Origin of the sequence: Stenotrophomonas rhizophila (genome assembly GCF_020857975.1) — a bacterium.
GTDB classification, from domain to species: Bacteria; Pseudomonadota; Gammaproteobacteria; order Xanthomonadales; family Xanthomonadaceae; genus Stenotrophomonas; species Stenotrophomonas rhizophila_C.
Genome location: NZ_JACWUO010000013.1, coordinates 1 through 56994 on the forward strand (window position 1 = coordinate 1; position 56994 = coordinate 56994).

The window sequence follows — 56994 nt, forward strand, 5'->3', positions numbered from 1 at the left end:
TGGCTGGCGCCGGCGGCGGCCAGCAGCGGGAAGGCCAGCAGGATTGCATTCAACTTCATGTTGGATCCTTTGAATGGAATAAGAAAGCCATGCAGGCATGGCTCGGGTACCCCACTGGACGCTAGGACGGCGCCGACCACGGCGACAGCGGGCAAAGCAAGGCCAACCCGTTCAAGAACAGGATCAGCGGTACACAAGAGAATCAGGCGAAAACAGAATTTTTCCGGGTGCCGCAGCAGAGCGTGCTCGCTGACAACGCGTGCATTCTGCTTGGGACAATCACCAGGTTAAATAAAGAAATTACGAAAGCGTGCAGCTTCGCAATTTGATACCGCTACGAATACGCAGGTAGATTCCAAGGACATCTTTCGCGCGCGTGATGCGCATCTCTCACATAGCGTGATGTCCATCAAGCTTTCGCCCGGCGGCGCACGCATCGGCGGATTATCCGCGCCGACACCCTCTGCACGACGACAGTGGCGTCGCCGTGCAGGTCGATCCAACAACATGACCCCAACCGCGATCAGCGCGGGCCGAGCACCAGGCCCATGTCATCGCCCTGCGGCATGCCCGAGCGGCGCTGCACCAGGCCCTTGTCATCCTTGAACAGGATGCCCGGGGTACCCTGGAAGCCCATCTCGATCATCAGCTCCTGGTTGGCGTTGAGCTTGTTGGCCACCTCTGCGGTGAGCTTGGCCACCGGCTTGATCCCGCCCTTGTCGAAGGCATGCTCGTTTTCCAGCAATGCCGCACTCGGGTTGGGCGCGGTCAGGATCGCGGCGGCCTTGGCCGGGCTGTCCTCGCGGATCACCCCCACCATGATGTGGCGCAGCTGCACCTTGCCGCTGTCCACCCACGGCCGCGCCGCTTCCCAGAACTTGTGGCAGTACGGGCAGTTGGCATCGCTGAAGGTGTAGACCACGCGCGGCGCATCGGCGCGCCCATCGCGCACCCAGGCGCTGGCGTCGAGTTTTTTCCATGCCTGGTCGGACATCGGCTTGGCCGCCAGCTTCTCCAGCGCGGCCGCCCCCACCTCCTGGCCCGTCTCATCGAACAGGCTACCCACCAGCACATGCTTGCCGTCCGCGGTGACATAGGCCGCGGCAGTCTGCTGACCGCCGACCACGCCGGCAAAGCCGCGCAGACCACCGGGCGCGTCGAACTCACTGATCACCTCGAAGCCATGCTTCTCGATGCCCTTGAGCACTGCCGGGCGGCCGCCCTGCTTGGCTGCGGTCGTGGCCGGCGCCTTGGGCGACTGCGCCTGGCTGCAACCGGCCAGCCCCATCAAAAGTGCTGCGGTAAGCAGCGAGCCCAGCACGGGCGGAGATTTCAACGACATGGCAACTCCTGGTAGCAAAAGAATGGAACGCGGCGCCCTCAGCGCAGCGTGTCGAGCCTGGCCTGCAGCCCGGCCGCACTGAGTTCCCCCATGTGCAGGCCCTGCAGGCGGCCGCCCGAATCGAAGAACAGGGTAGTCGGATAGGCGTGGACCTGCAGCCGTTCAGAGGTCATGCTGTCGGCATCCAGCAGCACGTTGTTCAGCGACAGGCGCTGACTGCCCAGGAACTGCTGCACGTCTTCAACGCTTTCGCCCTGGTTGACGAACACGAAATGCACGCCGGGTTCGCGCTGCTGGGCGGCGGCGAACAACGGCATCTCGCGCCGGCACGGCCCGCACCAACTCGCCCACAGGTTGATCACCACCGGCCTGCCGCCGCCATCGGCCAGCGCCACCGGTTGTCCCTGCAGCGTGCGCAGGGTCAGTTCGGGTAGTGCAACGCGCGACTGCTGCAGGTACGCCACGCCAAACGACAGGACCGCCCAGACCACGACGCCGGCCATGCTGCCGGCCCATACCGGTCGCCGCAGCGCCGGCCAGCGGCGCAGCCGCCACAGCGCCCAGGCCGCACCGACCAGCAACGCCAGCAGCGGCAGAAAACCGCCATCGCCCATCCGCAGCAACGCCCATGGGTCAGCCAGGTAGTGGCGCCAATGCAGCAGCACAAAGCCCAGGCGGCCACCGAGCAGGCCCAGCAACAGCATGTCCAGCAGCAACGCGCCGGCGGTCGGCTGGCCCGGTTGCGGCGGCGGCCGCAGCCAGCGCGCAACGCCGATGGCCACCAACCAGCCTGCCAATACCCATGCCACGGTCAACGGTAGCGGGCCGATACTGCTCATCATGCATGCATCTCCATCTCCAGCGCCGCAGCGCCTGTATCCATATCAACCCTGCAGGCATGGTCCCAGCCCATCGCGCGCGGGGCAAGCGGCAACCGCACATACAACAACGGCGGGCCGCGCGTGCGGCCCGCCGTTGCAGGCGTGCATGGAACCGGTTACCGCAGCATCACCTATGCCGGCGGATGCATCACCGCACCGGCCTCGCGCGGCACCGGCTTGCGGGTACGTTCACCGCGACGCTGCGCCAGGATCTGCCGCCGATAGCGCGCCGGTGTCACCCCGACGATGCGCAGGAACAAGCGACGGAAAGCGCTCTGGTCCGAATAGCCCACCGTCCACGACACTTCATCGACCATCCCACCGGCCTGCAGCAGCAACTGCGCCTTGGCGATGCGCAGCCGCTGGCAATAGGCGATCGGGCACAGCCCGGTGGCCTTGAGGAAGCGCCGCTGCAGGGTGCGTGGCTCCAGCCCGGACGATTCGCAGATGTCCTGCAGGGTGGTGCCACGGGCGGCGATACTGTGCAGCCAGCGCTGTGCCTTGAGGATGCAGCGGTCGCCATGGGCGAAGTTGGGGCTGAAGCGCTCCAGGTCGTCCTGCACCGCACGCGGAATCACCAGCTGCAGCTGCTGGATGGTTTCGGTCATCACCTGCTGGCCGTAGATCCGGGTGAGCAGGCGCAGGCTGAGGTATTTCCAGGCCTCCGGGCCGGATGCGCTGAGGACATCGCCGTCGTCGACCAGCGCGCGCTCGCCCTGCGACCAGCACGGCACCGTGGAGGCCAGCGCTGGGCAGCGCGACAGGTCGGGCAAGCTCACCGTGCGTCCGGCCAGCACACCGCTGGCGGCCATCACCAGCCCACCTTCGTCGCAGCCGGCCAGCACGCTGCCGTCGTCATGGCTGTCGCGCAGCCAGGCCAGCACGCGCTCGTCCGGCGGCGCCAGCGGCCAGCTGGGCTCGTTGCCCGGCACCACCACGATCGCCGGCGACGCGTCGCCGAACAATTCGGCACCGGCCACCCGCTGCACCCCGCGACTGCCCAAGGTCCAACGCGTGACCAGCATCCGCGCGCCCGAACACTTGCCGGCGGCCGCAGTGCGGTTGCAGCGCTGGGCCAGCTCGGAGAGCACCGGCGCCGCGCCGCGCAGGCTGCCCGGATATTCGAGCACGGCCACTTCCATCAGGGTCGGCGAGGTCAGCCTGGGCCGAATTGAAACAGAGGTAATGAGTGCATCCATGGGGAAGTCCTAAGGCAGCGCAGCGTCTGCAAACGGCGAAACCCAAGCACCGCAAGGGATATTCGCGAACTGCAACGAGCCTACGGACGCCGCGCGGCGGCGGCTATGAAACTAGTTGTATCTTTCGGTCCGGCTGCGACAAGCGGCAGCCCGGCCCCGGCAGCTGCTGCGGCAGCAAACCCGCCCCCGCGCCGGCAGCGGCCGGCAGCGGCCGGCAGCGGCGGTTGCGGTGCTGGCAAGTCCTCCACCACCGAGGTGGTCGCGCACAAGTTGGGGCTGGATGCGGTGCACGGTGAAATGCGTCCGGATGGGCCAAACCCGGGCTTTGCCTTCCTCTACAACGGGCTGGGCATTCCGGTCGCCGCAGGCGTGCCGTATCGGCTGGGCATCACGCGGTCGCCGATGCCGGCGGCGATGAGCCTGCGTTCGGTGTCGATGATCGGCAATGCACTGCGGCTGCGCCATCAACGTTTGCCCGAGGTATGACAACGGTGAAATACCTGCAGTTTTCGCTTGCCAAGCGCAAATACCATCGCTATGATTCCGCTCCTCACGACGTGGGGCCATAGCTCAGCTGGGAGAGCGCCTGCATGGCATGCAGGAGGTCGGCGGTTCGATCCCGCCTGGCTCCACCAATCCGATCATTAGGCCGATCAGATTGCAGTGACAAAATTGGAAGTTTCGTGCGTCCCCATCGTCTAGAGGCCTAGGACATCACCCTTTCACGGTGGCGACCGGGGTTCGAATCCCCGTGGGGACGCCAGTTTCAAACACAAAGCCCTGACTTCGGTCGGGGCTTTGTGTTTGGTTGTTCTCTCAGGCGCGTGGCAAGGAAACAAAGAACGGAAGATTTCAGCGCGATGTCACACAAAAGACTTGGCGAAACCTTCACGGCCACGTAGAATTCCGCCTCCAGCATCGTGGGGCCATAGCTCAGCTGGGAGAGCGCCTGCATGGCATGCAGGAGGTCGGCGGTTCGATCCCGCCTGGCTCCACCACTCCGGACCTTAGGCCGTTCGGATTGCTGACAACATTGATGAGTTCATGCGTCCCCATCGTCTAGAGGCCTAGGACATCACCCTTTCACGGTGGCGACCGGGGTTCGAATCCCCGTGGGGACGCCACTCACCAACGACATCGGACCCGGTTCGCCGGGTCGATTGTCACCGCTCACTGCCATTTCGTTTGCTCTTCCACAAACGTGAACAGACAGATATACTGGGCGACTTGCGGTAACAACGTGGGGCCATAGCTCAGCTGGGAGAGCGCCTGCATGGCATGCAGGAGGTCGGCGGTTCGATCCCGCCTGGCTCCACCACTTCTGCGGACACAGGCCGTCCGATAGAAGACAAATCCGGTTCAACGCGTCCCCATCGTCTAGAGGCCTAGGACATCACCCTTTCACGGTGGCGACCGGGGTTCGAATCCCCGTGGGGACGCCAGCTACAAACAAAGACCCCCGGCAACGCCGGGGGTTTTTGTTTGTATGCCCCGGTAGGCGCCGACCGTTGGTCGGTGCTGCGGACAGGAATACGGGCGAATGACACCGGACCATTGCCCGGATGAAGCGCCCGGATGAAGAAAAATCTTCCCATCCCGCATGAACACCGCTATGATAGGCGGCTCGCAGCATCAACGTGGGGCCATAGCTCAGCTGGGAGAGCGCCTGCATGGCATGCAGGAGGTCGGCGGTTCGATCCCGCCTGGCTCCACCACTTCTCCGGACACAGGCCGTCCGACAGAAGACAAATCCGGTTCAACGCGTCCCCATCGTCTAGAGGCCTAGGACATCACCCTTTCACGGTGGCGACCGGGGTTCGAATCCCCGTGGGGACGCCAGCTACAAACAAAAGCCCCCGGCACTGCCGGGGGTTTTTGTTTGTATGCCCCGGCAGGCACCGACCGTTGGTCGGCACTTGCGCCTGACCATCGGCGATCAGGCTGACATAGGCGCCCTGCGCGTGGCTTTGCAGCCAGGCGTCGAGCAGGCCCATCACTGCCTTGCCCAAGCCCTGCCCCTGGCATTCGGGCAGCACCGCACAATACCCGGCAACATCGGGCGGAACGGAACGGTACTGCAGGCCGGCAGGCATCGACATCGGAGTTCCTTCAATCGGTGCTGGCCAGCATGCCGCAGGACATTCCCGAAACGTCACCTGTACCTGCTCAGTTGTAGGTCAGGTCCACCGACACCACCGCACTGACCCCGCCCTGCACGATCGCCTCGGCAGCATTGACGTGACGGTAGGAAACCCCCAACGGCAGTACCGCCCTGCCGGCACTGACATTCACATTGCGGGTATTGCCGGTGCCGTCGGCCCGGATCGCCTGGTCGGTACCACCGACCCGCGAGAACAGGGCCACGCCCACGCCCCTGGCGGTACCGGTATTGGCGAAGTAAGCACCGTCTCCGCTGTACGGGGTTCCGTTGAAGGCGAACGTGGCCACGCTGGCATCGGCGTTGCAGTCGGCGGTCAGCTCGAACTCGGTCCTGCCAACGCTGGCCTGGCCAACGAAGTCCTGCGGCTTGGCCGGCGCCAGCCGGATCGGCCGGTCCACATCGCCCACCGCCAGATTGCAGGTCGGGCTCGTCACGTTCAAGGTCCATGGCGAAAGCCACATCGTATTGCGGTTGGCCGGGATGTCGTCCAGCATCTCGAGCCGGATAAAGGCGACCCGGCGCTGGGAAATCGTGCTCCTGCCGCTGGGGATGGTGCCGGCGGTCCGGACCAGCCGCACCCTGGCCCGGGAACCGACGTTGGCAACGCCCGGCAGTTCGGCCATCGGCTGGCTGTAGGCACCGGTCACCGCGCGCAGTGGATAGTTGGGGTCGCTGATGTCGAAGATCAGCCCGACCCCGGCAACACCCGAAGCGAAGACGCCGTAGGCGCCATAGGTCCCGACCTTGGTCAATGCCGGGCTCATGAATTCATTGACCCGGTCGCCATCACAGAAGAAAACGGTGGCGAAATCGACGGACGGCAGCGACTCCCTGGTCGGAATCAGGCTGCCGACCGGCACCGCGTTCGGACCGGTCAGGGTCAGCGTTCTACTGGCGATATACACATCTGATTGCTTCCGGGTACAGGCGGCCAGCGCGGTGCCTGGCACGGCCACGGCGATCGCCAGCAATGACATGACCAGCAGTCGATTGGATTTCATGGGTGAGGCTCCTGGACATGACAGGTCGGCGTACGACGCGTCGGTGCTCGATTGGCGGCAGCGCGCGCTGGCGGGATCGGCGCCAAGCTTGCGGCAACCGCAGTGGAGGGGGACTTCACGGGCCCCGGCCCGGTTCGGCCGCGTCCGCCGCGGCCTGGGTCATCAGGGACGGGGCCGCGATCGGCAGGCACTGCGCCTGCAGGCTGGTCGGCCGGCCGTTGCCAGGCGCCGCCGGCAAGGCATAGGCGATGCGGCACTGCTGCCCGACCGCGCCGCCCCAGCTCACCGTCAGCACGCCCTGCGGGGCGATCCCGCGCAACCATAGGCGGCTGGCCTGGCCGACCACGCCGACCGGGTTGCCCTGTTCGTCGAGCACATCGGCGCCGAACGGCAGCGGGCTGCCGTCGGGCTGGCTGGCATCGATCAGCGCGGACTGGCCGCCACTGCGGGTGGCGAACTCCATCAGCACCACCGCACCGGCACGCGGCGCGCTGTGGGCCAGGGTGGTATTCAGCTCTACTTCCATCGGCAGGCCCTTGGGATCCAGACTGATATCGTTCATGCGGTACGGGGTGAGGTACGGCACCACCGCATAACCGCGACGGTCCACTTTCAGGCTGCGGCTGCCGCCGACCATCGCGCCGACCGCGTTGTCGGCATGCACGATGCCGACCGTGTCGCCCATATCCTGGGCCAGGGTCACCCCGCCGGCATGGGCGACCAGCCCGCCGCGCGCGCCCAGCCCCAGCTGGCGGTAACCATCGCCGTGGCTGTAGCTGGCATCGAACATGGCCGTCGGCGCGCTGTAGCCGGCGTTGGCATTGAGCATGACGCCCTGGCTGCCGGTGTAGCGGTCCAGCGCAACGCCATAGTTGAATTGTTCGGTCGGGCTTGCGTTGAGCATCAGTCCAGCCTGCGCCGCCGGGCCGTCGGTGTAGCGCGCACTCAGGGTCGGGGCGCGCGGTGCGCTGCCCAGCGGCAGGCTGACGCTCAGGTTGTACTGGGTATCGGTGCGGTCGGTGCTGCCACTGCCGGCACCGACCAGCTGGCTGATCCGGCTGCGCTGGGCCGACAGGGTATAGCTGAGCGCGCGCCAGCGCCCGCTGTAACCGGCGGTGAAGCTGAGCTGGCGCTGGTTGCGGTTCCAGAAACTGGTGCTGTTGCCGGTCACCCACAAGCGTCCGCCGCTGCCGCGCAGCTCCTGGCTGACGTTCAACTCCAGGCGGCTGCGCTGGCGCGCTACGGCCTGGAAGTCATCGTCGTCGCGCAGCGACTGACGCAGATTCTGCGCATCGAGCAGGTCGAGGTAGCCATCGGTGGAATAGCGGTAGGCGGCCAGCGAAAAATTGGTGCCGCTGTTGGGCAGTATCTTGCTGTAGCTCAGCCGCACCGACTGCCCGGTGAGCTCGCGGCCGGCCTCGGCGGTCGCCACCGGCAGCGCGGTGCGCGAATGGGTCAGGTCGCCGGCGAACGCGCCCCATCGGGTATTCACCGCCGCGCCCAGCTGCAGCGCCGCATATCCCGTCGAGGCCAGCCCACCGCCATAACCGGTCAGCACGTTGCTGAAACCCTGCTGCCAAGTCGCCTCGAACAACGACGGCGCCTCGCCGCCGCGCAGGCCGCGCAGGCGTCCGGCCGACAGGCTGAAGCGATGGGAGCCCGGGCGCAGCAGTTGCGGTACGGCGGCGAACGGGACGCTGAAACGCTGCACGCGGCCGTCGGCTTCGGTCACCACCACATCCAGATCGCTACCGAAACCGGTGGGGTAAAGATCGTCGATGATGAAGGGTCCCGGCGCCACGGTCACCTCCTGCATCAGGTAGCCGCGCTGGTAGATGGCCACCCTGGCATTGGTGGCGGCGGTACCGCGGACGGTCGGTGCGTAGCCGCGCTGCGAATCGGGCAGCATGCGCTCGTCGCTGTACAGGCGCGCGCCGGTAAAACCGACACTGTTGAACAGGGTGCCGGCGGTCGTGGTCTGGCCCAGCACCAGCTGCGCGCGCAACCCGCTCAGGTCGCGCTGGGCATGGCTGGAGAGCGCTTGGTAGCCTGCCTGGCGGTGGTCGCCCCAGCGATAGTTGCCGTCGTGATGCAGCTGCCAGCGGCCCAGGTTCAAATCGGTACGCAGCCCGAGGTAGCCACTGCTGGTGCTGCGCCCCCCGCTCTGACCATGGAACACATTGACATCATAGCCAAGCCTTGCCGAGGCCACCCCAGCATCCCACTGCGAAGGATCCACCCAGCCACGCGCCTGGCGGCGGCTGTAGGCCTGCGGCAGGCTGACCTGCACCGCCATTTCGCTGCTGTCGAAGTGCAGCGTGGCCTCCGGGATGTAACCGGCCAGCGCGGCGCAGAACTCGCCCTGCGGCAGCGCCGGGAATTCGGCATCATCGCTGGCCACGGCCGCGTCCAGCGCGGCGGTGGCCACGCCCCAGCCATCCAGCAGGCCGCGACTCAGGCACGGCTGCACGCTGCCATCGTCGATTTCGACAAAGCGCAGCGACTGCCGTCCCATCCAGATGCCGTTGACCAGCACGTCCACGCGGTATTCGCCGGGCAACACTCCGGCCCCGCGTTCGAAGCGGGATACGTCCACGGCGGTTCCGCGGCCGCTGAAGAAGGCGCTGTCGAACTCCACATCGGCGCTGGCCGACATCTCCATGCCGCCGCCAGCGCCGGCATCCGGCGCGGCGCAAGCCACCGCACTGAACCCACCCAGCGCCAGCGCCAAGGTGCGGTACAGCAGGGTGCGCGACGGCAACCGGCGCATGCGCCGGGCACAGGGGTAGCTGGAATGCGTCATGAGAAAGACCACGCTCGAAAGACAGGCAAAGCGCTGCCGGGGCGCGCTGCGTGCAGCGCGCCGGGCATCACCATGACCAGGGAAAAAGACGCCCGCTGCCGCAGGCGGCGGCGATCAGGGAGTCAACGGATGCTGGATCGGGTCGAACCCGCCGAAGTCGTTGATCGCCTTGCCGACCACCTCGGCTGTGCCGGGGGCCGTCTGCAGGCCTTTCAGCGCGAACAGCTGTGCGGAAAACGGAGCGACCATACCGCCACGGACGTCGTCGGGCTGGCCAAAGACAGCGTCACCGACCTTGACCCCCAACGACTGGAAACTGACATGGTAGGGGGTCGGATTGTCCGCCTTCAGCGCCATGCCGGTGCCCTCGGGATTACGCACCAGCGACCAGCGCAGCGCCTGTTCGGCAGCGAACGGCTCGCCCTGCAGCCCCTCGGGACGATAGAACACCTTGATCCGCGAACGCAGCGCGACCTGCAGCGAATTGCTGCGGTCGCCAGCCGGCTTCGACGGAATTTCATAGACGTTGAGCCAGTACAGGGATTCGCGATCCTGCGTCATCGGCTCGCCGCTGTGGATCATGCGCAGCACCTGGCCGGCCTTGGGCTGCATGCGCGCCATCGGCGGGGTCAGGTTGAACGGCACCTTGATGGTCTCCGGGGCCGCCCTGGGGTCGCCGTTGTCCATCCAGGCCTGTACCAGCACCGGCGCCGCGCCCTGGTTGTCCAGCTTGACCGTGACTTCCGACTCGCCGGCCGGGTAGATGACACGCGTGGCTTCGATGATCACGCCGGCCTGTGCCGGCACCGCCCACGACAGTGAGGACAACACCCACAGGCTCAGTGCGATGGCATGGATGGAACGCATGGCATTCTCCAGAAAAGTGGTGGCACCCGGCGAGCCCGGGCAGGCCGCGCGGTCGCGCGGCCTGCCCGGCCCTGCCTGCCGCCCGCTTGCGCCGGGGCACGACAGGGGCCGCGCAGGGTCAGCCACGGGTGGCTCAGTTGTAGTCGATCGAATAGTCGAAGAAGGTGCTGACCATCCCCTGCTCGGCCGCCTGGCCGACCGCTTCGTAACGGGCGAAGTAGCTCATGCGCGCGGTATTGGTGGTCGGGTCGATGGTCACACTCTGCGAGTTGCTGCTGTCGGCCAGCGCGACCTTGCTGCCGTCGGCATTCAGGATCGAAACCTGGACGTACTTGGCCGGGTTGTTGGTTGCCTGGTTGTCCAGGTTGCTGGTGGCCAGGTCGACCGGCGAGGTCGCCGACTCGAAATGCATCTTGGCGGTGCCGGCGCAGGTGCTGCCGCTCAGGTCGAAGTGGAATTCCTTCTCGCCGGCGGTCTTGCCTGCCGCATTCAGCGCGGTGGTCGACACGGTCGGCAGGGTCACGGTCTGGTTCGGGCTGCCGGTGCCGCCGGCGTTGATGTCGCAGGTGGTGGCGGTGATTTCGCCGTTGATGGTGACCTTGCCGTCGGCGGCCATGGCCGGGGCAACGGCGGCGGCGGCCAGGGCAGCGGTCAGCGCGGTGGCGATGGTGGAGAGCTTCATGGAGTTCAGTTCCTTGCTAAGTGGGTGAGAGGGCATCACCTCGCCACCGGCGATATGCCGGGCTGCGCATCCAGGACCCGTCCAGCGGTTGGCTTGATGTCGGCGAGGTGGCGGACGATACGGACAGCTCCCGCGACCTGGACATAGAGAAAGTTTCAATTGAATCCGTTCAGCCAATGCCCGGGACGGCGAAAACCGCTGAAACCCATATGTGACGGCAATCTCACTATCTCTGCGAATTCAAGCGACTTATCGAAAGTCAACTGAGATTCAAGCTTGTGTAGTGTTTTTCACGCATCCCGCGTCGCTGCGCATCGACGCCCGCGTTGAGCGCGCAGCGTCTGGGCGGTTGAACCAAGCAGCCTGTGTTCGGCAGGAACCGGGGTTTGCTGTCAGAATAATAGGCGCTACAAATTCAAATAAGATCTTTGTTAGACATGGGCTATTCATATGGCCGCTATCGAAGAGGATGCCGTCCAGCCGGGCCTTCTGAGCCAAATCGATTGATGCGCTTTCTGCCCCGCCGCAACGGACACTTCCCGGGTTCAGGCCGCCACATGGCCTGTGCGCTGATCGTCCGTCACTGCGGAGCAGCGTTCGTCATCCGCGCCAGGAAGCGCACATCACACCGTGGGAAGCGCGGTCGAGCCTGTTCCGGTCCTGCCGGGCCCCTCTTCCCGCCATGAGAATCCAATTACCGTGAACCATCCATTCAGCAAGTCCCTCACTGTGATGTTGCTCGACGATCATGAAGTAGTCCGCCTGGGGTTGGCCGCCCTGCTTTCGGCGCAATCGGACATCACCGTCACCGGCAGCTGCGCCACCAGCGCCGCACTGCTGGCGGCGATGGCCGTCGAGGCGCCGGACATCGTCCTGATCGATCTGCAGCTGCATGGCGACACCACCAGCGGCCTGGAACTGATCCCGCTGCTGATCCGCCGCTTTCCCGGCTGCCGGGTGCTGGTATTGTCGGCCAATGACTCACCGGTGACCGCGGCCACCGCGCTGCAGGCTGGCAGCGCCGGCTATGCCAACAAGAGCGAAGACATCCCCGAACTGATCCGGGCGATCCGGGCGGTCGCCAGAGGCCGCACCTACCTGCCGCCCAGCATGGCCGAAGAGGTCGCCAAGCTGACCAGCCTGTCGGCCAATGCGCCGGAGCAGTCGCCCGAGCAGTCGGTGATGGTTGCCGCGCGGCTGTCCCCGCGCGAACTGGAAGTTCTGCTGGCGCTGCTGGAAGGGCTGTCGGTCAATGACGTGGCCGCCCGCTATGGGCGCAGTGCGACCACCATCAGCACACAGAAGAAGAATGCCTTCAAAAAGCTCGGGATCCGCAGCAACGGCGACCTGTTCCGGATCCGCCACATGCTGATGCCGACGAACTGAGCGTTGCCGTGCATGCTGGCCGGACCGTCGCGTGGCGCTCAGGCCGGCATGCGCGCGCGGTGGCCGGCGGGCTCAGCCCAGAACCGAATCGCGGGCCAGCGCACGCGCCAATGCGGCGTTCAATTCGGCGGTCAGGTACGGCTTGCTCAACAGCACGCCCGAACCGAATGCCGCGGGCAGATGCTCCGGCGCCATGCCGGTGGCCAGCACGAACGGTATCCCGCGCGCAGCCAGCGCAGCGGCAACCGGCTCGCTGGTTTCATGGTTGGCCAGGCGATAATCCAGCAACGCCACCTGCGGCTGGGTTTCGCCCAGCAGGCGCAGCGATTCGGATACCGACGCGGCCAGGCCGACAACGACAGCGCCGGACTGCACCAGTTGCATCTGCAGCAGGGCCGCGCTCATCTCGTCGTTTTCGACCACCAGCACCCGCAGATCCCGCAACACGTCCATCCCCGGCTCCCTGTATGGTTCAGCACGGTGATTATAGCGTTCCGGCCGGGTGAGGAAATCTGCACGGATGAAGCGTTCAGGTCTGCACAGATCGCGCCAACTTGTATACACTACGCGGCCAGCCAGCCGAAGTGGCGGAATCGGTAGACGCAGCGGACTCAAAATCCGCCGCCCTTAAAAGCGTGTGGGTTCGAGTCCCACCTTCGGCACCATGGAACCAAGGCGCCCTGCATCGGCAACGATGCAGGGCGTTTTTTCGTTTCCGCCATCGTCCTGCTACTTCCTGGAAGTGCATCACATTTTCCAGGGTTAACGCGGACGATGCCTTCACATTGCGGCCCCTAGCCTTGTTCTACCACAGGCGATCGATCGCCCCGCGTGGCCCTGCGGTGTAAAGCATCCCCACCCACAGCACGTCTTCCCGCTCCAACGACTGGATCTGCCATGACTGCATTGGCTTGGCTGGCCTTGGCTTGTTATGCGTTGGCGTTTGCGGTGGTCGCCGTGTTCGGGGCGGCCTACCTCAGGCGATCCGACTTCATGCCCTACCACCGCGTCGCCGTGGGCCGTGACTGGGAGGGCATCGACCCGCCCGTCCAACTGCTGTTGATGGCCCTGATCCGGGTGACCGGAGCGGCCTGGCTGGCCCTGGCCGGTGCCGGCGTCCTGCTGCTGTACCTGTTGTTCTCCTCCAGCCTGCAGTTCCCCCACCTGCTTGCGTTCCAGGCGTTCTGCCTGGCCGCGATGGTGCCGCCCGTCGCGGTGGCTTGGCACGTCCGCAAGCGGACCGGCGCACCCACGCCGGTGGTGGCCGGCGCCGTGGTCGTGGCGCTGGGCCTGGCCGGTTTCGCATTCGCTGTTGTTTCCATCCTGCATGCGCAGTAGCAACGGCAGTAGAAGCGTTGCCCCCACCCTCCGGCTACGGGAACAAGACCATGGTCCGCGACGCGATATTCTGGAAAGTTGTCAGTGGCGAACTTCCCACCTCGCCTGCAGCCACCCTGCTGGGCTGGAAATTCCTCGACTATGACGAGGCCGCACGAAGAATCCATGTCGCCTTCGATGCAAACCACGCCCTGACCAACCCGGTGGGCAACATCCAGGGCGGCCTGCTCTCGGCCATGCTCGACGATTGCATGGGTCCGGCGATCTACGCCGGGCTTCCCCCGGACCGCATCGCGGTCACCATCGAGTCCAAGACCAGCTTCGTCAACGCCGCCGTTCCGGGGCGGATCCTGGGCTGCGGCCAGATCGAACACAGCAAGGGCAGCATCGCCTTCACTTCCGGCTGGCTGAGCGACGAATCGGGCAAGGTGCTGGCCCGGGCCACGGCCACCTTCCGCATGGGCAACCTGCGTTGGAAGGGCTTGGCCATTCCACGCGGACTGGCCCGGCACATGGTCGCTCGCCGACTGCGCGCCGCTCGCCCGGCCTAGCCGGGCATCGCGCGCCGACCCGACCAACCGGGGCTGCGGGGCAACGCGGATCGCAGGCTGCCGTTGCGCCCTTCAACCGGCCGGATCGAGGGATCCGGCCGGCTGCGCCTGCAGCTTCGGCCTGCGGCTCAGACCAGCCGCAGTACCGGCAGCCCGGCAGGGGCATGCGGATGGGCGGCACGACGGGAAGCAGCGGCCCCGGCATCGATCCGGAACGCGGCCACCGTCTGCAGCAACTGGCTGGCCTGCGCTTCCATGCTGCGCGCCGCCGCCGAGGCTTCCTCGACCAGCGCCGCATTCTGCTGGGTGCCCTGGTCGATATGGTCCACGGCCTGGTTGATCTGCAGAATGCTCTCACTCTGCTGCTGGGCCACGCTGCTGATCTCGGTGACCAGCGCGCTGACCCGCTTTACGTTGAGCACGATCTCATCCATGGTGCGGCCGGCGCTCTCGACCTGGCCGGTACCGGTGCCGACCTTCTCCACCGAGTCGTCGATCAGCTGCTTGATCTCCTTGGCCGCGCCGGCCGAGCGCTGCGACAGCGAACGGATCTCCGAGGCGACCACCGCAAAGCCACGCCCGTGATCGCCGGCACGCGCCGCTTCCACCGCCGCGTTGAGGGCCAGGATATTGGTCTGGAAGGCGATGCCGTCGATCACCCCGATGATGTCGACGATGCGCCGCGAGGAGGCGTTGATCAGCGCCATGGTCGACACCACTTCGTGCACCACCTGCCCGCCCTGCGCGGCCACATCGACCGCGCCACTGGCCAGCTGGCTGGCCTGCTGCGCATGGGCGGCGGTGCGCTGCACGGTGGCGGTCAAGCCCTTCATCGACACGGCGGTTTCCTCCAGCGAGGCGGCCTGCTGTTCGGTGCGCACCGACAGGTCGCTGTTGCCTTCGGCGATCTCGCTGGCGCCCACCGCGATGGTGTCGGCGGCCGACTTGATCTGGGCGATGATGGTGGCCATCGCCTCGACCACTGCATTGATCCCCTCGCACAGTTCGGCCACCGGGCCGGTCTTGTCCGCCGTGCCGATATGCCCGGTCAGATCGCCGCCCTGGGCGGCGGCCACCACGTCGCGGGTCTGCGCCACCGCCAGCTGCATCGCCTGGTTGTCGCGCACCTGGGCGGTGATGTCGGTAGCGTACTTGACGACCTTGAACGGCCGGCCGCTCATGTCGAAGATCGGGTTGTAGGAGGCCTGGATCCACACCTCGCGCCCGCCCTTGCCCAACCGCCGGTACTGGCCGGCGTCATATTCGCCGCGCCCGAGCTTTTCCCAGAACTGCCGGTATTCCGCGCTCTGGCGGTACTCCGGTTCGACGAACAGGGCATGGTGCTGGCCGCGCACTTCCTCCAGCGTGTAGCCCACCGCGGCCAGGAAGTTGTCGTTGGCCGCCAGGATGCGCCCATCCAGGCCGAACTCGATCACCGCCTGCGAAGTGTTGATGGCGGCCAGCTGCCCGGAAAAGTCGGCGGCCTGCAGCATCTGCGCGGTGATGTCGGTGGCGAACTTGACCACCTTGTACGGGCGCCCCTGGCTGTCCAGCACCGGGTTGTAGGAGGCCTGGATCCAGATCTCGCGCCCGCCCTTGCCGAGCCGCCGGTATTGGCCGGCGTCGTACTCGCCCCGCCCCAGCTTGGCCCAGAAATCGCGGTATTCCATGCTCTGCGCATGCGCCGGCTCGACGAACATGGCATGGTGCCGGCCCTGGATTTCATCCAGGCCATAGCCCAACGCCTGCAGGAAGTTGTCGTTGGCTTGCACGATGGTGCCGTCCAGGTCGAATTCGATCACTGCCTGCACCCGGTGCAGCGCGGCGACCTGGGCTTCCAGCTCGGCCTGCCGGCGCTGCGCGGCCATGCCGGCGGCGCCATGGGCCTGGCTGCGCGAGCCAAACGCTGCGGCCAGGGCGCGCCACGGCGACCAGGGCGCGGCGTGGAGAGTCCGTTGCTGCACATGCGTGTGCGTGCCTGAAGTAAGCATCATCTGATCCTCGTTCCCTGATGGATGGAATACATCGGGCAGCCTGCCCGGCGGTGTCTCTGGCATGGGATGCGCGCGACGCACATGGGCATCGCGTGAGCGGCTTGTACAACTGCGGTACTGCCTGATGCAGACGCGATGTTGCAAAGACATCTGGCCCGGGGCCATCGCACGGCGTGCGACCCGGTCAGCGAAGAGCCGGACTGATGGCGGGCTCCAGAACTGGTATCGGCGGCGCGCCGTAGAGCTTAAGGGGTAATTTTGATTTTTCACCAAATCATGGGAAGTCAGCTGCGAACTGCAGCCTCAGAGCAAAGGCTTTCTACGTATGCGCTGATTGGGTTGGCGCAGGCGGGTTGGCGGGACACGCCGCGAACCCCGCTCCGCGGTCCGGCCCAGCCGCTGGCGACTGTGCGTTCGGGCGAATGCGAGGCAGTGCCTCGCAAGCAATCCGCCCTCACCCTTGGGGGCTTGGCGAAAACATCCATGTTTTCAACAGTCCCGCCAACCCACCCACGCCAACCCTCCACACATGGCCGGTACGCATGGAAAGCGTACGTCCGAGCCACGCTCGGGCAACGTGATGCCGGAACGGAGCGTGTCCGACCACGGAACTACCTGGGATGGCAGGGCTCGGAACGGCAACGTGGACCCGACCGTTGGTCGGTTGCCGTTGCTGTTGCTGTTGCTGATGCCCGTGATCTTGACCTTGATTTACCTCCCCCTTGGAGCGAGCCGAGCATCGCAATCCCATTCGTCCGGGAACAGGCGCGTGGCGACGCGTTCTTCACTACGGACATTCATTGCTACGGAGGCGCGGGCGAAGAGGTGCGGGTCAAGCATGAAGCGTGCTGAGGGCTGTGCGGCAGCACATGGGCGCGTGGCGACGCGCTGGACCAATCGGCGCCGGCTGGTCTGGGGGCGCGAGCGTAGCGAGTTCCGCACCGTCCCTTGCCGACGCGAGAAGCGCAGGGCACCGGCGGGCGTAGCCCGACGGCGAGCGGACGGGGGCGTGTTCTTTGGTTACTTTCTTGCACGAGCACCAGCGCCGCAGGAGCGGCGCGGAACAGCGTAGCTGGCCCGTAGGGTGGCGCACACGGATGTGCGCCATCAGAAAGTGACTCGCGCCCCGCAGGGGCACGAAACGCTTTTGAAGCTATCCGCGAAGCGGAAACAACCGCAACCGCAACCGCATCCGGCCAGCGGCCGGCACTACCGGCGGCATCTCCGCACAATGCCACAGCATTTGACGGGCTGTAGCCCCCACATAAGCGAACAATCACTTTCCTTGCAGGCCGGCCGCGGTGGCCAGGCCCGACCGGGGTCTACGCGACCTCGCCCGGCTCGCCGCCGTCGGGCGGCTCCAGCCCTTCCACGCTGGGCACCTCCACCTGCACGTTGTTCTTGCCCAGCCCCTTGGCCTGATAGCACAGGGCGTCGGCGGCGGCGACCGCATCGTCCACGCTCATGCCGCCGCCGATCGCGGCGATGCCGATGCTGGCGCCCACGCCCAGCCGCTGCAGGCCCCAGGGAATGCTCAGGGTGCGTACTGATTCCAGCAGGTCGCTGGCGATCCGGCGCGCGCGCTTGAGCGAGCAGCCGGCCAGGATCACCGCGAACTCGTCGCCGCCCAGGCGCGAGACGATGTCCGAATCGCGCACGCCATGGCGCAGCAGGTTGGCCACCGCCCACAGCATCGCATCGCCGGCCAGGTGGCCGTGGCTGTCGTTGATCGGCTTGAAGTTGTCCAGGTCGATGAACATCAGCGAGGCCGACTGCCCGGTCCGCGCCACCCGGATGATCGCCTGCTGCAGATGCGCCTCGAAACCGCGCCGGTTGCTCAACTCGGTCAGCGGATCGACCTCGGCCAGGTGGCGGGCTTCGCGCTGGCGGGCGCGCTGCTGGGTGGCGTCGCGGATCACCCATACCGCACCGCTGTGCTGCCCGTCCTCGCCACGCAGCCAGGCCCGGGTCAGGTCCACCGGCAGCAACTGCGCGCCCATCGACAACAGCAGGTCCGAGTGCAGGTCCACCGCATTGCTGTCCGGGTCCAGCAACACCGCGATATCCAGCGGCGAGCGCGGCGCGTATTCGGTGGTCAGCTCGATCACATCCTGGACCTGCCCACCGGTCAGCGGCGCGGCGCCCTCGCCGGCCAGCGCTTGAGTGGCGGCGGCATTGGCGTACTGGATCACGCCCTGCAGGTCCAGGGTCAACACCATGTCGGCCACCGCATCCAGGGTCACCCGGGTGCGCTGCTCCGATTCGCGCAGCTGCTGGCCACTCTGCCGCTGCGAGGTCACATCCTGGATCTGCGACACGAAGTGCAGCGGCGCGCCGTTTTCGGCGCGCACCAGCGATACCGACAAGCGCCCCCAGACGGTATTGCCGGACTTGCCCCGGTAGCGCTTGTCCATGTGGTAATGGTCGCGGCGGCCGGCCAGCAGGTCGGCGACCAGGGCCAGGTCGGTGTCCAGGTCATCGGCGTGGGTGAGGGTCTGGAAGTCGATCTCCAGCAGTTCGGCGCGGGTATAGCCGAGGATGCCGCACAGCGCGTCGTTGACGTCCAGCCAGCGGCCTTCCAGCGACACCAGCGCCATGCCCAGCGCCGCCGAGGAGAATGCGCTGGCGAATTTTTTCGCGGCCAGGTAGGCCTGCTCGCGCATTTCCAGCAGCGGGGTGATGTCCACCGCCATGCCGACGTAACCGAACCGCTGCCCGCCGGCACTGTCCAGCGGGCTGATCGACAGCCGCACCTGGCGGCGCCCGCCGTCCTTGCGCACGTAGGTCCACTGGCGCGACCAGGTGCCCTGCGCGGCATGCGCGGTCAAGGCCTCGAATACCGTCGGCAGGCGCCCGGCCGCGTCGGCCAGCGGCTGCAGGTAGGCGCGCATTTCCTCCGGGTCATGGAACAGGCCCGGATTGATCCGCCCGATCACCTCCTCGGCGCTGTAGCCCAGCAGCTTCTGCGCGCCGCTGTTGAACAGATTGATCACGCCATCGACATCGGTGGCGATCACCGCCACTTCGTCGGAGGCATCCACCACTGCCTGCAGGCGCTGGCGCATGTCGGCCGCGTCCTGGCGCGCGTTCTGCAGGTCGCTCACATCGGCATGCGCGCCGGCCATCCACAGCGGGCGCCCCTGCGCGTCCCATTCGTAGACGCGGCCGCGGTCCTGCACCCAGATCCAGTGGCCGCGCTTGTGGCGCATCCGGCACAGGCTGTCGTAGCGCGCCGTGCGCCCTTCCAGGTGGTCGGTCAGGCGCGCGTTGGAGCCGGCCAGGTCGTCGGGATGGACCAGCCGGAAAAAAGTCTCCGGGGTGATCGGGGCCAGCTCGTCGCGGGTATGGCCCACGATCTGCGCCCAGCGTTCGTTGACCCACATCTGCCCGCTCTGGATGTTCCATTCCCAGGTACCGGCGGCAGTGCCCTCGATGATCATTTCCAGCCGGCGGCGCTGCGCGACGGCCTCCTGCAATGCCGCCTCGGCGGCCCGGTCGTGGCGGGTGTCGCTCATGCGCGCGGCCACGCCCAGACAATCAGGCAGCAACGCGCCGGGCCTGCTGGCGCCCTGCCCGGCCCGTTCGGGCGGCACGGTACTGGTTGCTCGATGGTCATCTGGGCTCCCCGCCGCTGCCCTGCCTGGAGGCAATGAAAGAGCAGTGTGATCAAAGCCGGGGCAAACCAGAAGTGCCGTCTGCCGCATTCAGGGGGCAGAACGGCTACAGGCCGCCCGGGGGCGGCCTGCAGCGGGTACGACAACGGCGGTTCAGCCGCCGCGCTTGGCGCGGGCGAAGGCGTCGGCCAGGGCGTTGTTGGCCGGGGGCGCGGCATTGCCCGGGCGCGGCCCGGACGGGGCGCCACGGCCGCCATTGCGCTGACCACCGCCACCGCCGCCCTCGCGACGGCCGCCGCCGGCCGGGCGCGCCTGGCGCTCGCCGGGCACCTGGGCCGGGGCCGGGCTGTCGTCCAGGCGCCGGGTCAGCGCGATGCGCTTGCGCGCCACGTCCACCTCCAGCACCTTGACCTTGACGATGTCGCCGGCCTTGACCACATCGCGGGGATCCTTGACGTAGGTGTCCGACAGCGCCGAGATGTGGATCAGGCCGTCCTGGTGCACGCCGATATCCACGAACGCCCCGAACGCGGCCACGTTGCTGACCACCCCTTCCAGGATCATCCCCGGCTGCAGGTCCTTGAGTTCTTCCACCCCTTCGGCAAAGCGCGCCGCCTTGAACTCCGGGCGCGGATCGCGGCCGGGCTTTTCCAGTTCCCTGAGGATGTCGCGCACGGTCGGCACACCGAAGGTGGCGTCGGTGAACTGCTCGGCCTTCAGCCCGCGCAGGAAGCTGCCGTCGCCGATCAGCGCCTTGATCGGGCGCGCGGTGGCGGCCACGATGCGCTCGACCACCGGGTAGGCTTCCGGGTGCACCGAGGAAGCATCCAGCGGCTGCTCGCCATCGGCGATGCGCAGGAAGCCGGCGCACTGCTCGAAGGTCTTGTCGCCCAGCCGCGGCACCTTGAGCAGATCCTTGCGACGCTTGAACGGGCCGTTGTCGTCGCGATGCCGCACGATGTTCTCGGCCACCGTCGACGACAGGCCCGACACCCGCGACAGCAGCGCGGCCGAGGCGGTATTGACCTCCACGCCGACCGCGTTGACGCAGTCTTCCACCCGCGCGTCCAACGCGCGTGCCAGCCGGTACTGGTCCACATCGTGCTGGTACTGGCCCACGCCGATCGCCTTGGGGTCGATCTTGACCAGTTCGGCCAGCGGATCCTGCAGGCGCCGAGCGATGGACACCGCGCCACGGATGGACACATCCAGGTCGGGGAACTCCCGGGAGGCGAACTCGGATGCCGAATACACCGACGCGCCGGCCTCGCTGACCACGATCTTCTGCAGCCGGGTCTCGCCCAGCGCCTTGATCACCTCGCCGGCCAGCTTGTCGGTCTCGCGGCTGGCGGTGCCGTTGCCGATCGCGATCAGTTCCACGTTGTGCTTCTGGCACAGCTGCTTGATCGTGTGCAGCGACTGGTCCCACTGCCGGCGCGGTTCGTGCGGGTAAATGGTGTCGGTGGCCACCAGCTTGCCGGTGGCATCGACCACGGCGATCTTGCAGCCGGTGCGGATGCCCGGGTCCAGCCCGAGCACGGTCTTGGGGCCGGCCGGTGCGGCCAGCAGCAGGTCCTTGAGGTTGTCGCCGAACACCGCGATCGCCTCGGCCTCGGCCTTCTCGCGGGCCTGGTTGAACAGGTCCAGCAGCAGGTGCATGTGCAGCTTGGCGCGCCAGGTCATCCGGCAGGCGTCCAGCAGCCAGCGGTCGCCGGGGCGCCCGCCATCGCCGATGCCGGCTTTGTAGGCGACCCGGCCTTCGGCGTACTGGTGGCCGGCTTCGGCCTCGTTGCCCGGGTCCAGTTCCAGGAACAGGATTTCCTCGCGGCGCGCGCGGAACAGCGCCAGCAGCCGGTGCGAGGGAATCTTCGCCAGCGCTTCGGCGTGTTCGAAGTAATCGCGGTACTTGGCGCCCTGTTCTTCCTTGCCTTCGGCCACGCGGGCGCGGATCACCCCGACCTCGCCCAGCCAGGTGCGCAGTTCGCCCACCAGCGCGGCATCTTCGCCCCAGCGCTCCATCAGAATCGCGCGGGCGCCTTCCAGCGCGGCCTTGACGTCGGCCACGCCCTTGTCGGTATCGACAAAGCCGGCGGCATGCACCTGCGGGTCCAGCCCGGGATCGGCCAGCAGGCCATCGGCCAGCGGCTCCAGCCCGGCTTCGCGCGCGATCTGCGCGCGGGTGCGGCGCTTGGGCTTGTACGGCAGGTACAGGTCTTCCAGGCGCGACTTGGTGTCGGCCGCGAGGATCTCGTTGCGCAGTTCGTCGCTGAGCTTGCCCTGTTCGTCGATGCTGGACAGCACCGCGGCACGGCGGTCTTCCAGTTCGCGCAGGTAGGTCAGGCGCGTTTCCAGGTTGCGCAGCTGGATATCGTCCAGGCCGCCGGTGACTTCCTTGCGGTAGCGGGCGATGAACGGGACGCTGGCGCCTTCGTCCAACAGGGCGATGGCGGCACGCGCCTGGGCGGGCTGGGCGCCGATTTCATCGGCGATGGTCTGGGCGATCTGCTGGGCGAGCTTGATGTCTGGCATTGCTTCCGGCCGAAGCCACTATGCGGAAAGCACCGATTGTGGCAACGCAGGGCGGCGGGGGGAAGGCGTTGACAGCGCGCGCCGAACCTGTCGCAGGCCCCGTACTACGGTCATACCGGCGGCCGGCCGGCATGACCGGTTCACCGCCTCAGCGGTAATGCTGCGCGGCGCGCTGGTGAACGGCCTCATCGCGCATGGATTCCAGCGCCATCACCCGCACCTTGCCGATCCCCTGCAGTTCCATGAACCGCTCGGTATAGATTTCCGGGCCACTTTCGGTATCGGCCCGCGACTTGCTGAAACCATGGGGCACCAGGCCCTTGTCGCCATCCTTGCTACCACCGACATAAAGAACGATTGCCATGTGATGTGTTCCTCCAAAAAGCATCGTGCATGTACAACAGCGTGCAGCTTACCGCGCCGAAGCTGACTGATTGGCCATGGAGGCTAATAACCATTGTTTGCATGCAGATGACGTCGCATTGCACGACGTTTTATTTACACCGATTTAACGCCGCAATAACTTCACGGCCACCAGCCGCGCCCGGTCATCGCATAGACATCGGCTGCCCGTTCGAACGGGTTGCGCGCGCTCACTCCGCCGCACAACAGGTAGACCGGCAGATACAGCGGCCCCAGCACCAGGTACTGGTACACATGCGCGCGTTCGTGGTCGTGCAGGCCGATCACCGGCTCGTTGCAGTGCCCGGCCTGGTGCGCGTAAGTGCGGCACGGTACATCCAGGGTCGGCCCGGTGTGCAGGATCACATTGCCCAGCGTGATCGCCCCGCCCGGGCCCCACGGCCAGTCGCGGAACACCAGGGCCAGGTCGCGGCGGTTCCATGACGGACGCGCGCCAGCCAGCATCCCCGCCAGGCCACCGAGCAGCCCGATCAGGGTATTGGGCACGGTCCATACCGCGCCCAGCGCCTGCAGCAGGCGCAGTGCCGGCGGCGGCAGGCTCAATCGGCCTCGTTGGGGATCAGCAGCCACAGGATCAGGTACACCAGCATCCCCGGGAAGGCCGCCGACACGATCGACACCAGCACGAACAGCACCCGCACCAGGGTCGAGCTCCAGCCAAAGCGATGCGCGATGCCGCCCATCACCCCGGCAATCATGCGGTCGTTGAGCGAACGCGACAGCGTACGCGGGGCAGCAGCGTTCATGGCAGCGGTCTCCAGTGGCAGGTGGCCAGGCAGCTCATGCTACCGCCGTTCAGGGGCTGCGGCGCAGTGCCTTCAGGCGCGCGGTGAACCATACCGAGGCGGTCTGTTCGGGCTGGCCCGGGCAGGCGATGCGGTAGGGCTTGCCGCTCATGCTGCTCTGGCTGGCGGCGCGCTCGATGAACTGCTCGGCGGTGTCCACCTTGTCCTTCTTGAGCAGGTAGTCGTACTTGCGCTGCAGGTGCGCGCGCGCCTCGGCGGCGTCGTGCCAGCTACCATTGCGCTGGAAACGGCAGCTGGAACCATCCAGCGCGCCGATCAGCCCGGCGATCTCGCGCTTTGCCGCCTCGGTGGGGGCGGCGTGGGCGCTGCCCAGCGCGACCAGGCCCGCACCCAGTACGGCCATCATTCGGGGAGTGATCATGTGCGTTCCTTCAGCCAATCGGTAATGGTACCGGGTACCTCGCGCTGGGCGCGGCCGGACACATAGATGCCGATATGCCCACCGCGGAAACTGCTCTCGGTGTAGTCGGTGCTGCCGATCCGGCCACGCAGCGCGCGTGACGCATCCGGCGGCACCAGGTGGTCCTGCTCGGCGTAGATGTTCAGCACCGGCAAGGTCACCTGGCGCAGGTCGACACGATGCTCGCCGATGCGCACGCCCTCGTGCATCAGCCCGTTGCCCTGGTAGAACTGCTTGATGAAGTCGCCGAAGGCTTCGCCGGCCAGATCGGGCGAGTCGAAGATCCATTTTTCCATGCGCAGGAAATCCTCCAGCGCGGCCTTGTCATCGAGGATGTCCAGCAGGCCCACGTACTTCTGCACGTTGAGCCGGAATGGCTTGAGCATCAGGTAACTGGCGTTCATCAGGTCGGCCGGGATGTTGCCCAGCGTGTCCACCAGCAGGTCCACGTCCACCTGCCGCGCCCAGTGCGAGAGCATGTTGTCGGGGGTGTGGAAATCCACCGGGGTGACCATGGTGACCAGGTTGGCCAGCTTGTGCTGGCGCAGCGCGGCATAGCACAGCGCGAACACCCCGCCCTGGCAGATGCCGAGCAGGTTGACCGGGCCGCCGCTGCGCACGCGCAGCTGGTCCACCGCCCCGTCCAGGAAGCGCAGCAGGTAGTCCTCCAGCGTCTGGTACCGCTCGGAGCGGTCCGGGTAGCCCCAGTCCAGCACGTAGACGTCATGGCCCAGGGCCAGCAGGCGCTGCACCAGCGAGCGGTCGGCCTGCAGGTCGACCATGTACGGGCGGTTCACCAGCGCATAGACGATCAGCAGCGGAGTGGAGTGCACCGGTGCGGCCGCGCCGACGAAGCGGTACAGGGCGACCTTGCCGTCGCGCCAGATCTCTTCGCGCGCGGTCACCCCATAATCGACATCGTCCACCGACGGCAGCAGCTTCAGTCCGTCCAGCAGCTTGCGCTGCATGGCCAGGGTTTCCTGCAGCAGATCGTCGGCATTGAAGCCCAGCGGCCCTTTCATGGTCATGGCCTGCGCTTGCGCGGCGTGGCCGCTGCCGTGGCGGGCGTGGGCGTGGCGGCGCGCCTGGGTTTGGACGCCTTGGCCGGCTTGGGCGTGGCTTTCGCTGCGGGCTTAGGCTTAGGCTTCGGCTTGGATGTCGGTGTTTGCGTCGGCCCCGCCGGCGCCGGCGCGCCGGCTTCGGCCATGCGTCGCACCAGCCGCTCCAGGTCGGTGATGCGCCGGTGCGCGGCGTCCATCTCGGTGCGGGTGGGCAGGCCGATCGCCTCGCAGACCCGCTCGATTTCCTGCTGGGTCGCCCCGCGCAGGCGCATCTGCGCGTTGCCCAGCGCGGCATACACCCGCTGGAACGGCTCGGACAGGGCCACCTTGGCGTAGGCCTCCTCGGCCACCTCGATCCACAGGTCGAACATCGCCCGCGCACTGGTCAGCTGGCTGCCGGGCTGTTCGTGTTCGGCCAGGCGCTGCTCGAACAGGGCGAACGCATCGTCCAGCGCCTGTTTGATCTGCTCGACATAGTCGCGCGAGTGGGTCTGGTATTCCTGCTGTGCACGCAGCAGCGCCTGCCAGCGTGCCTGGTGCTCACGGCCGGGGCCGAACGCCGGGCTCTGCAGCCACGGGCCCAGGTCGTGCTGCAGGCGCTCGAGCAGCATCAGCAGGTCCGGCCCCCCGGCAGCGGTCTGCCCGCGCGCGCCCTGCAGCATCCACTGCAGCAGCCCCTCGCCCTGGCCCTGCACCGCCTGCTTCCAGGCCTGGGCCACCTCGGCGCTGCTGGCGTCGCGGCCGGCGAACTGCGCGGCCACCTGCTGCATGGTGCCGTACCAGCCACCGGCCTGTTCGCGAAAGCGGTGCACCGCGTCATCGGCCGCGCCGCTGGCCGCGGTGGGCATGTGCCGGGCCCACCAGTCGATCGCCTGCTGCCAACCGCCCTGCCCGTCGCCGCCAGGCGGCGACCCGGGCGACCCGGGCGGTACGGCGGCATGGCGCAGGGCATCGCCCCAGGCGCCGAAATACTGCCGCGCCAGGGCCTCGATATCACCGGCGTTGCCGCCCTTGCCGGCCGTGCTCATCGGCAGGCACCTGCAGCGCAGGACGGGATAGGATCGGTCACGGTGCGGTTCATGGCTTGGGAATGCGCAGGGTCTTGCTGATCATCAGCGAACCGGACAGCGCGAACAGCAGCACCATCGGATGCAGCTGCCACGGGCCCAGCTGCCAGCCGCCCAGCCACAGGTCGTGTCCGATCGCGCCCATGCTGGCCGCTACCGCCAGCACCACCACCAGCGCCAGGCTGGTCGGGATCGGCGTGCCTTCGAAATACGGCACTTTGTCGCCTTCACCAGCCAGCGCCTCGGCAGTGACGTTGTAGCGGGCCAGCCGGCTCACCCCGCAGCACACGAAGTAGCTGAGCACCAGCCAATCCCAGCCGCCCTGCATGCCGCAGGCATAGGCCAGCGCGGCCGGCGCGACCCCGAAGGAAATGACGTCCGACAGCGAATCCAGCTCGCGGCCCAGGGTGGAACTGGATTTGCGCCAGCGCGCGATGCGCCCGTCCAGCGCATCGAAAATGAAGGCCAGCGGGATCAGCGCCATCCCGAACAGCAGGTAGCTGCGCTGCCCGTCCTGCAGGAAGCGCATCGCGGCAAATACCGCGCCGGTGCCGCAGAAGGCGTTGGCCAGGGTGAACCAGTCCGCCAGGTGGAACTCGCGCAGCATCGAGAAGTGACGTTTCATGGAAGGTCTGTTGACGGCAATGCCAAGAGAGTACCGCGAGCGGCCGCAACCGCGACAGAGCGGGCGGCCACCGGCCTTGTCGCGCCCTTCACGCCGCCGCCACCGGCGGTCATTTTTTGGCCACCCATCTTGACAGCGAGGACCGGCGGGGGCTGCCGGCGCTTATCCACAAACTTGCGCACCAGTCATCCACACCCCCTGTGGACAACTTGGTCTCACCCGCCGCGACGCTGGTTATTTATTGATCACCCTGGATGGGGAATGGCCGGCACGACCCGGCCCGATGCCGACGGTGCGGCCCTGCCCGCCCCGACGACCGGCCCATCCGGCCGTGGTCGGATGTCCATCGGTAGGTCCGACCCATGGTCGGACCGGCCCTCACAGCCGGGTAAAGCTCCACGACTGCATCGCCCCGTCGCAGTAAGGCATCACCCCGTGGAACGGGCGCGGGTCCTGGTCGAACACCAGCGGCAGGAACTGTCGGTCGCCCTCCCACAACGGCAGCGCCTCCAGCTTGTCCACGTCCACCCACTCCAGGGTGCCTTCCGGGTTGGCGCCCAGCGGGGTGCCGGTGTAGCTGTCGATCACGAACACGAAACCGAACCAGTCCTCGCCGTGCTTGCCAAAGCCCGGCCAGCTGATGGTGCCGCGCATGCGCATGGTGCCGCACTCGATCCCGGCCTCCTCGCGGATTTCCCGGCGCATGCCGGCGGCCACGTCCTCGTCGCGCTCGACCTTGCCGCCCAGCCCGTTGTACTTGCCCAGGTGGTGGTCACCGGGCCGCGCGTTGCGGTGGATCATCAATGCTTGCTTGCCGTCCGGCGACAGCACATAGCCAAGGGTGGCCACGATCGGGGTATAGGGCATGACGCACAGGCTCACGGGACTCAAACCGCGATTATGCGCGATCGCGCTGCGCCGATCCGCTCCGGGTCAGCTGGCCACGCTGGTGCGGCGGTTGTCTGCCGGGGCCGGCAGCGCATCGCCATCGCGGCGCAGGGTGGCCACCCCATGGCCACCCTCGGCCAGGTATTCCAGCCATTTGCCCAGGAAGGTGTTCATCCGCATGCGGTGGCTGATCAGCTCGGCCGGCGGCGGGTACATGCCCACCACGTCCTGCCAGCGCCGGCCCACATAGCAGTGGGTGGTCTCGGCCTGGCGCGCGTCGCGGTACAGCCGCACGTACGCCGACGGGTCCGGCTGCCCGGTGACCGGGTCGGCGAAGTCGTAGGTCAGGCGCAGCTCCACCGTGTAGCGGTGGCAGTGCAGCACGTCCAGGCGCACGTCCAGCCCGTCGCCGATCGAGGACACATAGCTGCCGGGCACCAGTTCGGCCGGCGCGAACAGGCGCACCAGGTGCTGGTAGTTTTCCGCGTACAGCCCCATCAGCCAGCTCAGGCGGCTTAGCCGGGGGATGCGTTCGATGCGGGGGGTGGCCGGGGACATGGTTCGATCCTACACGTTGATCCTCCAACGTGGGGGCGGCCGGGCTCCGGACAACGGGGCCGGCGCATCGCCTGTATCGACCAACGGTCGATACCCACCCATCGGCCACGACCATTGGTCGTGGCGCTCACGTATCGACCAACGGTCGATACCTACCCCGGTAGGCCACGACCGTTGGTCGTGGCGCGCAGGTCAATACAATTCGCGCTGCAGCCCCAGCGTGGTCAGCACCTTGCTGGAAATCTCCTCGATGGAGGTATGGGTGGTGCTCAGGGTCGGGATGCGCTCCATCCGGAACATGGTCTCGGCCGCGGCCACTTCGCGCTTGCAGGTCTCCAGGTTGGCATAGCGCGAATTCGGCCGGCGCTCCTGGCGGATCTGCTGCAGCCGGTCCGGGTCGATGGTCAGCCCGAACAGCTTCTTGCGGTAGGGACGCAGCCGGGGCGGCAGGCGGTCCTGCTCCAAGTCCTCGTCGGTCAGCGGGTAATTGGCCGCGCGCACCCCGTAATGCAGGGCCAGGTAGATGCAGGTGGGGGTCTTGCCGGCCCGCGACACCGCCACCAGGATCACATCGGCGTCGTCGTAGTTGATCGCGATGCCGTCGTCGTGGGTCAGCGCGAAGTTCATCGCGTTGATCCGCCTATGGTAGGTCTCGAAGTCGACCATGCCGTGCGCCTGGCCCACCCGGGAGTGCCGGTTGACCTCCAGCTCGCGCTCCAGCGGCTCGATGAAGGGGGCGAACACGTCCAGCATCAGCCCGCCGCTCTCGGCCAGGATCACGCTCAGCCCGCTGTCCACGCAGGAACTGACCACGATCGGGCGCACCTGGTAGCGTTCCCCGGCCGCGCGGATCCGTTCACAGGCTTCACGGGCCTTTTCCGGGTCGTCGATGAACGACATCCGGTCGGTAATGAAGCTGAACCCGGAGAACTGGGTCAGCAGGCTATGCCCAATGGTTTCAGCGGTGATACCGGTTCCATCGGACACGTAGAACACTGGACGGATCGTCGACATACGGCTTTTACCCCCTACGCAGCTTAAAAGGGCCGTCGATACAAGCTTGTGCCGATGGCAGTGTGCCCGGCATCATATCGGCTTCTTCCTACGGACGTGGCCATACAGCCCGCCTCGGGCGATGGCCAAACGGAGCATCGCGCTTGAACGAGAACATCCTGTGGTTGCACGAACTGCGCCTGGCCGATCTGGCCCGCGTAGGCGGCAAGAATTCGTCGCTGGGCGAAATGATCGGCAACCTGGCCGGCCTGGGGGTATCTGTCCCCGGCGGTTATGCAACCACTTCTGAGGCCTTCAAGGACTTCATTGCGCACAACGACCTGTCCAAGCGCATCTTCGACAAGCTGGCCACGCTGGACGTGGAAGATGTCGCCGCGCTGACCCTGGCCGGCAAGGAAATCCGCGGCTGGGTGATCGATGCCCCGCTGCAGCCACAGCTGGACCAGGACATCCGCAGCGCCTACGCCAGGCTCTGCGAGGAGAACGGCGGCGGCGACATCGCCGTGGCCGTGCGCTCCTCGGCCACCGCCGAGGACCTGCCCGATGCCTCCTTCGCCGGCCAGCAGGAAACCTTCCTCAACGTCACCGGTGCCGACGATGTCGTGCACAAGGTCAAGGAAGTGTTCGCCTCGCTGTACAACGACCGCGCCATCGCCTACCGCGTCCACCACGGCTTCAAGCACGAGGACGTGTTCCTGTCGGCCGGCGTGCAGCTGATGGTGCGCTCGGGCGTGGGCGCCTCCGGCGTACTGTTCACCCTGGACACCGAGTCCGGTTTCCGCGATGTGGTGTTCGTCACCTCCAGCATCGGCCTGGGCGAAATGGTCGTGCAGGGCGCGGTCAACCCCGACGAGTTCTACGTCTACAAGCCCACCCTGCGTGCCGGCAAGCCGGCGATCCTGCGCCGTTCGCTGGGCAGCAAGGCGCTGCGCATGGTGTATTCGGACGTGCCCGGCGAGCGCGTGCGGGTGGAAGACACCCCGGCCGAGCTGCGCAACGTGTTCTCCATCAGCGACGAGGACGTACAGGAACTGTCCAAGCAGGCGCTGGTCATCGAAGAGCATTACGGCCGCCCGATGGACATCGAGTGGGCCAAGGACGGGGTCAGCGGCAAGCTGTTCATCGTCCAGGCGCGCCCGGAAACGGTGAAGTCGCGTGGCCACGCCACCCAGATCGAACGTTTCGCGCTGAACCAGAAGGACGGCAAGGTGCTGGCCGAAGGCCGCGCCGTCGGCGCCAAGATCGGCGCGGGCACCGCGCGAGTGGTCAAGTCGCTGGACGACATGGCCCGCGTGCAGCCCGGCGATGTGCTGATCGCCGACATGACCGACCCCGATTGGGAGCCGGTGATGAAGCGCGCCTCGGCGATCGTCACCAACCGCGGCGGCCGCACCTGCCACGCGGCGATCATCGCCCGTGAGCTGGGCGTGCCGGCCGTGGTCGGCTCGGGCAACGCCACCCAGCTCATCCAGGACGGCCAGCAGGTAACCGTCAGCTGCGCCGAGGGCGACACCGGCTTCATCTACGACGGCATCCTGGAGTTCGAGCGCACCACCACCGACCTGGGCAACATGCCGCCGGCGCCGCTGAAGATCATGATGAACGTGGCCAACCCGGAACGTGCCTTCGACTTCGGCCAGCTGCCCAACGCCGGCATCGGCCTGGCCCGCCTGGAGATGATCATCGCCAGCCACATCGGCATCCATCCCAACGCGCTGCTGGAATACGACCGCCAGGACGCGGCCACCAAGAAGAAGATCGACGAGAAGATCGCCGGTTACGCCGATCCGGTCAGCTTCTATGTCGGCCGCCTGGCCGAAGGCATCGCCACCCTGACCGCGTCGGTCGCACCGAACCCGGTGATCGTGCGCCTGTCGGACTTCAAGTCCAACGAGTACGCCAACCTGATCGGCGGCAGCAACTACGAGCCGCACGAAGAGAACCCGATGATCGGCTTCCGCGGCGCCAGCCGCTACGTCGACCCGAGCTTCTCGGCCGCCTTCGCGCTGGAATGCAAGGCCGTGCTGCGCGTGCGCAACGAGATGGGCCTGGACAACCTGTGGGTGATGATTCCGTTCGTGCGCACCCTGGAAGAAGGCCGCAAGGTGGTCGAGGTGCTCGAGCAGAATGGCCTCAAGCAGGGCGAGAACGGCCTGAAGATCATCATGATGTGCGAAGTGCCGTCCAACGCCCTGCTCGCCGATGAGTTCCTGGAGATCTTCGACGGCTTCTCGATCGGCTCCAACGACCTGACCCAGCTGACCCTGGGCCTGGACCGCGATTCGTCGATCGTGGCGCACCTGTTCGACGAGCGGAACCCGGCGGTGAAGAAGCTGCTGTCGATGGCGATCAAGTCTGCGCGCGCCAAGGGCAAGTACGTGGGCATCTGCGGCCAGGGCCCGTCCGATCATCCGGACCTGGCCGAATGGCTGATGCAGGAAGGCATCGAATCGGTGTCGCTGAACCCGGACACCGTGGTCGATACCTGGCTGCGCCTGGCCAAGCTCAAAGCCAAGGGCTGATCCTTCCGGCATTGCAATGAAGAACAAAACCCCGCGCAGGCGGGGTTTTGTTTTTGGCTGCCACGCATGGCGTGGCACTACCGCTCAGGCGTCGGTGGTTTGGGCAGCCTCGGCCACCGGGTAATCGGTGAACCCCTCGGCCCCGCCACCGAAGAACGTCGCCTTGTCCGGCGCGTTCAAGGCCAACCCCTGGCGCAACCGCTGCGGCAGGTCCGGGTTGGCGATGAACGGCCGGCCGAAGGCGATCAGGTCGGCCCAGCCCTTGGCCAGGGCCTCCTCGGCGCGCTCCACGGTGTACTTGCCGGCGTAGATCAAGGTACCGCGGTAGAGCATGCGCAAGGCCTCCTTGAACGCCACCGGCATCACCGGTGCGTCTTCCCAGTCGGCCTCGGCGATGTGCAGGTAGCCCACGCCCAGTCCATCCAGCAGGTGCGCTGCGGCCAGATAGGTCGCCTGCGGGGTGTCATCCACTGCGCCCTGCAGCGTGGTCAGCGGCGCCAGCCGCACCCCGACCCGGTCGGCGCCGATCTCGGCCGCCACCGCTTCCACAACTTCACGCAGGAAACGCAGCCGGTTCTGCAGCGAACCACCGTAGCCATCGGTGCGCTGGTTGGCCTGCGAATCGATGAATTGGTTGATCAGGTAGCCATTGGCGCCATGCAGCTCGATCCCATCGAAGCCGGCCTGCAGCGCATTGCGCGCGGCCTGCGCGTAATCGCGCACGATGCCGGGAATTTCCTCGATCGCCAGCGCTCGCGGCAGCGAATGCTGCACCATTTCGCCCACCCCGCCCAGCGGGCCCCTGCCCTGCGGGTCGACGAATACCTTGACGCCCTGCGCCTGCAGCGCCGAGGACGACACCGGCGCGCCGCCACCGGGCTGCAGCGCGGTATGCGACACCCGGCCCACGTGCCACAGCTGGGCCACGATGCGACCGCCGGCGGCGTGCACCGCGTCGGTCACCCCAAGCCAGCCGGCCACCTGCGCCGCATCGTGGATGCCCGGTGTCCAGGCATAGCCCTGGCCCTGCTGGCTGATCTGGGTGCCTTCACTGACGATCAGGCCGGCCGAGGCACGCTCGGCGTAGTACCGAGCCATCAGCGGCGTGGCCACATTGCCATCGGCCGCGCGCGAGCGGGTCATCGGCGGCATCACGATACGGTTGGGCAGCGTCAGCGCGCCCATGCGGTAGGGGGAGAAAAGCATGACCATCCTTCAACGGGAAGCCCGCAGCAGCGGGGACACCGGCAAGGATGGAGACGCCTGGCCGCGTCCAACAGGGGCCGCCAGGCAAAACAGTTGTGCCGTGGGCGCAACGATGGCGCCCGGCCCCTGCCTCAGCGGCCCTCGCCGGCCAGCTGCTGGTAGGCGGCACGCACCGTTTCATAGCCGTAGCGACGCTCCAGCCGGCGCACGATGAAATGCCCGCGCGCCATGTCCTGGTAGTAATCGGTGAACATCGTATTGAGCGTGGCCCCGGTAACCGCGCCGATGATCGGCACCGCCTGCGCGGCGAACTTCTCGGTAACCACCACGCCAAAGCGCGCGGCCACCTTCTCCACGATCTTGGCCAGCCACTTGCCGGCCTCCTTCGGGGTCAACCCGATCATCACCCCGCCGCCGCCGGCCGCGCGCCCGGCCAGCTCGGCCGACAGGTGGCGCATCACCTCGGCGGTGAAACCGCGGGTGATGTAGTAGCCGGTCTCGCTGGCATCGTCCTGCCCGGAATTGCCGCCCAGCGCGAACACTTCCAGGCAGGCATGGCGGGTGGCCATCTGGCTCAGGTCGAAGCCCTCGCTGCGCGCCACATCGGCCACCGCGCGCATCATGATCGTGGTCGACAGCGGCAACTCGATGAACAGCGCGGTGAACCCGAACGCCCCGCCGACCGCGCCGGAGGTGGCCGCGGCCAGTTTGTGCCAGCGCGTGGAGGCGGCCTTGCCCGGCGTGTTGTCCATGCTCCACAGCGCGGCCTGGGCCGATTTGAACAGCGCCGCTTCGACCGCGCCGTGGATCCGTCGGGAGACCGACTGCGGCAGCTTCTTCACCGCAAACTCCAGCGGCGAGCCGATCAGGTTGGCCATCTTGGCGGTCAACGTCGGCGCCTCCAGCAGCGCCACGGCGCGCTGCAGGTCGGCCCAGTCCGGCGAGGCGGGCAGCAGTTCGGTGTCCAGCGGAGGAGGCGTGCTGCGGGAGATGGCGTTCATCGGCCGATCATAGCGCCGGTTGCTTGAACACCATGTGCGTGCGGCTTCGCCCGGCACCCTCCCTTCCCGGCAGGCCACCACCGTGGGCGGCGCCCCGGCACCCCCGTATCAGGCCGGCAGGCCCGACAGCGCACCCATGAACCGGCGGTAATGGCGCAGCTCGGCGATCGAATCGTGCACATCGCTCAGCGCGGTATGGCTGGCGGTCTTGCCCACCCCGGCGGCCACGGCCGGGGCCCAGCGCTTGGCCAGTTCCTTGACCGTGGATACGTCCAGGTTGCGGTAGTGGAAGTACTTCTCCAGCCGCGGCATCTCGCGGTGCAGGAAGCGCCGGTCCTGGCAGATCGAATTGCCGCACATCGGCGAGGCGCCGGCCTTGATCCACTGCGCCAGGAAGGCCACCGTCTGCGCCTCGGCCTGGCCGGTGGTCACCGTGCTCTCCACCACCCGCTGCCACAGCCCGGAACGACGGTGCTGGTTGCGGTTCCACTCGTCCATCGCCTCCAGCCGCGCCAGCGGATGGCCGATGGCGATCTCCGGGCCTTCGGCCAGCACGTTCAACTGCGCATCGGTGACCACCGTGGCGATCTCGATGATGGCATCGTTGTCGGTATCCAGACCGGTCATTTCCAGGTCGATCCAGATCAGTCGTTCGCCTTCCGCGCCGTTGTCGGCCATGTCTACGCCTTGTGCAAGGGCCGCCGCCGCAGCGCCGGCCGTGTGTGGAATGGCCGCCATGATACCGTCATCGCGTCGTCGTCCCGTCGCGCCGGCGGCTATTCCAGCAGCAGCGGCGGCTTGCCGCGCTTGGCGCGGAAATAATTGCTCAGACGCGTACTGGCTTCCTTGGCCAGCACCCCGCCATGGATCTCCACCCGGTGATTGTGGCGGGCATCGCCGAGCAGGTCGAACACACTGCCGCAGGCGCCGGTCTTGGGGTCGCTGGCCGCATACACCAGCCGCGCCACGCGCGCATGCACGATCGCCATGGCGCACATCGCGCACGGCTCCAGGGTCACATACAACGTACTGCCCACCAGCCGGTGGTTGGCCAACGCCCGCCCGGCCTGGCGCATCGCCACGATCTCGGCATGCGCGCTGGGATCGTGGTCGGCGATGTTGAGGTTCCAGCCCTCGCCCAGCACCTCGCCATCGGCCCCCACCAGCACCGCGCCCACCGGTATTTCGTTGAACTCGCGCTCGGCGCGCGCGGCCAGCGCCAGCGCCTGGCGCATCCAGTGCTCGTCCTGGCCGTGCACCGGCACGCCCAGCGGCGGCGGCGCGGGCAGGCGCTCAACCATGGCCGTCGGCCTTGCGCACGAACGCCTCGAACGCGGCCAGGGTGGCCTGGCTGACATGGTGCTCGATGCCTTCGGCATCGCGGCGCGCCGAATCGGCATCCACCCCCAGTGCCAGCAGGAAACGCTCCACGGTCTGGTGGCGGGCGCGCATCTCCACCGCCAGCTGTTCGCCGGCCGGGGTCAGAAACACCCCGCGATACGGCCGCTGCACCGCCCAGCCTTCCTTGACCAGGCGCTTGAGCGCCTTGGCCACCGTCGGCTGCGCCACCCCCAGCCGGGTGGCGATATCCACCTGGCGGGCCTCGCGGCCATCGGCGATCAGGTCGGCGATCAGCTCCACGTAATCTTCCACCAGCTCCGAGCGGCGCGCCTCGCGCACCTGCACGAAGCCCTCGACATGCACCTGGGCATCGATCAGCGCGGACGGGGGTTTGCGGGAAGACGGCATCGGCACTCCAACGGGCCGCCGCGGGCGGAAGGCGCCCCCGGCAAGGGCCGCAGTTTAACGCAGTGGCGGCAGGGGCCCGACAAAGGCAGCCGATGGCACCCGCCGGCCGCCACGCCCATGGGCCTGCCCACCATGTGACAGGGGCCAGCGGCACCAGAAACGACAGCGGTTGCTGCGCGCGCCGGCAAAGCGGCGCAGCAATGCCATCGCCATGCTCAATTTTTCATTGAGCAAACAGTGATCCCTTCTATCAGCAAAGCCCAGCATTTGTAGGGATGTTCTGCTTTTTCTCCCGACTTTTGACCCAACATCCATCTCTGCGAGCTGCGTCACGGAACGTTCGGTGTTTGAGGCGTTGCCTGCGCCCACGGTGCTGCCCTCGGGCACATCGCCGCGGGCATCGGCCCGCACCGGCCGCCCGGCGTTCCGGGCCAGAGGAGCAACTGCAGATGAAACCACGGAAACTGTTCAAGCCTTCCATGCTGGCCGGCCTGCTGCTGGGCGCGGCCGCCGTGATCGCCACCACCGCACACGCCGCGTCGATGACCCCGTTCAACTCGCCCTTCATCGCCAGCGGGCCGACGGATCTGCAAGCCGGCCCCTACGGTGGCCCGTGTACGTCCACGTTCTACGGCGCCATTGATGGCGCAGGCAATGCCACCATCGATGGTCCGATGTCCGAGTTTGTCGGCTCGGACCTCATCTGCACTCTCATCCAGGGCGTGGGCCAATGGACCCTGGTACCGACCTCACCCAACACGGCGGAAATCCGTGATGCGGAAGTGGCCGCCCCCGGGCTCATCAGTTGCTTTGGCACGGTGCCCGGCACGCTGGTGGATGGGGTCTTCACTTTCGACGCCGTGCTGGACTCGGACAAGGGAATCCCCTGCAAGGTCAGTGGCACGTTGAAGACCTCGCCCCCGGTTGGCATCCAGTGGCCGTGACGCGGTTGTAACCGCGACACACACGTTCCTGCATCTACCCGGCGGCGTCGTCGGCAACGACGACGCCGCTGACCTGCCGCCCTGCCCCACGCTCGGTCGATCACCCGCCACCGCATTCGACCACCCAGGAGATGCCGATGCCGTTGACTACCCGTCGCCGCGTTGCGGCCCGCCATGGCCTGCTCGCCTTGGCCCTTGTCCCGGCGCTGGCCGCCCATGCCAAGGACACCCCGCAGGATGATCGCCATTTCGACGCCGCCGCCACAGAATCGTCGTCCGATCCCGCCGTTGCATCCGCACCGCCAAGTCGTCGCACCACCACCCTGGATTCGGTCAACGTCACCGCCCGGAAGCGAACGGAGCGTATCCAGGACGTGCCGATCGCGATCTCGGTTTTCAGCGCACAGGCCCTGGACGACTTCAAGATCGACAGCGGTGGCGAGTTGCTGCGCGCCACCCCCAACGTCAACTTCTCCAAGAGCAACTTCGCCAGTTACAACTTCTCGATCCGCGGCATCGGCACCAAGGCTCTGTCGGTGGCCAGCGACCCGGCGGTAGCGATCAGCTTCAACGGCATGCCGCTGGTGCGCAACCGGCTGTTTGAACAGGAGTACTTCGACGTGCAGCGGGTAGAAGTGCTGCGTGGCCCGCAGGGCACCCTGTATGGCCGCAATGCGATCGGCGGTGTGGTCAACATGATCCCCAACCTGCCCAGCACCGACGGCTTCGAGGCCTACGTCAAGGCCGAGAACGGCAACTTCGACAGCCGTCGCGGCCAGGCCATGCTCAACCTGCCGCTGGGCGATAGCTTCGCCGTGCGCGTGGCCGGCGCCTTCACCCAGCGCGACGGTTTCGACTACAACACCCAGACCGAGCGCCGGGTCAATGGCCGCGACCTATGGTCCACTCGCACCTCGGCGCTGTGGACGCCCAACGAGAGGGTGACCGCCAGCCTGGTCTGGGAGCACTTCCAGGAAGACGATGACCGTTCGCGCACCGGAAAGCAGCTGTGCACGCGCGACCGTGGCCCCGCTTCGGTAGGCGGCCACGAGATCAAGGACGTGTGGACGCGCGACTTCCTCAGCCAGGGCTGCCTTCCCGGATCCCTGTATGGCGATGACGCGTTCGGCACGCCTAATGGCGGCAGCCTACCCCAGATGCTGGGCGTGGCTGCCATCGGCACCCCCATCGGCTACCGCCCTGGCGGCCGCACCCTGGTCTGGGCAGTAGGGGGTCCTGGAATGGGCGCGCTCGACCCCTATGGCGACAGACAACAGTCCAGGAATCTCAGGGAGATCGCCACCGACTATGATCCCCGCTTCAAGGCCGGCAATGACGTGGTCCAACTCAACCTGGACGCCGACCTCAACCAGCACCTGACCTTTACCTCACAAACCGGATATTCCCGGGACAGCTACTGGTCCACCCAGGATTACAACCGCTATCCCTCCGACCCGATCTTCAACGACAGCGATGGCGTGGTCGATCGACAAGGCAACCCGGTGTACCCGATCACCCCCGGCGGCGTTTACACCGATCCGCAACTGGGGCCCTCCAAGGGCATGTTGTCGGCGGATCTGGTCGACGCCCGCAGCCGCCAATGGTCGCAGGAATTCCGGCTGCGCTCGCAGTTCGATGGCCGCTTCAATTTCAACGTGGGCGTCAACTACCTGGATTTCCAGATCGACGAATCCTATTACGTTTTCAACAACCTCTATTCGATGCTGGCCGAACTCTTCTATAACCAAGGCTCAGGCATCGGCAAGCCGCCATTGGACTGCAAGCCGGGCTACGTCAAGCCGCTTCCCAACGGCCAACAACTCAGCTGCGTCTATATCGACCCCAACTCCATCGATTCGCTCGATGGCAATGGCCATAATTATTTCCGCAGCCGCAATGTCGCCAGCACGCGTTCATTGGGCATCTTCGGAGAAGGCTATTGGCAGTTGGCTGATACCCTGAAACTGACCACCGGCCTGCGCCATACCTGGGACCGCAAGACCACCACGCCGTATCCTACCCAGCTGCTGCTGGCCCCGGACGCCCGCGCCGGCGGCTTCGTCAACAGCGGCTACCCCGCCGGCGAGGACATCGTGCAGAAGTGGGGGGAGACTACCGGTCGTGTCGTGCTGGACTGGACACCTGATGTCGGTTTTACCGACCACACCCTGCTCTACGCCTCGTATGCCCGCGGCTACAAGGCTGGTGGCACCAATTCGCCCCTGATTGACGGCGACCGCGACTACCTGACCTTCAATGATGCCGATCCGCGTTTCCGGCCAGAGTTCGTCAACGCCTTCGAACTGGGCACGAAAAACACGCTGGCCGGTGGACGCGTGCAGCTTGCCGCATCTGCGTTCTATTACGACTACAAGGACTATCAGGTTTCGCAGATCGTCGACCGCGCCACCCTCAACGAAAACTTCGATGCCACCCTGTACGGACTGGATCTGGAGGCAGCCTGGCAGGCCACCGAGCGACTGCGCCTGAACGCCAACCTCGGCTATCTCAAGACGCGTATCGCCAACGGAGAACAGTCCATCGACGTGCTGGACCGCACGCAGGGCAACGAGGATTGGCTGGTGGTGCGCCCATGGTTGCAGCAATCGTCAAACTGCATCGCGCCGGTCGAGGTAGTGGAGAAGTTGCTGGCCGCCATCGAAAACGGAAAAATCACCCATAACGTATTGAACCAGCTGTGCAACAGCAAGAACGGCCTGTTCAGCGGCTGGCTGCTTCCCGGCCATCGCTATTCGGACATGCTTGGTTTTACCTACGACCCCAATATCGACGCCCCCAACGGCGGCCGCGGCTTCATGGCCGACCTGGGCGGCAACGAACTCCCCAACGCCCCACGCATCACCTTCAATCTTGGCGCGCAGTACACCGTGCCGCTACGCGCCAACTGGGACCTGACCCTGCGTGGCGACTACTACCGCCAAGGCAAGAGCTACGCGCGGGTCTACAACACCGAGGTCGACAAGCTGCGCGCCTGGAACAACATCAACCTGTCCTTCACCCTGGAGAACCTCTCCAGCCAGGTGGCGATCCAGCTGTACGTCAAGAACCTGCTCGATGACGCCCCCATCACCGACGCCTTCGTCAACAGCGACGACACCGGTGCCGGCAGCAATGTATTCACCCTCGACCCGCGCATCATCGGCCTGAGCATCAGCAAACGGTTCTGACGTGTCCGCCGTGGCGGTCTTTACTCTCCGGAGGCCGCCACGGCGCGACGCGTCACCCGCATCCGCCCGGCAACGCTGATGGCCGCTGCCCCGCTACGGTTGCCACGCGTGGGCCCGTGCAGCGTCATCCACATCGATCCGGTTGCCCGGCCAGCGGCGCCGCCCAGGCCGGCGCATCGGGATCGAACAGCGGCAGGCCTGCGCGGCGGTGCGATACTTTGCGCATCGTCCCCACCCGCAGCCCACCATGTCCGACCTTGCCCCCTTGCCCACGCTGCAGTCCGGCCACTACCGCCATTTCAAGGGCGGCAACTACGAGGTGATCGGCGTGGTCCGCCACAGCGAAACGCTGGAACCGCTGGTGCTGTACCGCCCGCTGGACCACGACGCAGGGCTGTGGGTACGCCCGTATGCGATGTTCTGCGCGCAGGTCGAGGTGGACGGCCAGCGGCGCCCGCGCTTCGCACAGGTACCAGCCGGCGCCTGACCACCGCAGGGCCGGCATCCACGTCCGCACCCCCGACCGGACATGGATGCCGGCGCATCACTCACCTGCTGACAGCTGGAGCAGCGTCAGGCGATGCTGGCCCAACGTTGCGCCGTTGTGCTGGCGCCCGCCCATCCCGGCGCAGGCGCCCCACCTTGCCTCAGGGCGTTGCGCCCTGGCTCTGCACCCGCGCATCGGCGACCACGAACGGATCGCGGCCGGCATCGGCAAAACCACCGCACTGGCGGTCGCCCGGCGCCACCGGGTCGCACGGCCACTGGCTGCGCGGCAGGGTGTCGCGCTGGACGAAACGCTGGCCATCCCAGGCCACGAAGCCCAGGTGCACCCGGCCCCAATCGCCGTAGCCCCGTGCTTCGCTGATTTCGCCGGCGCCATCGAAGTGCACGTGCCAGCGCATCGCCGGCCCGAACTGCAGCTTGCTGTGGTCCAGCACCACGTGCCCGCCGCGCGCTTCATAACGCTTCTTCTCGGCCTCGCTCAGCGTCGGCCGCGCCGGCATCGCCTCGGCGGTGATGTCCACCGGCGCCGCACCGGCACTGACCCGGAAGACCCGCTCCTGCACGAAGGCCTGGCGGCAGCTGCCGGCCGGCAGCCGCTGCGGTTCGGCCGCACCGATCTCCTGCATGCGGCCATCGGCGCAGTCGAACGGCGCCGAGACCAGGTAGACCGTGGTCGCCGCATCGGCGCCCTCGAACGAGCGCACCCAGATACCGCCCTGCACCGCCAGGAAGTCCGGGCGCTGGCCCTGTCCCGGCACTGCCTTGAACCAGGCCCGCTGCGCCACCTGGCGCTCGCGCCAGGCGCGCGGCAGGTGGATCTGCTGCTCGGGAATGGCCACCAGCAACGCCGCCAGATGCGCCGGCATGGTGCCCTGGCAGGCGCCGATCAGCAGCTCGCCCTGGTTGGCCATGCGCGCAGCCAGATCGTTCGGGCAACGCGCGCCCAACTGGCGCTCGATCGCGTTGTTGTCATTGACGAACGCCGGGGCCCTGGGTGCCGGCGGGCGCGCCGGAAGCGCGGCGGCGTCCGCTGCAACGGCCGGCGCTTCCGCTGCACCTGCCACCTGCGGCGCGGCCGCAGCAGGGGCTGCCGGTGCGGGCGCGGCGACGGGCGCAACGGCCGGCACCTCGGCTGTAGCCGCGATCTGCGGCGCGGCCGCGGCTGCCGGCGCCGTTACGACGGCCGGCGCGACCACCTCGGCCACCGCGGTAGCCGGCGGCGCCACGGCGGGCGGTTCAGCCGCCACCGGCGCGTCCACCGGCGCGGCGACCATCGGCGCAGCATCGACCGGCGCGGCCGCCACCGTGGGCTCGGCGGCGGCAGGCTGCCCGGCGGCCACCGGTGCCGGCGGCGATACATCCGCAGCAGCGATAGGGGCAGCGGTTTCGGCAGGGGCTTGAGTTGGCGGCGTCTCGGCGGCAGCAACCTCGGCCACCGGCGCCGGCTCGGCCACTTGCAGCTCAGCCGCCGGTGCGGCCGCCATCGGTGCGGGCTGCACCGGCGCGCTCGCCGGCGGCGCCTCGACGGCCGGCGCAGCAACAACCGCCGGCTCAACCACCGTCGTTACGGCGGCATCCGGTGCGACCACGTCGGCGGCCGGCCCGGGCACCGCGGCATCGGCCGCCGCCACTGCAGGCGGCGCGTCGGCAGGCGGCGGCACATCCTGTTCGGCAACCGGCGCAACGGCCGGCTGCACCTGCCCATCCATCGACGCAACCTGCTGTGTCGTTTCGGGCGCGGCCTGCGCCTGTGCACCGGACGCGGCAAGCGCCATCGGCAGCAGCAGCAACAGCGCGGCAGGCGAAGCAAGGCGCGGGCGGGCGCCGCAGCGCCGGGAAACTACCGAAGCATTTCGCATCATGTCGTCCTTGAACTTTTGAATGGAGTAACCGCACCGACGGATACCACAACGCGCGGCCAGCGACCCGGCCAACGATTCCAATAACAGCGTATTGACGCATATGGCCACAACGCCCGGCATACCGGGAAACCCTGTGAGTGCATGCAGCCACAGATACCGCACCACCGGACTCATTGCCGGCTTCCTGACGCCGCCACCCTACACCACAGGTGAATTCGGCGTCATTACACACCATAAAAATATTTGATGACGATCACAAGTTGCAAGCACAGCGTGGCGCCCGGGAACGACGGAAAGATTTGCTGCAGTGCGGGGCAATAACCACCACCGCAGCCCGGAACGTCAAATTTTCGTCGCATTTCGCGCATTTTGAACAAATGCGCCCCCGATCCGCCCCTATACTCGGGCTTCGTCACCATGGAACGGAGACCCGATGGCCCCCTGCTTCCTGCCGACCGGCAGCACACCTGGCACGACCACCTGCACGGATGCGGTGGCAAGACGTGCACTGCCGATGGCCCATCACCGGGTCGCATCCACGCACCCGGCGCAACAACGGCGCGAAGCCATGCGCACCGTACGCCCCCATGACGACACAGCGCTGCTGGCCGGTACCGGCGTCTCCCGTGACGGCACCGACGCCGGCGCAGCCATCGTGAGCTGCTGTCCATCCAGCCTGCGCGGCTCCGCCTCGCGCCCTGTCCTGATTGCCCAGGAGCACGCGCCATGACCCGTTCCGCACCGGCACAGGGTTACGCCAATGGCACCTCACCCAACCCGCCTTTCCCCACCGTCAACGGGAGACCGGCATTGCACCGCGTCCTGAAGATCTGCCTTGCCACCCTTCTGATCACCGCCTGCAGTCGTACGGAGAACACCATGAGCCAAGAACTTTCCACTGCCGCCGCAGAAGCCGATGTCGAAAGCGGCGGGCGCGGCCTCGCCAAGCTCAACCCGCAGCCACGCCAAGCCTATGAAGTGATCCTCAAGCTGCACAACGCCCCGGGCCCGTTCGAACGCATCGAAGCGGTCGCCCAGTACGACGTCGCCAACGAAGCCGAATGCGGCCGCATCAATCCGATTACCGGCACGGCCGGGCGCATCACCAGCCAGGAACCGCTCACCCTCAAGCGCGTGGCCGACGACGAGTACCACGGCACCGTTTACCTCGACCAGATGCTCGACGAGGACTACTACGGGCGCGGGGTGTGCCGTTGGAAATTCGGCGGCACCGGCGCCCTGCTCAAGGCCACCGGTGCGCATGAGGAAACCCGTTTCCTCACCTTCATCGATGCAGACCAGCTGACGGCCGGTAAAACGCTTACCCGCCACTACCCGCGCAGGGACTATCCGCGCGCCGCACCGGTACAGGGACCGCATGGCATGACCTCCATCGAGGACTACCCGGACAGCGGCAATGAGGATCCCACCGACTACGTGCCGGAACTGCGCGACGCGCTGTTCTCGATCTCGTTGACCGCCAAAGAGGCCAAACAATGAGCATCCCCAGCCAGGACTACGCAGCCCTCTCCGAAGATGCGTACAAGGATCGCGCCGTAGGGCGTCGCGCGCCCGGCCAGGAGGAGGCGGTTACTCTCAACGGCCACCAGTACAAGGTGCTGGAGCACGTCGACAACAGCCGCAACGGTTATCAAGGCACGGTCTACCAGCGCGTGGACACCAAGGAAATCGTGGTGTCCCACCGGGGCACCGAGCAGATCTTCCTCGATGGCGTGGTCACCGACGGCGCCATGGTCACCGCACGCACCAACCTGCAGGCCAAGGATGCGATCGCCCTGACCGAGCGCGCGATGGAATATGCGCAGAAACAGGGCGCCAATACCGGCCACGCGCCCGCCGTTACGGTGACCGGCCATTCGCTGGGCGGCACCCTGGCCCAGATCAGCGCCCATCACTTCGATCTCAAGGGCGAAACCTTCAATGCCTTCGGTGCGGCCAGCCTGAGCTACCGTATCCCCAAGGGCGGCGACAGCATGATCAACCACGTCATGGCCGCCGATCCGGTCAGCGCCGCCTCGCCGCATTACGGCCAGGTCCGCATCTACGCCAGCGCCCAGGAGATCAAGACCCTGGAAGCCTCCGGCTTCAGCAACAGCAAGTACAACGCCTTGATTCCCGACCGCCCGTTGATCGCCGCGGCAGCCTCGCTGGGCTCGCACAAGATGGCCAACTTCCTCGACAGCGGCTCGGTACTGGGCTCGGAGCAGGCCAAGACCCGGGCCAGCACCAACGCGCGCATGATCGACGAGTACCGCGATGACATCGGCGAACGCCGTGGGGCGACCACCGTCATCTCGCGCGGCCCGGTCGGTGGCGCGGTCGACCTGATCGACAACCTGCGCGGCCCGTTGCCGGCCGGCGAACCGGCCCGGCGCGAAGCCGAAAAGCGCCAGAACAGCCATACCAGCCTGAACATGGACGACAGCCGGCACCCGGGCAATCCGCTGTTCAACGACGCACAGCGCGGCGTCTACGCCCAGGACAGCCGCGTGGGCCGCCCTTCCGACCAGCTCAGCGACCAGCTCGCCGGCACCCTGGCCGCACAGATGCACGCCGCCGGCGGCAAGCGCATCGACTCGGTGGTGATGAGCAACGACGCGGCCAACACCTTCGCCGTGCAGGGCAACCAGAACGACCCGGCCCACCTGCGCGTCACCGTGGACACCATGCTGGCCATGAACACGCCCCTGGAGCAGAGCAGCCGCAAGGTGGAAGAACAGGCCGTCAGCCAGCGCCAGGAACAGGAACGCAACCAGGAACAGGTCCAGAGCAACAGCCGCACCATGATGGGGTGAGGCCGCGCCACGGCATGACCACAACAGCCATCGCCGGGACGGGATGGCTGTTGTGGTTTGGGCCACGCCCGTTGCAATCTGCAAGCCGCCGGAATCGACGACACCACACCGCCGCTGGCCGGGGTGCCGCGCTTTGCCGTTAGGCCACGCGCGGCCCTGCCTGGGCCTGCACCACATCCACGTCCCGCTGTTCGGCAGCACGTGCGTTGGCCTGCCCCATCCGCGCGGCACTCTCCTCCAGCGGCTGTTGCAGCGCGTCCACGACCTCAACAGCGGAGCGCCGCGCCCATGGAGCGGATGCATCGGCGTTGTCCACGGCGAAGGCGCGCGTACCGGTGTCGTTGAGCAGTACCTGCTGGATCGTCTCCAGCCCATCGGCCCTGCCCTGTGCGGCAAGAGCGGCGGCAAGCCGTTGCGATTGCCCGTCCGGCGTGCGCCCGAACTGCTCATCCAGGCGCGCCACCCCGGCATAGGCCTGCAGATACAGGCCATGGCCGGGATGGGACGGATGCAGCAGGCCATCGCGCTCGCGCGCAGGCGTATCCGACTGCGCGCTGCTGGAACCCGGACGCGACGGCGCAGGTGCCTGCCGGTCCAGTGGTTCGGTCGCCTCGCCCTTCACCGGCGGCGGTATCGCCCGCCCGTCCTCGCCCTTCCAGCCGCGGCCATCAAACTGGTAACCGCTGCGCCAGCCGCCCGGTCCGATGCTCTGATGAAGCGATTCGCCAAAGGCAGGAGCGGAAACGGGGGTGCCATCGTCCTGGGTAGGCAACTGCGGCTTGACACCGATGGCCGTGAGCAACGTGGTGGAGACGTTGTTGCAGTTGTTGGAGAGCGGGGAGTACTCAAGGCCTGCGTCGGTGATCTGCTTGCCAGCTTCGCGGGCAGCATGCAGTTTGACCTGCAATTCGGCGTCACTACCGGTCCACAGGACCCGCCGCTCGTGATGCTCACCCGGCAAGGGCCAGTCGATGCCACGTTCCTGCCGGACGATGGGGTTCCCATGTGGGTCTCTTTTCAACGTGGCATCGAAAGGATCGGCCCCAGCCGCAGGGATACTCTCCACGCCGCTATCGGTCACGCGTTGATACGCGGGATACAAGGCTTGATACGGCGAAGATCTAACCCTGATGTCACCGAAGCGATCGGCACCAAGCAGCGTGCTATCGGCTAGCGCCAAAAGCGGGTCACCTTGCGGGTTCCGCGTCGGTCCACCGCGGACGACGGTCTGGCTACCATCAGAACGTTCGAACAGCAGATACGTATGCCGATTTCCTGCGGCCACTGGACTGGAGCCGATCAAAATTCGTGCCTGCGGGTCGCTCATTGCTTACTCGCCCAGATCCGCGGGGAAACGACCTACAAGTATTTTCGTCACTGTCTGGGCCTCGTCTTCCACCAGCATCACCGTCCAGCCGGATAGCGCAAGCCGCGCAACCTGGGGCTCGGTAGGTTCGGGAATCGACAGATCACAGGACATTCCCTTGAGCGCTCCAGCCGTGACTTGCACCGGCGAGCAGGTGAAGCCGTTCTTCTCCATTGTGCCGACGGCCTCGCTCATCGGCGTGCCCGCTGGAAACCAGCTTGCCAGCAGCGCACTGGCCTCCTGCCTGGTCTGTTGCCGGTCAAACACACGCGTATCGGTGTTGTCGTGGTCATCCATGGCGGAGCATCCCGTAATCGATAGGAGAGTCAAGATGCCGGCAAGCAGCACGTGGTTCGATCGGATCGTCATGGCCGTCGCATCCTGGCAGCGGGAACGCCGGTCCATCTGCCGTATGGCAGGGTAGCGCTGGCACGATTATGGCCGTTGATCACGGTCGCGATAGTGAAGGCGATCACCCTTCATGCTACTGAGCATCGCCGTGCTAGCGGCAACGCCCAAATCCCTGCTGCTACTCAATAGAGTCTTCGATCAGAAGGCCTTGAACTCCGACATGCTGCAAGCCGAGTACACTAGATTGCAGACCTGCCCTGCTCCGTAGGCTTGGCACTGCGTGAGCGCCATACCCTCAGCCTTGCCCTCGGTCTCGGCAGTCACCGCCATTGACTGCCCGGGTGAACGAGCAAGCGACTCCGTCGATGGATCCGCAATCGCCACACATTGATTGTGATAGGCGAGCCTAAGTTTGCATTGCTTACCGCCCAGGCGACTGCACTCTTCCATCGCGGCACTTACCGCCCGCCGCTTCGACTTCATGGAAAACGCAGCACCAGTGGTAAGCGTGCTGGAATCCTCGGCAATAGCCCCCCATCTGGTCTCCCACTTCCCCGTTGCAACCGGTCCCTGCTGACTGTCGGAAGCGACTCCACTGGGAATTGGAGCACACCCTGGTGCCCGATGGTCACCTATCGGGTATTGGCCAGGCGGGCATCGCCCTTCTGCCATTGCCGATTCAGCAACAAAGAAGAGCACTGAAAGAACGAGCAACCTGGACAGTAATTTTTGGCACATGGCTATCGACTATTCGTCACTTCAAAGCGAATGGCAAGCTCATCACCCTACCTCGGTGCCGCTGGTTCGCAGAGCGAATCACGAAAGAACAAGCGACCTTAGGATGATCCACTTTCATCTCCCGGGGAACGAGAGGCAAAAACGCCATTTCGCAAATGATCGGCACCTTGGCCACCGCACGCTGTCAGTTTCGATCCAGGATCACGCGACCAATTATCGACGCATTAAAACGCTTCAAATTTCGGCTCTGTGCAGGCTGAATATACCACCTCACAGCCATGGCCACCGCGGGATTCGCAGAGCTTCGTGGCTACGCCTTTCGAAAGCTCTTCCGTAGCCGCGCTACCAAAGCTCGTACCAGGGGCTCCAGAGCTCGGCACTGCCGCCGCGGCGCACTGATTCTTGTAGGTAAACGACACCCGACAGTCGCGCGCGCCCGAGCCAGCACACCCAGAAACTGCGTTCTTTGCAGCATCTGACTTCTTGACCTCGCCGGTAGCTGTTCCTGACGCACCGGTAGATGAGGTCGCAATTGCGCCCCATGTCTTTATCCACCGGCCAGTGGCACGTGGACCTTCAGCAACACCGCTGCCGCCAGCGGGAATTGGCGCACAGCCTGGGGCGCGACTGCCCCCTATTGGGTACTGGCCAGGAGGACACCTGCCCTCGGCAAAAATCAAGAATGGCACTAGGCACAACAACAAAATCAAAGCAGCTCTCATGAAATCATCTTCTCAAGCTGGAAGGCAGATCGCATCCGATCAAGAGGCCGGGAATCCCCCTTCAACGCACCTATTGTCGCGGTGCGGCTGCAAAAAAAATATCTAGAAAGCCTCGAACTTTGGTTCTGTGCATGCCGAATACACGACACCACAACTCTGTCCCCCTCGAGACTGACAGAGTTCAGTAGCGACCTTTTTGGCAACATCAACAGTCTCTCCGCTCCCAAAGTTCGTACCTTGAGTGCCCGAACTCGCGGTCGCGGCCGCCGCACACTGGTGCTTGTACGTAAAAGCGATGTCGCAATCACGTGCGCCGGTCGCTTCGCACTCGACCATTGCTGCTTTTTCAGCCTCCCTCTTCTTTACCTTCCCGACCGAAACACCTGATGCCCCAGAGTTGGACATTGCGATGGCGCCCCATGTCTTGATCCAGCGACCCGTCGCCCTGGGCCCAGCGTCCCCGCTGGACCCCGCCGGAGTTGGCGCACATCCCGGTGCCCGACTGTCACCTATCGGGTACTGGCCAGGCGGGTATCGTCCCTCCGCCAAAGCCGATTGAGCAGCAACGCCAAGTGCCAAACAAATACTCAACTTGAAAATGATCTTCCCAAATGATTCTTTGCGCACAGCCCTGCCCCCCTTCGACAGCTCTTTCACTCAACATCAGTCACTTGACCCGGCGGCACCCATCGTGCTTGGCGCTCGCTACCCATCTGTAGAATTCTGAGGCATCGAACTCCGGACCATACTCCCAGCGTGCGCATCTCTGCCATGTGCCTCGCCCCTCGCGGGCGACGGCGGCGTATACGAACCCGGCGGCTGGCCCTGCGGGTCTGGCTGGCCAGCTGCCGATCCACCGATCTGGTCTGGGATTGCGGCGCCCCACTTGAGACTACCATCACTGTTGGCCCCTCAGAATCAGAATCCCAAGGGCTGCCGCACATTGTGCAGACGATTGAACCACTGACGGGTACCAAATTTATGAGACATAGGCACCTGAAGACACCAGTAAGTAATACTTATCGATCAGAACGCCTTAAACACAGGCTCAGTGCAATCGGCATAAGAAACAGTGCAATTTCCGCCGCCATTTTTCTTGCACGTCTCAAGCACATTGTCTGTAGCAGTATCTTTGTCCTTAGCAGAGCTAATTGAAATTCGCCCATTCAGGCCCTTCTGCGGAAATGCGAGGGCGACACATTGATTTTTATAGGCAAATCCTTTCGAACAATCTTTCGCACCATATTTCTCGCAACGAGCTTTCGCCTCGTTCAATGCTTCCGACTTAGACAATTTTCCGACAGAAGCCCCCGCGTCACCAGTCGAGCCAGAAGTGGACACGGCCCCCCAAGTTAGCAGCCACTTCCCTGTCGCAACTGGACCGCTACTCTGGCCCGCGTTCCCACCAGCAGGAATGGGCGCGCAACCAGGGGCACGGCTATCGCCGATTGGATATTGACCAGGTGGGCATCGACCCTCTGCCAGAGCCACATTTCCGCCTGCCAACATCCCGAAGGCAAGAATCAACGTCAACAAAAGAACCCTGTTAGCCATACTTGCCACCTTCATTGGGTCAGAACCGTCATCGCTCAGTCCGTTGCGAGGCTCTCAAGCCGGTTTGCACTGGAGGCTCCGAGTTGCCCTGTGGAATGGTTATACGACCGGCACCACTACTGTTTGATTGATCGGCCGTGCTACTTGTGCCGCCGCCCTTTTCCGGAGCGGGCGGCGTATACGAACCCGGCGGCTGACCCTGCGGGCCCGGCTGGCCCGCCGGGGATCCACCGATCTGGGAGTATGGCGCGAAACCACCCAAGGTTCCCTGGAAGAACATCGCCGCCATTGGGGGAGCGGTCAGGATCAGGGTCGTGAGGATCAGGCCCATGCCGCCCTGCTGCATCGCCTGGCTGGTCATGCCGTCGCTGGAGGCGCCGTCGAGCAGGAACTTGTTGACCAGGGCGGTGGACCAGAACGCGGCCGAGACACGGATCACCATGTCCAGCGCGATCGATACCATCGCTGCAAGTACGGCCATCGAGAACATCGTGCCGATGCCGTAGAACAGCCATCGCTGGAACAGCTGCTTGGTCTGCTCGAACAGCAGACACAGAATGAACAAGGGTCCCAGGCCGATGAACAACGCCAGCGCGACCTCGTAGAGCAGCAGCATCGCACCGGCGGTGACGGCCGGGCCGCCCGTGCCCATGCCGATGAACCACAGTGCCCGGGTCTTGTCGGCCTGCAGCCCTGGGTCGTTCATGATCTTGATGCCATCAATGCTCGACAGCGCCACCTGCATCCAGGCCAGGCTCTTGTCGATCTGATCTTCCGGCCGCTGGTCTTTGCCGGTCGACACAAGTGTGATCAGGCCTTTGACGTCCCCACACGCACGCCACTCTACAATCAGAATGCCTTGAATTCGGACATGCTGCAGGCCGAATACACTACCTCACACGTCTGACCACCTAACGCAGAAGCGCATTCTTTCATAGCGATTGACTTAGCTTGATCGACAGTCTCAGCACGAGCAATCGTGGAACGGCCCGGCCCTTTCGCCAAGCTCTCCGCTGTCGCATCCGCGATAGCCGCACACTGGTTGTAGTAAGCCAAACGAAGCTTGCAACTCTTTCCACCAAGTTTCTTGCATTCAGCCGTAGCGGCAGCGACAGCCTGGCGCTTGGACTTCATTGATACCGAAGCGCCAGTGGCGAGACTCTCGGCATCTTCCGAAATCGCACCCCAGCGTGTTTCCCATTTTCCGGTTGCAACTGGGCCCTGTGCGGCATCGCTTCCACCACCGGTTGGTATCGGTGCGCAACCTGGTGCGCGGCTGTCACCAATAGGATAGGAACCGGGCGGGCACCGGCCTTCAGCGAAGGCCGCCGTCGATACAAGCATTAGCGCACTCAAGAGCAGCAATTTCTTCACTACCAGACCTCCTGTGAAACGAAGCCGAACCGCTTTTTCACCATCCGCATCGTTAATCTGCGTTACCCAGCTTTCGCATTGAATCCCTACTCTCACCTGAGCCCTGAGATACTTGTGACACCGTCCGACCGGCATGAGACTGCGGGGTAAACTCACCAGATGCTGCTTCCGAGTTCTTGGTTTGAGGCGGCGTATACGAACCCGGCGGCTGGCCCTGCGGACCTGGCTGGCCCGCTGCTGATCCACCGATCTGGGAGTATGGCGCGAAACCACCCAAGGTTCCCTGGAAGAACATCGCCGCCATTGGGGGAGCGGTCAGGATCAGGGTCGTGAGGATCAGGCCCATGCCGCCCTGCTGCATCGCCTGGCTGGTCATGCCGTCGCTGGAAGCGCCGTCGAGCAGGAACTTGTTGACCAAGGCAGTGGACCAGAACGCGGCTGAGACACGGATGACCATATCCAGCGCGATCGATACCATTGCTGCCAGTACCGCCATCGAGAACATCGTGCCGATGCCGTAGAACAGCCATCGCTGGAACAGCTGCTTGGTCTGCTCAAACAGCAGACACAGAATGAACAAGGGCCCCAGGCCGATGAACAACGCCAGCGCGACCTCGTAGAGCAGCAGCATCGCACCGGCGGTGACGGCCGGGCCGCCCGTACCCATGCCGATGAACCACAGTGCCCGGGTCTTGTCGGCCTGCAGCCCTGGGTCGTTCATGATCTTGATGCCATCAATGCTCGACAGCGCCACCTGCATCCAGGCCAAGCTCTTGTCGATCTGATCTTCCGGCTTTTCGTCCTTGCCCGTCACCACATGGGTAATCAAACCCTTGACGTCATCATTGAGGAACTTCTGCAGACTGGTGCCGAACATCGCCATGCTGGTGGCAACGCTCACGATCAGGGCCGCACGCGCCATGTTGGTTACCAACACCATCATGGAATCCCTGCTGCGACCAGTGACGATCCGGTAACCCTGGATCAATACCCAGAGTGTCATCAGCACCAGGGCTATGCCACCGACCCAGGCCATCATGCGCCCCATCAGGTCGATGCCGTAGTCACTGATCCTGTCGCGCAGGTAATCCATGATCAGCTTGAAGAAGACGAAATCGCCGATCGACTGGACACGCACCGCGTAGCCCAGCAGATCCTGCAATCCGCCTGAGAAATCAAAGTTGGCCAGCCACCTGATCGTCATTTCCACAATCCCTTGGTAATTCCGTTACTGCATGAAACGCCGCATTGCTTTGCAGCGCCTGTCTACGTATTAACGATCTACGGTCAATCGACGCTGAGCGCCGTCTTCAGCGCGGCGGTCTTCACCATGTCGCTGATCAACTGCTTGGTCGGATCTCCCTTCAGGGCCGCCTGCGCCACCACCTTCTGATTGGCCTCCATCACTTCGATGTAGGCGTCATAGGACTGCATGCGGCCCTGCCAGGCCTGGGCCTGGACTGCCAGGTCATTGGCGGTTCGTACGGCATCGCTGTTGACGGCGGTCATGTTGCCGAGCAGCTGGCTGCTCTGGCGCAGGGCCTGGATGGCCTTCAAGGACTGGTCCATCAACGGCACCGTCTCCTTGATGAACATCACCGAGTCGTTGTACTTGCGGTTCTGCATCATGCGGATGTTGACGCAGATCTGCCGCTGTTGCGCCTTGACATCGCCGTGCGCATCGAACACGAAGTAGGCGAACATGCCGCTCAGACTGGTGTCGGTGGCCGGCCCGCAGGATTCGGTGACCATGTAGTCGTTGGGAACCAGGGTCAGTGTCGCGGCCGGGGAGAGGCCGAAATTGTTGACGATGCCCTGCACCGTCACCAGCGCATTGGTGTATTCGCGCAGCAGCTTGATCCAGCGGGTATTGTCCTTGGCGAACTCGGCAATGTCCTGGAAGTTGCTTCTGATCGCCTGGATGATGGCGGTGTAATCGATGACCGGCATGCCGGCATTGGCCGATGTAGCAGTAACCGTCATCACCGCCCCCATCACAAAGGCAGCAAGACGCGTGCGGCGCGGGCTGCGGCCGTTCTTTCGGGTCTTCTTGGCATTATTCATAGTCGTCTCCATTGTCTATTCGTCTTTGAACCCGGGTCGAACTGCAACTCAGGTCACTGCATCCGTGCGCGGCGCGGCCTGCCGCGATCCCTTGCGCTTCTTGTAGAACTCACCCAACCACTGCTCGGGCGTCAGGTCCGCCTGCAGCACCTTCTCGCGCTGCGCGGCATCCTGCAGCACCCGGTGCATCACTTCGATATTGTCGGTGGAGGCGGAAATCACCGACAGGATGTCGTCCATGCCGCGCAGGTTGAGCTGGCACACGCTGGCGGCATGGCCCTGCTTGACCAGGAAGCAGCGCGACCGCTCGTCCAGCGCGGTGACCACCTTGAACTCGGCCTCGGTCAGCTTCAGGCCGTCGATGTAGTCCGAGCGGCTGGCGTTCGGGTTGGGCAGCAGGATCAGGGTGGCGGTCTGTTCGATCAGCGCCGCGGCGATGTCGCTTTTCAGCGCATCCTCCGGGCTCTGGGTGGCGAAGATACCCAGGCCGTTCTGCTTACGGATGGTCTTCTGCTTGTTCTTGGCGAATTCCTTCAGGCCACCCTCGCCGTCCAGGATCTTCCAGAATTCGTCCATCACGTAGATCAGCGGGCGGCCGTCGATCAGCGATTCGAGCTTGTGCAGCAGGTAGTTGATCACCGGCACCCGTACTTCGGGGTTGTCGATGATGTCGGTGTAGTCGAAGCCGATGATGTTGGCCCGGCTCAGGTCGATGGTGTCGACCGGGTTGTCGAACACCCAGCCCAGCGAATTACCTGCCGTCCAGCGCCGCATGCGCGCATACAGGCCGTCGTCGCCCATGTTGGGCAGGCTCTTCTGGAAGTTGGTCATGCTGCGCAGGTGCATCGGGGTGTCGAGCATGTTCTCCACGCCGCGGAAGATGTCCTCTTCCTCGCGGGCGCTGTACTCGCGCTTGCCGGCCAGCACCTTGATCAGGTCGGCCAGGAACTGCACGTTGGATTCGTTGTTCTCGCACTGGAACGGGTTGAAGCCGGTGGCCTGGCCGTTGTCCAGCGCCAGGTAGTTGCCCCCGCAGGCGCGCACGAAGATTTCCGCGCCGCGGTCCTTGTCGAAGAAGAAGATGGTCGGCGACGGGTCGTACTTCTGCACCTGGCTGAGCAGGAAGTTGATCAACGCGGTTTTACCGGTACCGGACTTGCCGATCACCATGGTGTTGGCGATCGCCTTCTCACCCAGCGAATTTTCCGACGGGTGGGTGGCGTGGAAGTTGAAGTAGTACGGCTGCCCGTTGGTGGTCTGCAGGGTGGTCACGCAGTCGCCCCACGGGTTGTTGTGCTGCTTGCCGGTGGCGAAGTTATGCAGCGGCGACAGGCCCAGGAAGTTCAGCGAACTGACATTGGCCAGGCGGGTGCGGAAGCGCCAGTTGGCCGGGAACTGCGAGTAGAACGACGCGGTGACCGCCAGGTCTTCCTTGGTCGACACGAAGCCGGCGTTGGACAGCTCGGCGCGGGTCGAGGCAATGTTCTGCGAGAGCTTTTCCTGGCTGTCGGCGAACACGGCCATGATGAAGTGGTATTCGCCCAGCACGAAGTTGCCCGACGACAGCTGGTCCATCGCCTGGTCCAGCTCGATGATCTGGCTGACCGCCTTGTCGCCGGAGGAGATCATCATGCCCTTGGTGCGGTCCAGCACCTTGAGCGCGTCCTGGCGCCCCATCGGGCTGAACGAATGGGTGATGACGTACTCGAAATCGAGGTACTTCAGCCCGTTGAGCACACCAGGGTAAGTACCCTCGGCATACTCCTTGATATTGAGGATGGCGCCGAAGTGATTGACGCCGTTGGGCGTGCTGATCACGAAATCGCCGGTCTTGGCCGAGAACATGTGCCGGCTGATCGGCAGGTAATCCTTGACCGGGGCCGACAGCACCGGCACCGGCTCGTCGATGCGGTTGAGCAGGTAACCGAAGAACTCCAGCGTCTCGGAGAACACCTGGCCGTTCTTGGCCTCGTACATGCCCATGCGGTAAGGCGCGTAGTCGCGGATCACCGCTTCGACGTTGCCGGCCATTTCCAGCAGCTTGGCCACGGCCTGGTCCTGCTCGGCCTGCAGCTTGGTTACGTTGGATGATTTGTCCATCATCCGCTTGCCCGACACCACCGGCCGGTACAGCATGGTCAGGTACAGCTCGTTCTGCATGATGCGCTGGGACGAAAGCATGCCCATGTACTGGTCACACACGTCCTGGTTGAACTTCTGCTTGAACGAGGTACGGCCCTTCAGCGTACGGCGGCGGCGGATGTCATGCACCCAGAACGCCACATTGACGAAATCCGGGGCGCGCAGCGTCTGCAGCAACCGGTTGAAGGTGTTGTGCTTGTGCTCCAGCTCCCAATCCTCGCGCCCTACGAAGGGCAGGCCTTCCAGGTGCCAGGTCAGCAGAAAATCTCCACCCGTGGTCTTGACGACCGTCGGCGCCACATGGCTCGACAGGGGAATGAATTCGCTGATTGAAGTATCGGGACTGAACATGCCTGCTTCCAATGGAGATGCTGCGGGGATGGTGCGTTCCTTGCACCGGGCAGGCGGCTGGCCGCCTGCCCGGCTTGCTGCCAGATGCCTCAGACCGACGGCGGCTGTTTGTCGCGGTAGTGATTGGGCGTGAAAACCCACATTCCATCGTGTTCCTGCACGTTGCGCGCCTTGAACTTGAACTGCAGGCGCAGCCCGATCAGCCGGAACACCATCTCATCGCGCTTGGCCATGTGCCGCATGATGAAGATGGCGATCGGAATGGTGATCAGCAGCCGCATGTCGAAGTACATGCTGAGCAGCAACAAGCCGCCTGCGACCAGGAAGAACGGGACGTAGGGCACGCCCAGAAACATCGCCGGCCGCGTGCAACCGCGGAACAGGACGTTCTTATGCACTGTAGTACTGGACCGCGTTGTACAGCGCGGTGGTCGCGCTGCCGGAGCAGGTCTTGGCCGAGTCGCCCAGCAGCATGTTGGCGATCTGGCCGGCCGCGCCGATCAGCAGGCCACCGATCAGGATCGGCGCCACGTCGGCGATGCGCTTGTGCGCGAAGGCGATCTGGTAGCCGGCGAAGATCACCGCGATGGTGACCACCGCGATCGAGGCGAAGTTCAGCAGGCCGTTGATGTTCTCAAAGAAGCCGCAGACCTTCTTGTCGGTACCACCGAAGTTGGTCTGGGCGAATACGTCCGGCACGAAGGCCACGGCGACGAAGGCAACCGCCATCAGCAGGGTCTTCAGGGTGCGCTGGGCCTGGGCCAGGTCGAGATTGGTACGCTTCTTCATGGGTGATTTCCTTGTTGATGGTCTAACACAACTGAATCGGCCACACCGGGTGGTTGACCGGGCCACGACTTCGTCAAAACACGAAGGCTGCATCCCCTGCGGGAATGTTCTGTACCGGCGGCGCCTGCGGGGCCGTAGCAGCCTGCGCAGGCATTGCCTGGGGTGAATTTCGTTCGTTCCACGGGCGCACCACCACCGGGCCGGGGGCGGCCTGCGGCAACTGCAGGGGCACTTCAGGCACCGGCATCGGCGCTGCAGCCGGGGCCTGCCGCGGTGGCAGCGCACTGTCCAGCGCGCCCATCACCACCCGCGACAACGCGGCATCGGCAGTGCGCACCAGGCCACCGCGCACCATCGCGCCGGTGGATGGGTACACCTCATAGGTGCGCGCCGGGTCCACCGCCGCCTGCGCGTAGGCGCGCGCCGCGCTCACCGTCTCCGGTGCGATGCGCGCGCTCATGACGCTCTGCGGGGTGACACCGCTGAGCTGCGGATGGTGCGCCACATCCACCACGCGGCGCTGGCTGCGGCTGACCACATCGATCGGGGCCACCGCGC

The 56994-nt window shown here is 65.7% G+C and carries 51 protein-coding genes, 9 tRNA genes and 2 pseudogenes (1 of these 62 only partly in view); 20 read left to right on the forward strand and 42 right to left on the reverse strand.

From position 1 onward, the window contains the following. Positions 1-523: 523 nt before the first annotated feature. The 3 genes from dsbG to IC535_RS12970 all read right to left on the reverse strand — a co-directional run bounded on the left by dsbG (position 524) and on the right by IC535_RS12970 (position 3422). Complete coding sequence (gene dsbG / locus IC535_RS12960; protein WP_228887733.1) at positions 524-1342, reverse strand: thiol:disulfide interchange protein DsbG; 819 nt, start codon at positions 1340-1342, stop codon at positions 524-526. 38 nt (positions 1343-1380) lie between these two features. After that, the gene (locus IC535_RS12965; RefSeq protein WP_228887732.1) at positions 1381-2184 is read right to left on the reverse strand and encodes a TlpA family protein disulfide reductase; all 804 of its coding nucleotides are present in this window, start codon (positions 2182-2184) and stop codon (positions 1381-1383) included. A 170-nt stretch (positions 2185-2354) separates the two neighbouring features. After that, positions 2355-3422, reverse strand: coding sequence for a GlxA family transcriptional regulator (locus IC535_RS12970; protein ID WP_228887731.1), 1068 nt, complete (start codon positions 3420-3422; stop codon positions 2355-2357). Between the two features lie 255 nt (positions 3423-3677). Between IC535_RS12970 and IC535_RS12975 the strand changes: the two genes are divergently transcribed. The 9 genes from IC535_RS12975 (at position 3678) to IC535_RS13015 (ending at position 5261) form a co-directional block, all read left to right on the forward strand. After that, the gene (locus IC535_RS12975; protein WP_228958692.1) at positions 3678-3908 is read left to right on the forward strand and encodes a hypothetical protein; all 231 of its coding nucleotides are present in this window, start codon (positions 3678-3680) and stop codon (positions 3906-3908) included. Between the two features lie 73 nt (positions 3909-3981). Next, positions 3982-4057 (forward strand) — tRNA-Ala (locus IC535_RS12980). Between the two features lie 52 nt (positions 4058-4109). Then, positions 4110-4185: transfer RNA gene (locus IC535_RS12985), tRNA-Glu, on the forward strand. 159 nt (positions 4186-4344) lie between these two features. Beyond that, positions 4345-4420: transfer RNA gene (locus IC535_RS12990), tRNA-Ala, on the forward strand. A 50-nt stretch (positions 4421-4470) separates the two neighbouring features. Further along, positions 4471-4546, forward strand: a tRNA-Glu gene (locus IC535_RS12995). A gap of 118 nt (positions 4547-4664) precedes the next feature. Then, positions 4665-4740 (forward strand) — tRNA-Ala (locus IC535_RS13000). A gap of 48 nt (positions 4741-4788) precedes the next feature. Then, a tRNA-Glu gene (locus IC535_RS13005) sits at positions 4789-4864 on the forward strand. A gap of 197 nt (positions 4865-5061) precedes the next feature. After that, a tRNA-Ala gene (locus IC535_RS13010) sits at positions 5062-5137 on the forward strand. Between the two features lie 48 nt (positions 5138-5185). Further along, a tRNA-Glu gene (locus IC535_RS13015) sits at positions 5186-5261 on the forward strand. A gap of 80 nt (positions 5262-5341) precedes the next feature. Here IC535_RS13015 and IC535_RS18890 read toward each other — a convergent pair. From IC535_RS18890 to IC535_RS13035, 5 genes and pseudogenes are all read right to left on the reverse strand, one after another. After that, positions 5342-5578: pseudogene (locus IC535_RS18890) on the reverse strand (GNAT family N-acetyltransferase); the annotation flags it as partial. 10 nt (positions 5579-5588) lie between these two features. Continuing rightward, positions 5589-6584: a fimbrial protein gene (locus IC535_RS13020; protein WP_228886518.1), complete on the reverse strand. Its 996-nt coding sequence runs from the start codon at positions 6582-6584 to the stop codon at positions 5589-5591. Positions 6585-6699: 115 nt separating this feature from the next. Next, a complete protein-coding gene (locus IC535_RS13025) occupies positions 6700-9387 on the reverse strand; it encodes a fimbria/pilus outer membrane usher protein (protein WP_228886517.1) in 2688 nt (895 codons plus the stop codon). Positions 9388-9501: 114 nt separating this feature from the next. Further along, a complete protein-coding gene (locus IC535_RS13030) occupies positions 9502-10254 on the reverse strand; it encodes a fimbria/pilus periplasmic chaperone (RefSeq protein WP_228886516.1) in 753 nt (250 codons plus the stop codon). Between the two features lie 133 nt (positions 10255-10387). Beyond that, the gene (locus IC535_RS13035) at positions 10388-10936 is read right to left on the reverse strand and encodes a fimbrial protein (protein ID WP_267473003.1); all 549 of its coding nucleotides are present in this window, start codon (positions 10934-10936) and stop codon (positions 10388-10390) included. A gap of 699 nt (positions 10937-11635) precedes the next feature. On the opposite strand from IC535_RS13035, the gene IC535_RS13045 reads away from it, so the two are divergent. Further along, positions 11636-12322, forward strand: coding sequence for a response regulator (locus IC535_RS13045; RefSeq protein ID WP_228886515.1), 687 nt, complete (start codon positions 11636-11638; stop codon positions 12320-12322). A gap of 72 nt (positions 12323-12394) precedes the next feature. On the opposite strand, the gene IC535_RS13050 is transcribed toward IC535_RS13045, so the two are convergent. After that, positions 12395-12775, reverse strand: coding sequence for a response regulator (locus IC535_RS13050; protein WP_228886514.1), 381 nt, complete (start codon positions 12773-12775; stop codon positions 12395-12397). A gap of 125 nt (positions 12776-12900) precedes the next feature. Here IC535_RS13050 and IC535_RS13055 point away from each other — a divergent pair. From IC535_RS13055 to IC535_RS13065, 3 genes are all read left to right on the forward strand, one after another. Next, positions 12901-12987: transfer RNA gene (locus IC535_RS13055), tRNA-Leu, on the forward strand. A gap of 232 nt (positions 12988-13219) precedes the next feature. Further along, positions 13220-13660: a hypothetical protein gene (locus IC535_RS13060; RefSeq protein ID WP_228886513.1), complete on the forward strand. Its 441-nt coding sequence runs from the start codon at positions 13220-13222 to the stop codon at positions 13658-13660. Between the two features lie 50 nt (positions 13661-13710). Continuing rightward, positions 13711-14211: a PaaI family thioesterase gene (locus IC535_RS13065; protein ID WP_228886512.1), complete on the forward strand. Its 501-nt coding sequence runs from the start codon at positions 13711-13713 to the stop codon at positions 14209-14211. Between the two features lie 128 nt (positions 14212-14339). On the opposite strand, the gene IC535_RS13070 is transcribed toward IC535_RS13065, so the two are convergent. From IC535_RS13070 to ppsR, 13 genes are all read right to left on the reverse strand, one after another. Continuing rightward, complete coding sequence (locus IC535_RS13070; RefSeq protein ID WP_306433092.1) at positions 14340-16202, reverse strand: methyl-accepting chemotaxis protein; 1863 nt, start codon at positions 16200-16202, stop codon at positions 14340-14342. A 1325-nt stretch (positions 16203-17527) separates the two neighbouring features. Then, positions 17528-19720 carry a PAS domain S-box protein gene (locus IC535_RS13075; protein ID WP_228886511.1) on the reverse strand — a complete coding sequence of 731 codons (2193 nt, stop codon included), beginning with the start codon at positions 19718-19720 and terminating at the stop codon, positions 17528-17530. A 252-nt stretch (positions 19721-19972) separates the two neighbouring features. Beyond that, on the reverse strand, positions 19973-22348 hold the full coding sequence (locus IC535_RS13080) for a Tex family protein (RefSeq protein ID WP_228886510.1): 2376 nt from the start codon (positions 22346-22348) through the stop codon (positions 19973-19975). Positions 22349-22496: 148 nt separating this feature from the next. Further along, positions 22497-22712: a hypothetical protein gene (locus IC535_RS13085; RefSeq protein WP_228886509.1), complete on the reverse strand. Its 216-nt coding sequence runs from the start codon at positions 22710-22712 to the stop codon at positions 22497-22499. Positions 22713-22873: 161 nt separating this feature from the next. Then, a complete protein-coding gene (locus IC535_RS13090) occupies positions 22874-23314 on the reverse strand; it encodes a hypothetical protein (RefSeq protein WP_228886508.1) in 441 nt (146 codons plus the stop codon). Beyond that, entirely contained in the window at positions 23311-23517 is a 207-nt protein-coding gene (locus IC535_RS13095; protein ID WP_228886507.1) for a PspC domain-containing protein, read from the reverse strand. The genes IC535_RS13090 and IC535_RS13095 overlap by 4 nt, the downstream gene beginning before the upstream one ends. A 49-nt stretch (positions 23518-23566) precedes the next feature. Further along, complete coding sequence (locus IC535_RS13100; protein ID WP_228886506.1) at positions 23567-23938, reverse strand: DUF5329 domain-containing protein; 372 nt, start codon at positions 23936-23938, stop codon at positions 23567-23569. Continuing rightward, positions 23935-24999, reverse strand: a complete 1065-nt coding sequence (gene phaC / locus IC535_RS13105; RefSeq protein ID WP_228886505.1) for a class III poly(R)-hydroxyalkanoic acid synthase subunit PhaC — start codon at positions 24997-24999, stop codon at positions 23935-23937. Before phaC ends, IC535_RS13100 begins: the two co-directional genes overlap by 4 nt. Positions 25000-25001: 2 nt before the next feature. Further along, positions 25002-26066 (reverse strand): class III poly(R)-hydroxyalkanoic acid synthase subunit PhaE, encoded by a 1065-nt coding sequence (gene phaE, locus IC535_RS13110; protein WP_228886504.1) that lies wholly within the window; start codon positions 26064-26066, stop codon positions 25002-25004. 49 nt (positions 26067-26115) lie between these two features. Next, positions 26116-26730 carry a CDP-alcohol phosphatidyltransferase family protein gene (locus tag IC535_RS13115; protein WP_228886503.1) on the reverse strand — a complete coding sequence of 205 codons (615 nt, stop codon included), beginning with the start codon at positions 26728-26730 and terminating at the stop codon, positions 26116-26118. Positions 26731-27108: 378 nt separating this feature from the next. Next, positions 27109-27597, reverse strand: a complete 489-nt coding sequence (locus IC535_RS13120) for an NUDIX hydrolase (protein ID WP_228886521.1) — start codon at positions 27595-27597, stop codon at positions 27109-27111. A gap of 66 nt (positions 27598-27663) precedes the next feature. Next, entirely contained in the window at positions 27664-28176 is a 513-nt protein-coding gene (locus tag IC535_RS13125) for a DUF1249 domain-containing protein (RefSeq protein ID WP_228886502.1), read from the reverse strand. A gap of 192 nt (positions 28177-28368) precedes the next feature. Further along, a complete protein-coding gene (gene ppsR / locus IC535_RS13130) occupies positions 28369-29190 on the reverse strand; it encodes a posphoenolpyruvate synthetase regulatory kinase/phosphorylase PpsR (RefSeq protein WP_228886501.1) in 822 nt (273 codons plus the stop codon). A gap of 143 nt (positions 29191-29333) precedes the next feature. Here ppsR and ppsA point away from each other — a divergent pair, with 143 nt between their 5' ends. Continuing rightward, positions 29334-31712 (forward strand): phosphoenolpyruvate synthase, encoded by a 2379-nt coding sequence (gene ppsA / locus IC535_RS13135; RefSeq protein WP_228886500.1) that lies wholly within the window; start codon positions 29334-29336, stop codon positions 31710-31712. A gap of 84 nt (positions 31713-31796) precedes the next feature. Here ppsA and IC535_RS13140 read toward each other — a convergent pair whose 3' ends face one another. The 5 genes from IC535_RS13140 to mntR form a co-directional block, all read right to left on the reverse strand. Further along, entirely contained in the window at positions 31797-32918 is a 1122-nt protein-coding gene (locus tag IC535_RS13140; RefSeq protein WP_228886499.1) for an alkene reductase, read from the reverse strand. A gap of 131 nt (positions 32919-33049) precedes the next feature. Next, a complete protein-coding gene (locus tag IC535_RS13145) occupies positions 33050-33919 on the reverse strand; it encodes an EcsC family protein (protein WP_228886498.1) in 870 nt (289 codons plus the stop codon). A 108-nt stretch (positions 33920-34027) separates the two neighbouring features. Beyond that, a complete protein-coding gene (orn, locus tag IC535_RS13150) occupies positions 34028-34597 on the reverse strand; it encodes an oligoribonuclease (RefSeq protein WP_228886497.1) in 570 nt (189 codons plus the stop codon). Positions 34598-34695: 98 nt separating this feature from the next. After that, the gene (gene tadA, locus IC535_RS13155; protein WP_228886496.1) at positions 34696-35220 is read right to left on the reverse strand and encodes a tRNA adenosine(34) deaminase TadA; all 525 of its coding nucleotides are present in this window, start codon (positions 35218-35220) and stop codon (positions 34696-34698) included. Next, positions 35213-35668: a manganese-binding transcriptional regulator MntR gene (gene mntR, locus IC535_RS13160; protein WP_228886495.1), complete on the reverse strand. Its 456-nt coding sequence runs from the start codon at positions 35666-35668 to the stop codon at positions 35213-35215. Before mntR ends, tadA begins: the two co-directional genes overlap by 8 nt. Positions 35669-36117: 449 nt before the next feature. Between mntR and IC535_RS13165 the strand changes: the two genes are divergently transcribed. The 3 genes from IC535_RS13165 to IC535_RS13175 all read left to right on the forward strand — a co-directional run bounded on the left by IC535_RS13165 (position 36118) and on the right by IC535_RS13175 (position 40287). Then, positions 36118-36612 (forward strand): hypothetical protein, encoded by a 495-nt coding sequence (locus tag IC535_RS13165; protein ID WP_228886494.1) that lies wholly within the window; start codon positions 36118-36120, stop codon positions 36610-36612. Positions 36613-36749: 137 nt separating this feature from the next. Next, positions 36750-39800: a TonB-dependent receptor gene (locus IC535_RS13170; protein WP_228886493.1), complete on the forward strand. Its 3051-nt coding sequence runs from the start codon at positions 36750-36752 to the stop codon at positions 39798-39800. A gap of 247 nt (positions 39801-40047) precedes the next feature. Further along, positions 40048-40287, forward strand: a complete 240-nt coding sequence (locus tag IC535_RS13175) for a DUF1653 domain-containing protein (protein ID WP_228886492.1) — start codon at positions 40048-40050, stop codon at positions 40285-40287. Between the two features lie 160 nt (positions 40288-40447). On the opposite strand, the gene IC535_RS13180 is transcribed toward IC535_RS13175, so the two are convergent. Next, positions 40448-42169, reverse strand: coding sequence for a hypothetical protein (locus tag IC535_RS13180; RefSeq protein WP_228886490.1), 1722 nt, complete (start codon positions 42167-42169; stop codon positions 40448-40450). A 433-nt stretch (positions 42170-42602) separates the two neighbouring features. On the opposite strand from IC535_RS13180, the gene IC535_RS13185 reads away from it, so the two are divergent. The 3 genes from IC535_RS13185 to IC535_RS13195 all read left to right on the forward strand — a co-directional run bounded on the left by IC535_RS13185 (position 42603) and on the right by IC535_RS13195 (position 44985). Next, positions 42603-42899: a hypothetical protein gene (locus tag IC535_RS13185; RefSeq protein WP_228886489.1), complete on the forward strand. Its 297-nt coding sequence runs from the start codon at positions 42603-42605 to the stop codon at positions 42897-42899. Positions 42900-43048: 149 nt separating this feature from the next. After that, positions 43049-43669 carry a hypothetical protein gene (locus IC535_RS13190; protein WP_228886488.1) on the forward strand — a complete coding sequence of 207 codons (621 nt, stop codon included), beginning with the start codon at positions 43049-43051 and terminating at the stop codon, positions 43667-43669. Further along, on the forward strand, positions 43666-44985 hold the full coding sequence (locus IC535_RS13195; RefSeq protein ID WP_228886487.1) for an XVIPCD domain-containing protein: 1320 nt from the start codon (positions 43666-43668) through the stop codon (positions 44983-44985). Before IC535_RS13190 ends, IC535_RS13195 begins: the two co-directional genes overlap by 4 nt. Before the next feature lie 139 nt (positions 44986-45124). On the opposite strand, the gene IC535_RS13200 is transcribed toward IC535_RS13195, so the two are convergent. The 14 genes and pseudogenes from IC535_RS13200 to IC535_RS13260 form a co-directional block, all read right to left on the reverse strand. Beyond that, positions 45125-46312: an XVIPCD domain-containing protein gene (locus tag IC535_RS13200; RefSeq protein ID WP_228886486.1), complete on the reverse strand. Its 1188-nt coding sequence runs from the start codon at positions 46310-46312 to the stop codon at positions 45125-45127. Positions 46313-46315: 3 nt separating this feature from the next. Further along, positions 46316-46720, reverse strand: a complete 405-nt coding sequence (locus IC535_RS13205) for a hypothetical protein (protein ID WP_228886485.1) — start codon at positions 46718-46720, stop codon at positions 46316-46318. Positions 46721-46900: 180 nt separating this feature from the next. Next, complete coding sequence (locus tag IC535_RS18895; protein ID WP_429000425.1) at positions 46901-47440, reverse strand: DUF4189 domain-containing protein; 540 nt, start codon at positions 47438-47440, stop codon at positions 46901-46903. A 224-nt stretch (positions 47441-47664) separates the two neighbouring features. Beyond that, positions 47665-48162, reverse strand: coding sequence for a DUF4189 domain-containing protein (locus tag IC535_RS13210; RefSeq protein ID WP_228886484.1), 498 nt, complete (start codon positions 48160-48162; stop codon positions 47665-47667). 102 nt (positions 48163-48264) lie between these two features. Further along, entirely contained in the window at positions 48265-48819 is a 555-nt protein-coding gene (locus tag IC535_RS13215; protein WP_324250480.1) for a DUF4189 domain-containing protein, read from the reverse strand. 369 nt (positions 48820-49188) lie between these two features. Next, positions 49189-49503 (reverse strand): DUF4189 domain-containing protein, encoded by a 315-nt coding sequence (locus IC535_RS13220; RefSeq protein ID WP_228886483.1) that lies wholly within the window; start codon positions 49501-49503, stop codon positions 49189-49191. 241 nt (positions 49504-49744) lie between these two features. After that, positions 49745-50542: pseudogene (locus tag IC535_RS13225) on the reverse strand (type IV secretion system protein); the annotation flags it as partial. 23 nt (positions 50543-50565) lie between these two features. Continuing rightward, a complete protein-coding gene (locus IC535_RS13230; RefSeq protein WP_228886482.1) occupies positions 50566-51090 on the reverse strand; it encodes a DUF4189 domain-containing protein in 525 nt (174 codons plus the stop codon). A gap of 52 nt (positions 51091-51142) precedes the next feature. Then, positions 51143-52294, reverse strand: coding sequence for a type IV secretion system protein (locus IC535_RS13235; protein WP_228886480.1), 1152 nt, complete (start codon positions 52292-52294; stop codon positions 51143-51145). A gap of 83 nt (positions 52295-52377) precedes the next feature. After that, positions 52378-53154, reverse strand: coding sequence for a hypothetical protein (locus IC535_RS13240; protein ID WP_228886479.1), 777 nt, complete (start codon positions 53152-53154; stop codon positions 52378-52380). Positions 53155-53202: 48 nt separating this feature from the next. Beyond that, the gene (locus tag IC535_RS13245) at positions 53203-55647 is read right to left on the reverse strand and encodes a VirB4 family type IV secretion/conjugal transfer ATPase (RefSeq protein WP_228886478.1); all 2445 of its coding nucleotides are present in this window, start codon (positions 55645-55647) and stop codon (positions 53203-53205) included. 89 nt (positions 55648-55736) lie between these two features. Then, positions 55737-56045 carry a type IV secretion system protein VirB3 gene (locus tag IC535_RS13250; protein ID WP_228886477.1) on the reverse strand — a complete coding sequence of 103 codons (309 nt, stop codon included), beginning with the start codon at positions 56043-56045 and terminating at the stop codon, positions 55737-55739. Beyond that, on the reverse strand, positions 56038-56436 hold the full coding sequence (locus IC535_RS13255; RefSeq protein WP_228886476.1) for a TrbC/VirB2 family protein: 399 nt from the start codon (positions 56434-56436) through the stop codon (positions 56038-56040). The genes IC535_RS13250 and IC535_RS13255 overlap by 8 nt, the downstream gene beginning before the upstream one ends. 73 nt (positions 56437-56509) lie before the next feature. Beyond that, positions 56510-56994, reverse strand: partial view of a lytic transglycosylase domain-containing protein gene (locus IC535_RS13260; protein ID WP_228886475.1) — the 3' portion only. The gene runs 460 nt beyond the window's last position; only the last 485 of its 945 coding nucleotides appear in the window; its start codon lies off the right edge, out of view; the stop codon is at positions 56510-56512.

Excerpts from the sequence above, each read along its gene's own strand:
- phaE (WP_228886504.1), bottom strand. The coding sequence starts at position 26,066 with ATGAGCACGGCCGGCAAGGGCGGCAACGCCGGTGATATCGAGGCCCTG.
- IC535_RS13115 (WP_228886503.1), bottom strand. The coding sequence starts at position 26,730 with ATGAAACGTCACTTCTCGATGCTGCGCGAGTTCCACCTGGCGGACTGG.
- IC535_RS13255 (WP_228886476.1), bottom strand. The coding sequence starts at position 56,436 with ATGAAGAAGCGTACCAATCTCGACCTGGCCCAGGCCCAGCGCACCCTG.
- IC535_RS13180 (WP_228886490.1), bottom strand. The coding sequence starts at position 42,169 with ATGATGCGAAATGCTTCGGTAGTTTCCCGGCGCTGCGGCGCCCGCCCG.
- IC535_RS13140 (WP_228886499.1), bottom strand. The coding sequence starts at position 32,918 with ATGCTTTTCTCCCCCTACCGCATGGGCGCGCTGACGCTGCCCAACCGT.
- IC535_RS13085 (WP_228886509.1), bottom strand. The coding sequence starts at position 22,712 with ATGGCAATCGTTCTTTATGTCGGTGGTAGCAAGGATGGCGACAAGGGC.
- IC535_RS13025 (WP_228886517.1), bottom strand. The coding sequence starts at position 9,387 with ATGACGCATTCCAGCTACCCCTGTGCCCGGCGCATGCGCCGGTTGCCG.
- IC535_RS13060 (WP_228886513.1), top strand. The coding sequence starts at position 13,220 with ATGACTGCATTGGCTTGGCTGGCCTTGGCTTGTTATGCGTTGGCGTTT.
- ppsR (WP_228886501.1), bottom strand. The coding sequence starts at position 29,190 with ATGTCGACGATCCGTCCAGTGTTCTACGTGTCCGATGGAACCGGTATC.
- IC535_RS13175 (WP_228886492.1), top strand. The coding sequence starts at position 40,048 with ATGTCCGACCTTGCCCCCTTGCCCACGCTGCAGTCCGGCCACTACCGC.
- IC535_RS13125 (WP_228886502.1), bottom strand. The coding sequence starts at position 28,176 with ATGTCCCCGGCCACCCCCCGCATCGAACGCATCCCCCGGCTAAGCCGC.
- IC535_RS13075 (WP_228886511.1), bottom strand. The coding sequence starts at position 19,720 with ATGAGCGACACCCGCCACGACCGGGCCGCCGAGGCGGCATTGCAGGAG.
- IC535_RS13200 (WP_228886486.1), bottom strand. The coding sequence starts at position 46,312 with ATGAGCGACCCGCAGGCACGAATTTTGATCGGCTCCAGTCCAGTGGCC.
- IC535_RS13120 (WP_228886521.1), bottom strand. The coding sequence starts at position 27,597 with ATGCCCTATACCCCGATCGTGGCCACCCTTGGCTATGTGCTGTCGCCG.
- IC535_RS13240 (WP_228886479.1), bottom strand. The coding sequence starts at position 53,154 with ATGAATAATGCCAAGAAGACCCGAAAGAACGGCCGCAGCCCGCGCCGC.
- IC535_RS13235 (WP_228886480.1), bottom strand. The coding sequence starts at position 52,294 with ATGACGATCAGGTGGCTGGCCAACTTTGATTTCTCAGGCGGATTGCAG.
- IC535_RS13035 (WP_267473003.1), bottom strand. The coding sequence starts at position 10,936 with ATGAAGCTCTCCACCATCGCCACCGCGCTGACCGCTGCCCTGGCCGCC.
- IC535_RS13165 (WP_228886494.1), top strand. The coding sequence starts at position 36,118 with ATGAAACCACGGAAACTGTTCAAGCCTTCCATGCTGGCCGGCCTGCTG.
- IC535_RS13050 (WP_228886514.1), bottom strand. The coding sequence starts at position 12,775 with ATGGACGTGTTGCGGGATCTGCGGGTGCTGGTGGTCGAAAACGACGAG.
- IC535_RS13210 (WP_228886484.1), bottom strand. The coding sequence starts at position 48,162 with ATGAGAGCTGCTTTGATTTTGTTGTTGTGCCTAGTGCCATTCTTGATT.
- IC535_RS13190 (WP_228886488.1), top strand. The coding sequence starts at position 43,049 with ATGAGCCAAGAACTTTCCACTGCCGCCGCAGAAGCCGATGTCGAAAGC.
- dsbG (WP_228887733.1), bottom strand. The coding sequence starts at position 1,342 with ATGTCGTTGAAATCTCCGCCCGTGCTGGGCTCGCTGCTTACCGCAGCA.
- IC535_RS12965 (WP_228887732.1), bottom strand. The coding sequence starts at position 2,184 with ATGATGAGCAGTATCGGCCCGCTACCGTTGACCGTGGCATGGGTATTG.
- mntR (WP_228886495.1), bottom strand. The coding sequence starts at position 35,668 with ATGCCGTCTTCCCGCAAACCCCCGTCCGCGCTGATCGATGCCCAGGTG.
- IC535_RS18895 (WP_429000425.1), bottom strand. The coding sequence starts at position 47,440 with ATGTGCCAAAAATTACTGTCCAGGTTGCTCGTTCTTTCAGTGCTCTTC.
- IC535_RS13070 (WP_306433092.1), bottom strand. The coding sequence starts at position 16,202 with ATGCTTACTTCAGGCACGCACACGCATGTGCAGCAACGGACTCTCCAC.
- IC535_RS13095 (WP_228886507.1), bottom strand. The coding sequence starts at position 23,517 with ATGAACGCTGCTGCCCCGCGTACGCTGTCGCGTTCGCTCAACGACCGC.
- IC535_RS13185 (WP_228886489.1), top strand. The coding sequence starts at position 42,603 with ATGGCCCCCTGCTTCCTGCCGACCGGCAGCACACCTGGCACGACCACC.
- IC535_RS13030 (WP_228886516.1), bottom strand. The coding sequence starts at position 10,254 with ATGCGTTCCATCCATGCCATCGCACTGAGCCTGTGGGTGTTGTCCTCA.
- IC535_RS12970 (WP_228887731.1), bottom strand. The coding sequence starts at position 3,422 with ATGGATGCACTCATTACCTCTGTTTCAATTCGGCCCAGGCTGACCTCG.
- phaC (WP_228886505.1), bottom strand. The coding sequence starts at position 24,999 with ATGAAAGGGCCGCTGGGCTTCAATGCCGACGATCTGCTGCAGGAAACC.
- orn (WP_228886497.1), bottom strand. The coding sequence starts at position 34,597 with ATGGCCGACAACGGCGCGGAAGGCGAACGACTGATCTGGATCGACCTG.
- tadA (WP_228886496.1), bottom strand. The coding sequence starts at position 35,220 with ATGGTTGAGCGCCTGCCCGCGCCGCCGCCGCTGGGCGTGCCGGTGCAC.
- IC535_RS13080 (WP_228886510.1), bottom strand. The coding sequence starts at position 22,348 with ATGCCAGACATCAAGCTCGCCCAGCAGATCGCCCAGACCATCGCCGAT.
- IC535_RS13065 (WP_228886512.1), top strand. The coding sequence starts at position 13,711 with ATGGTCCGCGACGCGATATTCTGGAAAGTTGTCAGTGGCGAACTTCCC.
- IC535_RS13205 (WP_228886485.1), bottom strand. The coding sequence starts at position 46,720 with ATGACGATCCGATCGAACCACGTGCTGCTTGCCGGCATCTTGACTCTC.
- IC535_RS13100 (WP_228886506.1), bottom strand. The coding sequence starts at position 23,938 with ATGATCACTCCCCGAATGATGGCCGTACTGGGTGCGGGCCTGGTCGCG.
- IC535_RS13145 (WP_228886498.1), bottom strand. The coding sequence starts at position 33,919 with ATGAACGCCATCTCCCGCAGCACGCCTCCTCCGCTGGACACCGAACTG.
- IC535_RS13020 (WP_228886518.1), bottom strand. The coding sequence starts at position 6,584 with ATGAAATCCAATCGACTGCTGGTCATGTCATTGCTGGCGATCGCCGTG.
- IC535_RS13245 (WP_228886478.1), bottom strand. The coding sequence starts at position 55,647 with ATGTTCAGTCCCGATACTTCAATCAGCGAATTCATTCCCCTGTCGAGC.
- IC535_RS13195 (WP_228886487.1), top strand. The coding sequence starts at position 43,666 with ATGAGCATCCCCAGCCAGGACTACGCAGCCCTCTCCGAAGATGCGTAC.
- IC535_RS13170 (WP_228886493.1), top strand. The coding sequence starts at position 36,750 with ATGCCGTTGACTACCCGTCGCCGCGTTGCGGCCCGCCATGGCCTGCTC.